General features: G+C 44.6%; 59 protein-coding genes (2 of these 59 cut by a window edge). 24 read left to right on the forward strand and 35 right to left on the reverse strand.

Translation table 11 applies throughout. The annotated features are described in order from the left end of the window. Both DN92_RS03375 and DN92_RS03380 read right to left on the reverse strand, forming a co-directional pair. On the reverse strand, positions 1–6,636 hold the 5' portion of the coding sequence (locus tag DN92_RS03375) for an autotransporter outer membrane beta-barrel domain-containing protein (RefSeq protein ID WP_173959931.1). 3,627 nt of this gene lie to the left of the window's left edge; 6,636 of the gene's 10,263 nt are visible here — the first part of the coding sequence; its start codon is at positions 6,634–6,636; its stop codon lies beyond the left edge, outside the window. Positions 6,637–6,768: 132 nt separating this feature from the next. Then, positions 6,769–7,740, reverse strand: a complete 972-nt coding sequence (locus DN92_RS03380) for a YHYH protein (RefSeq protein WP_173959932.1) — start codon at positions 7,738–7,740, stop codon at positions 6,769–6,771. A 52-nt stretch (positions 7,741–7,792) separates the two neighbouring features. Here DN92_RS03380 and DN92_RS03385 point away from each other — a divergent pair, with 52 nt between their 5' ends. The 5 genes from DN92_RS03385 to DN92_RS03405 all read left to right on the forward strand — a co-directional run bounded on the left by DN92_RS03385 (position 7,793) and on the right by DN92_RS03405 (position 10,258). After that, positions 7,793–8,044, forward strand: a complete 252-nt coding sequence (locus DN92_RS03385) for a hypothetical protein (protein WP_173959933.1) — start codon at positions 7,793–7,795, stop codon at positions 8,042–8,044. A 437-nt stretch (positions 8,045–8,481) separates the two neighbouring features. After that, complete coding sequence (locus DN92_RS03390; protein ID WP_173959934.1) at positions 8,482–8,679, forward strand: antitoxin VbhA family protein; 198 nt, start codon at positions 8,482–8,484, stop codon at positions 8,677–8,679. Next, complete coding sequence (locus tag DN92_RS03395; protein ID WP_173959935.1) at positions 8,676–9,194, forward strand: ATPase; 519 nt, start codon at positions 8,676–8,678, stop codon at positions 9,192–9,194. Before DN92_RS03390 ends, DN92_RS03395 begins: the two co-directional genes overlap by 4 nt. Before the next feature lie 2 nt (positions 9,195–9,196). Next, complete coding sequence (locus tag DN92_RS03400; RefSeq protein ID WP_173959936.1) at positions 9,197–9,394, forward strand: hypothetical protein; 198 nt, start codon at positions 9,197–9,199, stop codon at positions 9,392–9,394. A 231-nt stretch (positions 9,395–9,625) separates the two neighbouring features. Next, positions 9,626–10,258 carry a class I SAM-dependent methyltransferase gene (locus DN92_RS03405; protein WP_173959937.1) on the forward strand — a complete coding sequence of 211 codons (633 nt, stop codon included), beginning with the start codon at positions 9,626–9,628 and terminating at the stop codon, positions 10,256–10,258. 146 nt (positions 10,259–10,404) lie between these two features. Here DN92_RS03405 and DN92_RS03410 read toward each other — a convergent pair whose 3' ends face one another. The 4 genes from DN92_RS03410 to DN92_RS03425 form a co-directional block, all read right to left on the reverse strand. Then, positions 10,405–10,860: a fasciclin domain-containing protein gene (locus DN92_RS03410; RefSeq protein WP_173959938.1), complete on the reverse strand. Its 456-nt coding sequence runs from the start codon at positions 10,858–10,860 to the stop codon at positions 10,405–10,407. A gap of 54 nt (positions 10,861–10,914) precedes the next feature. Beyond that, the gene (locus DN92_RS03415; protein WP_254598329.1) at positions 10,915–11,316 is read right to left on the reverse strand and encodes a fasciclin domain-containing protein; all 402 of its coding nucleotides are present in this window, start codon (positions 11,314–11,316) and stop codon (positions 10,915–10,917) included. A 345-nt stretch (positions 11,317–11,661) separates the two neighbouring features. Next, positions 11,662–13,287 (reverse strand): ice-binding family protein, encoded by a 1,626-nt coding sequence (locus DN92_RS03420; protein ID WP_173959940.1) that lies wholly within the window; start codon positions 13,285–13,287, stop codon positions 11,662–11,664. A gap of 329 nt (positions 13,288–13,616) precedes the next feature. Continuing rightward, complete coding sequence (locus DN92_RS03425) at positions 13,617–14,639, reverse strand: HD-GYP domain-containing protein (protein ID WP_173959941.1); 1,023 nt, start codon at positions 14,637–14,639, stop codon at positions 13,617–13,619. A 228-nt stretch (positions 14,640–14,867) separates the two neighbouring features. Between DN92_RS03425 and DN92_RS03430 the strand changes: the two genes are divergently transcribed. Both DN92_RS03430 and DN92_RS03435 read left to right on the forward strand, forming a co-directional pair. Next, the gene (locus DN92_RS03430; protein ID WP_217426046.1) at positions 14,868–15,632 is read left to right on the forward strand and encodes a GGDEF domain-containing protein; all 765 of its coding nucleotides are present in this window, start codon (positions 14,868–14,870) and stop codon (positions 15,630–15,632) included. A 91-nt stretch (positions 15,633–15,723) separates the two neighbouring features. Continuing rightward, positions 15,724–17,196 carry an RNB domain-containing ribonuclease gene (locus DN92_RS03435; RefSeq protein ID WP_173959943.1) on the forward strand — a complete coding sequence of 491 codons (1,473 nt, stop codon included), beginning with the start codon at positions 15,724–15,726 and terminating at the stop codon, positions 17,194–17,196. A 17-nt stretch (positions 17,197–17,213) separates the two neighbouring features. On the opposite strand, the gene DN92_RS03440 is transcribed toward DN92_RS03435, so the two are convergent. Then, a complete protein-coding gene (locus DN92_RS03440) occupies positions 17,214–18,584 on the reverse strand; it encodes a PAS domain S-box protein (RefSeq protein WP_173959944.1) in 1,371 nt (456 codons plus the stop codon). A gap of 429 nt (positions 18,585–19,013) precedes the next feature. Here DN92_RS03440 and DN92_RS03445 point away from each other — a divergent pair, with 429 nt between their 5' ends. Next, positions 19,014–19,811 carry a TerC family protein gene (locus tag DN92_RS03445; RefSeq protein ID WP_254598330.1) on the forward strand — a complete coding sequence of 266 codons (798 nt, stop codon included), beginning with the start codon at positions 19,014–19,016 and terminating at the stop codon, positions 19,809–19,811. A 19-nt stretch (positions 19,812–19,830) separates the two neighbouring features. Here the strand turns inward: DN92_RS03445 and DN92_RS03450 are convergent, their stop codons facing one another. The 9 genes from DN92_RS03450 to DN92_RS03490 form a co-directional block, all read right to left on the reverse strand. Further along, the gene (locus tag DN92_RS03450) at positions 19,831–20,271 is read right to left on the reverse strand and encodes a universal stress protein (RefSeq protein ID WP_173959945.1); all 441 of its coding nucleotides are present in this window, start codon (positions 20,269–20,271) and stop codon (positions 19,831–19,833) included. Between the two features lie 38 nt (positions 20,272–20,309). Continuing rightward, entirely contained in the window at positions 20,310–20,528 is a 219-nt protein-coding gene (locus DN92_RS03455; RefSeq protein ID WP_173959946.1) for a heavy-metal-associated domain-containing protein, read from the reverse strand. A 5-nt stretch (positions 20,529–20,533) separates the two neighbouring features. After that, complete coding sequence (locus DN92_RS03460; RefSeq protein WP_173959947.1) at positions 20,534–21,001, reverse strand: hypothetical protein; 468 nt, start codon at positions 20,999–21,001, stop codon at positions 20,534–20,536. Positions 21,002–21,010: 9 nt separating this feature from the next. Further along, positions 21,011–21,265 carry a hypothetical protein gene (locus DN92_RS03465; RefSeq protein WP_173959948.1) on the reverse strand — a complete coding sequence of 85 codons (255 nt, stop codon included), beginning with the start codon at positions 21,263–21,265 and terminating at the stop codon, positions 21,011–21,013. 406 nt (positions 21,266–21,671) lie between these two features. Further along, positions 21,672–22,745 carry a chemotaxis protein CheB gene (locus DN92_RS03470; RefSeq protein WP_173959949.1) on the reverse strand — a complete coding sequence of 358 codons (1,074 nt, stop codon included), beginning with the start codon at positions 22,743–22,745 and terminating at the stop codon, positions 21,672–21,674. 13 nt (positions 22,746–22,758) lie between these two features. Then, positions 22,759–24,927, reverse strand: coding sequence for a hybrid sensor histidine kinase/response regulator (locus DN92_RS03475; RefSeq protein WP_173959950.1), 2,169 nt, complete (start codon positions 24,925–24,927; stop codon positions 22,759–22,761). An 8-nt stretch (positions 24,928–24,935) separates the two neighbouring features. Then, complete coding sequence (locus tag DN92_RS03480) at positions 24,936–26,405, reverse strand: methyl-accepting chemotaxis protein (protein WP_173959951.1); 1,470 nt, start codon at positions 26,403–26,405, stop codon at positions 24,936–24,938. A 22-nt stretch (positions 26,406–26,427) separates the two neighbouring features. Beyond that, positions 26,428–27,426, reverse strand: coding sequence for a chemotaxis protein CheW (locus DN92_RS03485; RefSeq protein ID WP_173959952.1), 999 nt, complete (start codon positions 27,424–27,426; stop codon positions 26,428–26,430). Between the two features lie 34 nt (positions 27,427–27,460). Then, positions 27,461–28,819 carry a CheR family methyltransferase gene (locus DN92_RS03490; RefSeq protein ID WP_173959953.1) on the reverse strand — a complete coding sequence of 453 codons (1,359 nt, stop codon included), beginning with the start codon at positions 28,817–28,819 and terminating at the stop codon, positions 27,461–27,463. Positions 28,820–28,926: 107 nt separating this feature from the next. On the opposite strand from DN92_RS03490, the gene metK reads away from it, so the two are divergent. Beyond that, entirely contained in the window at positions 28,927–30,087 is a 1,161-nt protein-coding gene (metK, locus tag DN92_RS03495; protein ID WP_173959954.1) for a methionine adenosyltransferase, read from the forward strand. A gap of 20 nt (positions 30,088–30,107) precedes the next feature. Further along, positions 30,108–32,411 (forward strand): GGDEF/EAL domain-containing response regulator, encoded by a 2,304-nt coding sequence (locus DN92_RS03500; RefSeq protein WP_173959955.1) that lies wholly within the window; start codon positions 30,108–30,110, stop codon positions 32,409–32,411. 304 nt (positions 32,412–32,715) lie between these two features. Here DN92_RS03500 and DN92_RS03505 read toward each other — a convergent pair whose 3' ends face one another. From DN92_RS03505 to fumC, 4 genes are all read right to left on the reverse strand, one after another. After that, positions 32,716–32,988 (reverse strand): hypothetical protein, encoded by a 273-nt coding sequence (locus DN92_RS03505; RefSeq protein ID WP_173959956.1) that lies wholly within the window; start codon positions 32,986–32,988, stop codon positions 32,716–32,718. 159 nt (positions 32,989–33,147) lie between these two features. Next, entirely contained in the window at positions 33,148–33,762 is a 615-nt protein-coding gene (locus tag DN92_RS03510; protein WP_173959957.1) for a DUF1003 domain-containing protein, read from the reverse strand. A 125-nt stretch (positions 33,763–33,887) separates the two neighbouring features. Then, entirely contained in the window at positions 33,888–34,367 is a 480-nt protein-coding gene (locus DN92_RS03515) for a ferritin-like domain-containing protein (RefSeq protein WP_173959958.1), read from the reverse strand. A gap of 97 nt (positions 34,368–34,464) precedes the next feature. Beyond that, a complete protein-coding gene (fumC, locus tag DN92_RS03520) occupies positions 34,465–35,847 on the reverse strand; it encodes a class II fumarate hydratase (protein ID WP_173959959.1) in 1,383 nt (460 codons plus the stop codon). 110 nt (positions 35,848–35,957) lie between these two features. Between fumC and DN92_RS03525 the strand changes: the two genes are divergently transcribed. The 3 genes from DN92_RS03525 to DN92_RS03535 are packed head-to-tail and all read left to right on the forward strand — an operon-like array spanning position 35,958 to position 36,604. Continuing rightward, positions 35,958–36,197 carry a DUF2789 domain-containing protein gene (locus DN92_RS03525; RefSeq protein ID WP_173961237.1) on the forward strand — a complete coding sequence of 80 codons (240 nt, stop codon included), beginning with the start codon at positions 35,958–35,960 and terminating at the stop codon, positions 36,195–36,197. Positions 36,198–36,206: 9 nt separating this feature from the next. Next, complete coding sequence (locus DN92_RS03530) at positions 36,207–36,413, forward strand: hypothetical protein (RefSeq protein WP_173959960.1); 207 nt, start codon at positions 36,207–36,209, stop codon at positions 36,411–36,413. A 44-nt stretch (positions 36,414–36,457) separates the two neighbouring features. Next, on the forward strand, positions 36,458–36,604 hold the full coding sequence (locus DN92_RS03535) for a lmo0937 family membrane protein (protein ID WP_173959961.1): 147 nt from the start codon (positions 36,458–36,460) through the stop codon (positions 36,602–36,604). Between the two features lie 382 nt (positions 36,605–36,986). On the opposite strand, the gene DN92_RS03540 is transcribed toward DN92_RS03535, so the two are convergent. Further along, on the reverse strand, positions 36,987–37,397 hold the full coding sequence (locus tag DN92_RS03540; RefSeq protein ID WP_173959962.1) for a BLUF domain-containing protein: 411 nt from the start codon (positions 37,395–37,397) through the stop codon (positions 36,987–36,989). Between the two features lie 219 nt (positions 37,398–37,616). On the opposite strand from DN92_RS03540, the gene DN92_RS03545 reads away from it, so the two are divergent. Both DN92_RS03545 and DN92_RS03550 read left to right on the forward strand, forming a co-directional pair. Further along, the gene (locus tag DN92_RS03545) at positions 37,617–38,291 is read left to right on the forward strand and encodes a Crp/Fnr family transcriptional regulator (RefSeq protein WP_254598367.1); all 675 of its coding nucleotides are present in this window, start codon (positions 37,617–37,619) and stop codon (positions 38,289–38,291) included. A 31-nt stretch (positions 38,292–38,322) separates the two neighbouring features. Beyond that, positions 38,323–38,469, forward strand: coding sequence for a lmo0937 family membrane protein (locus tag DN92_RS03550; RefSeq protein ID WP_173959963.1), 147 nt, complete (start codon positions 38,323–38,325; stop codon positions 38,467–38,469). A gap of 143 nt (positions 38,470–38,612) precedes the next feature. Here DN92_RS03550 and DN92_RS03555 read toward each other — a convergent pair whose 3' ends face one another. From DN92_RS03555 to DN92_RS03565, 3 genes are all read right to left on the reverse strand, one after another. Then, positions 38,613–39,422: a hypothetical protein gene (locus DN92_RS03555; RefSeq protein ID WP_173959964.1), complete on the reverse strand. Its 810-nt coding sequence runs from the start codon at positions 39,420–39,422 to the stop codon at positions 38,613–38,615. A gap of 160 nt (positions 39,423–39,582) precedes the next feature. After that, positions 39,583–39,963 (reverse strand): VOC family protein, encoded by a 381-nt coding sequence (locus tag DN92_RS03560; protein WP_173959965.1) that lies wholly within the window; start codon positions 39,961–39,963, stop codon positions 39,583–39,585. Between the two features lie 53 nt (positions 39,964–40,016). Then, a complete protein-coding gene (locus DN92_RS03565; protein WP_173959966.1) occupies positions 40,017–40,205 on the reverse strand; it encodes a hypothetical protein in 189 nt (62 codons plus the stop codon). 138 nt (positions 40,206–40,343) lie between these two features. Here DN92_RS03565 and DN92_RS03570 point away from each other — a divergent pair, with 138 nt between their 5' ends. Further along, positions 40,344–40,895: a cytochrome b gene (locus DN92_RS03570; RefSeq protein WP_173959967.1), complete on the forward strand. Its 552-nt coding sequence runs from the start codon at positions 40,344–40,346 to the stop codon at positions 40,893–40,895. A 41-nt stretch (positions 40,896–40,936) separates the two neighbouring features. Here the strand turns inward: DN92_RS03570 and ribA are convergent, their stop codons facing one another. Then, on the reverse strand, positions 40,937–42,016 hold the full coding sequence (gene ribA, locus DN92_RS10640; protein WP_173959968.1) for a GTP cyclohydrolase II: 1,080 nt from the start codon (positions 42,014–42,016) through the stop codon (positions 40,937–40,939). 92 nt (positions 42,017–42,108) lie between these two features. Here ribA and DN92_RS03580 point away from each other — a divergent pair, with 92 nt between their 5' ends. Next, complete coding sequence (locus DN92_RS03580) at positions 42,109–42,918, forward strand: RibD family protein (protein WP_254598331.1); 810 nt, start codon at positions 42,109–42,111, stop codon at positions 42,916–42,918. On the opposite strand, the gene DN92_RS03585 is transcribed toward DN92_RS03580, so the two are convergent. Genes DN92_RS03585 through DN92_RS03595 form a run of 3 tightly spaced genes read right to left on the reverse strand, consistent with a single transcriptional unit; the run spans position 42,915 to position 45,407 of the window. Beyond that, positions 42,915–44,009: a glycosyltransferase family 4 protein gene (locus tag DN92_RS03585; protein WP_173959969.1), complete on the reverse strand. Its 1,095-nt coding sequence runs from the start codon at positions 44,007–44,009 to the stop codon at positions 42,915–42,917. The two genes, DN92_RS03580 and DN92_RS03585, sit on opposite strands and share 4 nt — an antisense overlap. Continuing rightward, on the reverse strand, positions 44,006–44,407 hold the full coding sequence (locus tag DN92_RS03590; protein ID WP_173959970.1) for a 6-pyruvoyl trahydropterin synthase family protein: 402 nt from the start codon (positions 44,405–44,407) through the stop codon (positions 44,006–44,008). Before DN92_RS03590 ends, DN92_RS03585 begins: the two co-directional genes overlap by 4 nt. A 10-nt stretch (positions 44,408–44,417) precedes the next feature. Then, positions 44,418–45,407, reverse strand: coding sequence for a zinc-dependent alcohol dehydrogenase (locus DN92_RS03595; protein ID WP_254598332.1), 990 nt, complete (start codon positions 45,405–45,407; stop codon positions 44,418–44,420). 89 nt (positions 45,408–45,496) lie between these two features. Here DN92_RS03595 and mdoH point away from each other — a divergent pair, with 89 nt between their 5' ends. From mdoH to DN92_RS03610, 3 genes are read left to right on the forward strand one after another with little or no spacing between them, the layout of a single operon-like run. Further along, a complete protein-coding gene (gene mdoH, locus DN92_RS03600) occupies positions 45,497–47,266 on the forward strand; it encodes a glucans biosynthesis glucosyltransferase MdoH (RefSeq protein WP_173959971.1) in 1,770 nt (589 codons plus the stop codon). An 8-nt stretch (positions 47,267–47,274) separates the two neighbouring features. Beyond that, positions 47,275–49,032: a glucan ABC transporter ATP-binding protein/ permease gene (locus DN92_RS03605; RefSeq protein WP_173959972.1), complete on the forward strand. Its 1,758-nt coding sequence runs from the start codon at positions 47,275–47,277 to the stop codon at positions 49,030–49,032. 31 nt (positions 49,033–49,063) lie between these two features. Continuing rightward, positions 49,064–49,936: a class I SAM-dependent methyltransferase gene (locus DN92_RS03610; RefSeq protein ID WP_173959973.1), complete on the forward strand. Its 873-nt coding sequence runs from the start codon at positions 49,064–49,066 to the stop codon at positions 49,934–49,936. A 35-nt stretch (positions 49,937–49,971) separates the two neighbouring features. Here DN92_RS03610 and DN92_RS03615 read toward each other — a convergent pair whose 3' ends face one another. Further along, a complete protein-coding gene (locus DN92_RS03615; protein WP_173959974.1) occupies positions 49,972–50,583 on the reverse strand; it encodes a DsbA family oxidoreductase in 612 nt (203 codons plus the stop codon). Positions 50,584–50,851: 268 nt separating this feature from the next. On the opposite strand from DN92_RS03615, the gene DN92_RS03620 reads away from it, so the two are divergent. After that, positions 50,852–51,406, forward strand: coding sequence for a hypothetical protein (locus DN92_RS03620; RefSeq protein ID WP_173959975.1), 555 nt, complete (start codon positions 50,852–50,854; stop codon positions 51,404–51,406). 26 nt (positions 51,407–51,432) lie between these two features. Here DN92_RS03620 and DN92_RS10700 read toward each other — a convergent pair whose 3' ends face one another. The 3 genes from DN92_RS10700 to DN92_RS03630 are packed head-to-tail and all read right to left on the reverse strand — an operon-like array spanning position 51,433 to position 51,977. Continuing rightward, complete coding sequence (locus tag DN92_RS10700; protein ID WP_302479693.1) at positions 51,433–51,555, reverse strand: hypothetical protein; 123 nt, start codon at positions 51,553–51,555, stop codon at positions 51,433–51,435. Beyond that, complete coding sequence (locus tag DN92_RS03625; protein WP_173959976.1) at positions 51,552–51,734, reverse strand: hypothetical protein; 183 nt, start codon at positions 51,732–51,734, stop codon at positions 51,552–51,554. Before DN92_RS03625 ends, DN92_RS10700 begins: the two co-directional genes overlap by 4 nt. A gap of 12 nt (positions 51,735–51,746) precedes the next feature. Further along, entirely contained in the window at positions 51,747–51,977 is a 231-nt protein-coding gene (locus DN92_RS03630) for a hypothetical protein (protein ID WP_173959977.1), read from the reverse strand. Positions 51,978–52,477: 500 nt separating this feature from the next. Between DN92_RS03630 and DN92_RS03635 the strand changes: the two genes are divergently transcribed. Together DN92_RS03635 and selD are read left to right on the forward strand one after the other, a co-directional pair. Continuing rightward, positions 52,478–53,638, forward strand: coding sequence for an SUMF1/EgtB/PvdO family nonheme iron enzyme (locus tag DN92_RS03635; protein WP_173959978.1), 1,161 nt, complete (start codon positions 52,478–52,480; stop codon positions 53,636–53,638). A gap of 60 nt (positions 53,639–53,698) precedes the next feature. After that, entirely contained in the window at positions 53,699–54,745 is a 1,047-nt protein-coding gene (selD, locus tag DN92_RS03640; protein WP_173959979.1) for a selenide, water dikinase SelD, read from the forward strand. Between the two features lie 18 nt (positions 54,746–54,763). On the opposite strand, the gene senB is transcribed toward selD, so the two are convergent. From senB to DN92_RS03655, 3 genes are all read right to left on the reverse strand, one after another. Then, positions 54,764–55,657, reverse strand: a complete 894-nt coding sequence (senB, locus tag DN92_RS03645) for a selenoneine biosynthesis selenosugar synthase SenB (RefSeq protein ID WP_254598333.1) — start codon at positions 55,655–55,657, stop codon at positions 54,764–54,766. A gap of 93 nt (positions 55,658–55,750) precedes the next feature. Continuing rightward, complete coding sequence (locus tag DN92_RS03650) at positions 55,751–56,320, reverse strand: glutathione S-transferase (RefSeq protein ID WP_254598334.1); 570 nt, start codon at positions 56,318–56,320, stop codon at positions 55,751–55,753. 198 nt (positions 56,321–56,518) lie between these two features. After that, positions 56,519–57,067 (reverse strand): RrF2 family transcriptional regulator, encoded by a 549-nt coding sequence (locus DN92_RS03655; protein WP_173959982.1) that lies wholly within the window; start codon positions 57,065–57,067, stop codon positions 56,519–56,521. Positions 57,068–57,244: 177 nt separating this feature from the next. Between DN92_RS03655 and ahpC the strand changes: the two genes are divergently transcribed. Then, positions 57,245–57,671, forward strand: partial view of an alkyl hydroperoxide reductase subunit C gene (ahpC, locus tag DN92_RS03660; RefSeq protein WP_173959983.1) — the 5' portion only. 137 nt of this gene lie beyond the right edge of the window; only the first 427 of its 564 coding nucleotides appear in the window; it begins with the start codon at positions 57,245–57,247; the stop codon falls past the right edge of the window.

Here is a 57,671-nt window from a genome sequence, read left to right on the forward strand (position 1 = left end):
AGCGCTGGCATTACCACCGCCACCACCGACTGATTGCGCAAAAATGCCGTGTGACAGTGCACCATAAGTAGTAATGAGTGAGCCAGCTTGACTACTATTTACAGTCACCGCATTTCCAAATCCCGCATTGGCATCAGAGCCTCCTAGGCCAAATGCCACCGCATTACTACCACCAGTTCCACTGGTGCTCGCTGAAGAGACGCTGTTACCGCCGCCGCCGCCGACCGATTGAGCAAAGATGCTAGATGAGTTATTGCCATAGGTCTGCAAGTTACCCGTGTTATTGACAGTTACCGTACCAGCATCACCACTGGTGCCAGCGTTACCACCGAGTGCTAATGAAACACTGGTCTTACTACCATCAGCGTTACTAGTGGCAGAACCACCACTACCACCGCCGCCACCAACAGACTGTGCGAAGATGGCCGCTGAGTTATCAGATAAGCCAAGAGCGAGGCGTTGCGAAGACAGTGCTGCAGTAGATGCATAACCAGTCTGAATCACGCCGCTGTTCGTTACCGAAACATTATTAGCAAACCCGCCGCTAACACCATAACCGCCAACTGTCAGGCCGACTGCTGTGCCATTGTCTGATCCCGCTTGGCTACTATTTTGGCCAGATGCAGAGTTACCAGCAACAGATGAGTTAGCTGTATTGGAAGTTGTTGGCGTACTCGAGCCGCCTGCTCCTGCAGAACTGCTCCCCGAAGAAGTAGGTGCCGCTGCAACGGTGGAAGACGTGCTGCTCGATCCCCCGTTACCACCACCGCCACCTACTGACTGGGCAAAGATACCATTTGAATTAATCCCTTGTGTCACGATCGTGTCCGTATTGGTCACGCCAACACCTACATCAGCCACGCCAGCAGTACCAGAACTACCGCCGGTGCCACCCCAGCCTCCCAAAACCAAACTGACCGCAGCAGCGCCGCCCGCATTGCTTGTTGAACTGGTAGAGCTTGAACTACCACTGCCACCACCGCCACCAACCGATTGCGCGAAGATACCACTGGCGAGGTCACCAGCAGTCATAATCGAACCGGAATTCGTCACCGCTACTGTGCTAGCGGTACCTCCGGCACCACCAAAGCCACCGACTGAAAGAGCTGCTGAATATTTGCCACCATCGGCGCCAGACGTACTAGAGCCGCCAATACCACCACCGCCACCAATCGATTGTGCAGTAATACCATTCGCTTGGGCGCCTGACGTATTAATGATGCTACTGCTAGCAACCGTCACTGCATTACCCGTACCGGAGTTACCACCAAAACCACCAACGGCCATCGATGTAGAAACACCACTATCAGGTGCTGTATCACTGGTTGTTGGTTGAGGCGTACTATTTGAGCTGCTGCTGCTCGAGGTATTCGTCTGCACCAGATTAGTTGCAAGATAAGTGGCTGCTTGGCTACCAACGCCAGTTAAGCCATTAATCTGTGCCCCCACGACGGAAGTTAATCCATTCGTATTGCTACCTGGACTGGTGCTCACTTGGGTAGTTGCTACTCCACCATTACCACCACCGCCGCCAATAGACTGGGCAATGATAGCTGTCGATTGTTGTCCGGTAGTGGTGAGTGTGCCACCTGAGTAAACATTCACCTGATTCGCATTACCGCCATTGCCACCCCAGCCACCGAGCGAGAATCCAACGCCATAGTTGTTGCTAGTAGTGTTACTTTGGGTCAATCCGCCATTACCACCGCCACCGCCAATCGATTGCGCCAAAATTGCAGGTGCACTCATACCATCAGTGGTAATGGAGCCTGTTGACTGATTTTGATTGCTATACACGTTAACAACACCATTGCTGTTGGCGCCATACGCACCTTGACCACCGATCGATAGGGAAATAGATCCTTGACTGGCAATCGCATTCGATATCGCATTACCACCGTTGCCACCGTTACCGCCAATCGATTGCGCCACAATACCTGCAGCTTGATCATTGGTAACACCAGTTGTTGAACTGTTTGGGTTTGCCGTACTAATGTTACCGGTCTGGGTAATCGTTACACCTTGAGAGGTACCGTTATAAGCACCAGATCCACCGACGGTTAAGTCGAACGTACTTTCATTACCAGTCCACTCCTGGCCCCCAACAGCAAAGCTGATGCTATTGCTGCCATTACCACCAGCGCCACCAATGGACTGACCTAAAATACCAATACCGTTCAAGCCGTTAGTGGTGATATTTTGAAGGGTGTTAATCTCCACCCCGCTTGCAGTTCCACCAGCCCCGCCAGTAGCGCCTACGTTGATCGCAACAGCACCGCCCCATACAGAAGCACCTTCATTGACAGCTGTCCCACCATTACCACCCGACCCACCAATACTTTGCGCTACAAGACCGAGGGATTGATTACCGGCCACACTGATAATGCCGCTGTTATATAAAGAAACTGCACCACTTCTACCACCATCACCGCCAGCCCCACCAATCCCTACGCTAATAGTCGAACCCTTAGAATGGCCCAGTCCTTCACTAATACCGCCATTACCGCCTACGCCACCAATACTTTGCGCGAGGATACCGGTAGATTGAGATTGAGCGGTCGTAATAGCGTTGTAGTTATTGACAGTGACGGTATTGGCAGTGCCGCCCGATCCACTACCGCCGCCCAAAGACAGCTCCGCACTACCATCTTCGGCCATTGAACCAGCATAAGTACTACCACCGTTACCGCCACTACCGCCAATGGATTGGGCAATGATGCCCAGTGACAACATTCCTTTGGTAACGATGATGGCGCTATTGTTCACATTCACTGTGTTGGCTGAGCCACTACTTGAACCATAACCACCGACACTCACCGCAACAGATTTCGAGTCTGCAATAGAGGGACCAACAGCAATACCACCATTACCGCCACTACCACCAATGGATTGGGCGACAATACCGGAAGATTGATCTCCAGTTGTGGAAATAGTGACACCAGAACCTGTGCTGACGTTAACAGCCCCTGCGGCACCACCAGCACGACCGTCACTGCCTATGTTCGCGGTTGCATTTACACTCTCTGAAGCAGTGCCCGAGAAACTAGAGCCTGCATTACCACCGCCACCGCCAATCGATTGAGCCAAAATGCCAGTGGCCAATAGCCCGTTCGTACTAATCATGTAGTTTCCAGAAGCTGGGTTATTGACATTGACAGTAGTTGTATTAGCGTAACCAGCACTGCCACCGCTTCCAGATAAGGTAACCGTTGCTGCTATTGGATCTTCGGAAGCAGTTAAAGACACAGCTCCTGCGATGGCATTGCCGCCTGCACCACCAGACCCACCAATGGATTGGGCAACAATACCGCCGGACTGATCACCATTTGCAGTAATACCTGCCGAGTTTGTGACTGTTACTACATTAGCAGTAGCACCACCCCCGCCACTACCCCCAACACTGACAGCTAATGCGGCTGAACCGTCATCCTCCTCTGAATTGACTAAAAGTGATCCTGCGACAGCCATACCGCCGTTACCACCTGAGCCGCCAATACTTTGCGCAAGAATTGCTGATGACATAGCGCCATTGACAGCCAGTGCTACGCTATTCGTGATATTGATTACACCTGACGCGCCACCACCTCCACCGCTTCCACCCACGCTGCTGGTAAAACTAAAGTCGCCGGTAACAGAACCGCCAGCCGCTAAGCCGCCATTACCACCATTACCACCAATGCTCTGAGCAATAATGGCTGAGGATAAGGGGCCTGTGGTACTAATAGCACCTAAACTTGCGTTCGTTACCGTGACATCACCAGCACCACCGCCGCGCCCACCCGAACCAGCAAGGTTAAATCCAAGAGCCCCATTAGCACCAACGATTGCGCCAACAGAATAGCCACCGTGGCCACCGCTACCGCCGATTGACTGAGCCAATATGCCAGGATTGTTACCTGCTGCAACCACTCCCGAATCACTGGCATTGACAAATGCGCTGGTGTTATTTGTTGTGATTGATCCATAATTGTCCACAGTCACCGTTTTAGCAGTACCGCCCGCAGCTCCAGCGCCACCAATAGACAGATCTGCTGAGATGCTAAGACTGAGACTGCCTGCGCCACTAAGCCCACCATTACCGCCACCTCCGGCAATCGCTTGCGCCAGAATTGCAGCGCCACCGCCGCCCTGAGTAAGTAAGCTACCTTTATTCGTAAGCGAAATGTCATAGGCGAATCCACCACTCGTACCAGCGCCACCAACACTCACGTCGCCACTAAATTCCATGCCGGCACTACCTGAAATGTCAAAACCCCCATTACCGCCTCCGCCGCCAATGGATTGGGCTATCAGCGCGCTCGCTGCCGAACCCGAAGTAGTAATGGGGCCCTCGTTGGTCAAGGTAACCGGACCCCCGACGCTTCCCCCTCCGCCACTCCCTCCTACACTGAGGGCTAAACTGGCAACGCCACCGCCTGAAAGCGCAATGCTGGCACCACCACTACCACCACCACCACCAATAGTCTGCGCTAAGATACCGTGTGACCTTGCACCAGTGGTAGTAATTGAGCTGTGATCCCACACACCGCTATTACTTTGATTCTCAACCGTTACCCTGTCGCTGTCACCGCCCGAGCCGCCGGTACCGCCGATACTCAAAGATGCTGAATAGGAGCCGCTATAGCTACCAGAAACAGCCACTCCACCGACGCCGCCGCCACCGCCCGTCGAGTTGGCAATTAAACCAGGGGAATCACTTCCAGAAGTAGAAATATTGACGCCGGCAGTTGCAGCATAAACATTGCCACCGCCACCGCCATTACCTCCTGAACCACCAAAAGCGGTAGACAGTGATGCTTCGCCGCCGGAGGCAATTTGAATTGCATAACCGCCGTTACCGCCGCCGCCGCCCAAAGATTGGGCAAGTATGCCGGGCGAGCCTACGCCTGAGGTAGTAATCAGCGCGCCAGGTGCTGGACTCCCCGCAGTGAAATAAATAGTACCGCCAGTCGCTGAAGCGCCCCCTGATTGCGTTGGCGTGTTGTAGCAAGGGAGTACATACGATACGTTAGTAGAAGATGTGCAGTTAACCCCAACCGGGCCGCCGCTACCACCCGTGCCACCCTGACTACCCGCACTGGCTCCAAAACTAATGATAGCTGCGCCCGATGTCGACATTGCGCCGCCGCCAGAACCGCCGCCACTGCCAATCGATTGTGCCAAGATGCCTGCAGAATTGGGTTCGGTCGTCGTGATGCTATTGCTGTTAGCAACCACAATTTCACTACCGCTACCTCCACTACCTCCAGACCCGCCTACTGCCACAGTAAACGAAACAACGGATAAAAAACTAGAGATGCCCATCCCTCCGACACCGCCACCGCCTCCAACGGATTGAGCAAGAATACCGAATGCACCACCATTGGTGCTTGCAGTATTTGATAAGCCGTAACCCGTATTAATCCTGCCGGTGTTATTGACAGACACTGCTGCGCCATCGCCACCACCGCCACCAGTACCGCCGATGGCAACAATGCCTTGAGCCATGCCTCCACTGCCACCGCCGCCACCAATACTTTGCGCATAAAGCCCCATAGATGATGCGCCGGTTAAAGTGATGTCACCTAAATTTGAGAGTGTGATCGACCCACCTGTGGCTGCCTGTCCACCATTTGCTCCTAAAGAAATCAATCCTGCTGAAGCTCCAGCAGAGCCCCCAGACCCACCTACCGATTGGGCATTAATGCCGAAGCCGCCGACCATTGCGCTTGTTAGAGTTCCCTGATTGCTAACAGAAATCGAGTCGGCGGAGGCGCCATTTCCACCGTTACCGCCACCGCCTCCACCAAAAATACCGCCTGCAGAATCGCCGCCGCCGCCGCCTGTGCCACCCATACTTTGAGCAAAAATGGGAATTGATAAAGCGGATTGAATGTTTCCAGAGTTAGCAACCGTCACAGTGCCACCCACGCCTCCATAACCGCCTCCGCCACCAGCGCCAGGTGCAATGACACCGGTAGTGTTACCACCTCGACCGCCATTGCCCCCATAACTCTGGGCAAAAATTCCGTAACTGCCAGCCGTATTTCCCGCTACGAATGAAGTGGTATTTGATACATACACTGCACCGCCAGATGCGCCATCACCCCCGACACCCGCATCACCATTCTGATTATTTCTGCCACCATCTCCGCCATTGCCTCCGCCAGAAACTGCATAAATTCCAGTAGAAGAGAGAGTTGTAGATGAAACAGCGCCGTTGACAAACCAAGCGTTAACCGGGGCAGCAGTACCACCAAGAACGCCGTTTGCAGCGTGGTATCCGTAACAATTTGCATCCGTATTGGCACCGCCATCTCCACCCCGACCACCTGTGGCCAAAGCATAAACTCCAGTACCGTAACCACTAGAGGCCAAATTACCTTGATACACGTCGAGCGGGTTTGGTGATCCGGTAGAACCATAAAAGCCATTACCGGCTTGGCAACTAGTACCATTCATCTTGTTGCCCTGTTGCCCATTAGCCCCAATCGAGGTTCCAGAACCCATGTACGGCGTATTGGTAGTTGGTGCCACCGGTTGCGCAAACACATTCGAAGCGCTCAGTACTAAACCAAAAAAGGCAGTAGAAACAATGCCTGATTTCAATACCTTTAACTCCCGATTTTCTTGTAAGGATTTCAATACATTTTTCATATATGAGCTCAAGCGAAACGAGAGCCGGCCCATCTCTGGATGAAATACAAAGATGGGTCTTCTCAACGATGCAAAAATATTGCTAATAGGGTAATTACTCAAAAGGCTCTAAGAAAGTATTTGAAGATTCAGTTAACGACGAATTGGGGAAGTCGGGGAGGCCACATTTTGATAGAGGAAGCCCTCTTTCATAAAAGGATTCGTACCAAAATCTCCCGGTGGCGTGTTCGGCGGATTGTCAGGCCCAAGCGCCTGGTTGTAATTCACCTTGCCTCTAAAGCAACCGACTGAGTGTGGATACTCTCTATTGAGTACGTAGTGATAAGTGAGTTTCTTTGTGAATCCGCCGCGTCCATCAGGAATGTCGAGTTCGGATTCTCTTCCATGACAAATATCTAAATCTGCATTGGTCCATTCCTTACCATCAGGTCCGCGTGGACCAGTGATTGGAAAGCCATCTAATGCAAATCCATAAACAGGAGACTGCTTACCAGATGTACCCTGGTCAAAGCATTTCCAAGAATAGCTATGGTAGTGATATTGCTGGTTGTAAGGATGACCGTAACACTTGTCATTTGGTAAAGCATTTAGAGGGTTGTAGTAATTTCCGCTAGCGTCATTTGCTTTTTCTACATGCCATGCTGCGCCAGTTAGCGTAATACCCACAATTAAAGAATTGATTGGGTATGCCCCGCTCACTACAGGATTTAAGGGAATACGCCCCTCCAACGGGTAAGGAGAAATTCCAATCGCAGCAGCATTGACATATCCTGTTGGCGGCTGGCCTGTGGCTGGAGTAGTACCAGCAGGGTTCACACCGCCAGGTAAGGCCGCATAGTAAGAATAGGCAGGATCATTAGGCTGGACTGGATAATTTCCCATCGGAGTGGTGGGCAATCCGTTACCAATAAATAGTCGAGTGCCCTGACCAGGAAACCCAACAACATCTAGCGCTGGATTGGTGGACATCTGAAAAACGCTACCTTCTGAAGAAAATGCAGTTGCACTATTTTCCCCTTGAACAAAAGGAATTTGTGAAAGCGTAATGATGTTTGTACTGGTATTCGTATACGGTGTAGCTAGCTGGCTTAGGGTTGTCGGCATCTGGGCCACACCGGCAAAAATAAAATCAATGCATTGAGCATTTCTTTGGCAAATGACATTACTTACTCCGTTAACACTTGTCACTAAAGTAGTAATTTCTGTCGATGCAGATGAAGATGTAGATGAGCTATCTGAACCACCCCCTCCACAGGATGCTAATATTGCTGCGGACCCAATGGATAAGCTAAACACTAAACCTGTTGTGGTAAATACTTTAGAGCGCGCTATCTTGCATGCCTCTTTAAGTGGTGCGATTGTCTTGAATTTCATTTTCACTCCTAGTGCATTCATTTCTATTCGTTAAACCCATCGACCATCTAGATAGATCACGATTGCTTTTTAAATTCGTAACAAATTTAGCATCTAGGGCTGGCAAATCGGCTCAGCAATATGTTCACATCTCAGTAAGCAATATCCAGCCGTAGACCCCTATACATATTGGGTTTACTGGACTACCACTAGGATAATTTTTTTGCGTTCCCTTTTTGCATTTCAAAAGGGTTGAAATGAATAGGCTGTATCGTGTTTTTCCGTGTTAAATTGAGTCTGTCGGCGTTAAAACAGCTCTTTTAATCCGTTGGTCGCGAGTTCGAATCTCGCCCGACCCACCAAGCATTACTAAGCCTCGCTTCTGCGGGGCTTTTTTATTGCTTACAGTTCCGTCAAAAATAACTCTTAAAGGCATGCTTTAGGGTCATTTATTAGTTATGAAATCAATCCTAAATCTACTAAAATGACTAAATGCCAGTAAAGCTTGCCACTCAACAACATTTTCGCCAATACATTGCTTCCAACGCTATGGCCTCCGCTCGCATCGAAGGTATTACCCTGACTGAGCAGTTTCAGAAAAGCCTAGCTGATTATGTGTCTGACAAAAAGAGCATTGCAGAACTGATAAAAGAAGCTAAGCAACGTTATGCTATAAATCCAGTCAGATGACACCTGCAATGAGTAAAAAAATTATTATTATTGCCGGGCCTAATGGGGCCGGTAAAACAACTTTTGCCAAGAACTTTTTGCCCAAAGAGGCGCTTACATTTCGCTTTATCAATGCCGATCTGATTGCTGCTGGTTTGGCTCCATTTAATCCTGAATCTGTTTCATTTAAAGCTGCGCGCTTAATGCTAAATGAGTTAGACGAATACACCAAAGCTGGTGAGAGCTTTGCCTTTGAAACAACTTTATCCGGAACCCATTACCTTCAACGTATTGAGGAGTGGAAAGATTTGGGCTATGCCATAAAGCTCTGGTTTATTGCACTAAGCTCCCCTGAATTAGCCATTTCTCGTGTAGCAGAGCGTGTGGCTCAAGGAGGACACAATATTCCTGAAGAGGTTATTCGTAGGCGTTACAAAGCGGGATTGGATAATCTATCTAAATATCAAAAAGTTGTAAAATCATGGGTATTGTTAAATGGTGACAAAACACCACCCGAACAAATAAATCAAGGTTAGCCATGACTATTCCGAACAAGGACATTCGCAATTCTCTGGATCCCGATATCGCCGGATCCTACTATGCCATGCAACGAGCGGGTCAAGCAGCAATCGACTTAGCAATCCAGACTAATACAGCAATCGTAACTACTGTTGATGGCAAGATTGTTCGGATCACAGCTGCTGAGCTGATTAAACAGCGCCAACTCAGCGCCTGAGAACCGTTGGTCGCGAGTTCGAAAACGTAGTTTCGGCGAAGCCAATTTTGCCCGACCCACCAAGCGGCAAATGAGTCCGCTGATCTCTCACTATAGTGAGGGGCTAACAATCCCTCAGTCTTTGAATAGCCCCAACACCCTAAAGCAGACAGATCCGCATTTCTACATTAAAGTTGGATTAGGAACGACCCCATTGATCACAACACCAACAAGAATAAGGTGGCACTGCCGATGTCTAATCTTCACAATCTTTTGGATAAATTTAAGCTGATTTCCCAAAAAAATATTACCCATTATGACCAGAATGCCGTTTCTTATGATGAGGGCACGCAAGGTCATGATGTCAGTCAAAATATCCACGCCCTACTAAGAGCCATCCAAACTGAGCCGCCTTTTCAGATTCTTGATTTTGGATGTGGCCCGGGAAGAGACATGCAGACCTTGACTAAGCTTGGTCATATCGTTACCGGTCTTGAAGGAAGCCAACAAGCCGCTCAAATAGCCAGAACGAAAAGTGGTTGTGAAGTAATGGTGCAAGACTTTTTCAACTTAAATTTGCCAGAGAATACCTTTGATGGCATTTTTGCTAATGCTTCACTATTCCATGTACCCAATCATCTGTTACCCAAAGTACTGGGTGATTTACGGGCTTCTTTAAAACCCAATGGCATTCTGTTTAGCTCAAACCCTAGAGGGAATAACCAAGAAAGTTGGTACGGAGATCGCTTTGGTTCGTATCACGATCTAGAAGGCTGGAGATCTTTTATGACAAATGCAAAATTTACCGAAGTTGAACACTACTATCGACCCAGCGGAGTGCCATTTGAACAACAGCCCTGGTTAGCGAGTGTTTGGAGAAAATAATACTCAAAGCATGAATGGTAGGACAGGACGGAATCGAGCTGCGGATGTAATGGTTTGTAATGGTTTGTAATGGTTTGTAGCCCCGATTGGACCGGCACAAAAAAAGACGCCGAAGCGCCTTTTTTATTTACGTCAACATCTTAGTATTACTTAGGCATCAACACGGTATCAATGGCATGGATTACTCCATTGTCAGCAACGATATCGGTCTTTAAGATCTTTGCATTATTGACCATCAGGACGCCATTTTTGTCAGCGATCGTGATTGATTCACCTTCCAGAGTTTTGACTTTCCCTGGCTTGACATCCTTGGCCATCACTTTTCCTGCCACTACGTGATAAGTCAGCACTTTAGTGAGCTGAGCTTTATCTTTTAATAGGGCATCTAACTTTGCTTTAGGGATTTTTGCAAAGGCTTCGTCAGTTGGGGCAAATACAGTAAATGGACCCGTACCTTTAAGAGTGTCCACTAAATCGGCAGCTTTGAGAGCAGCAACTAGTGTCTTAAAATTACCTGCATCAATTGCGGAATTGACAATATCGGCTGCCTGGGCAGAAGTAATGGCCAATGCGAGGACTACTGCTGTGAGAAGTTTTTTCATTTTATTTTATTTTCCAGAAATTTTAGATGGTTTTTTTGTTGTCACTTAAAGTGATTACTTAGGCATTAAAACTGCATCAATCACATGTATTACGCCATTGTCAGCAACAATATCGGTCTTAGTAACATTGGCTGAATCAACCTTCACTTTGCCATTGTCAACAGTAACGGCAATATCATCGCCCTGAACTGTTTTGCATGGGCCTGCTTTGACATCATGAGCCATTACCTTACCTGAGACCACGTGATAAGTCAGAACCTTGGTCAGTGCCGCTTTATCCTTTAGCAAGGCATCCAATTTCTCTTTGGGTATCTTTGCAAAGGCCTCGTCGGTAGGTGCAAATACGGTAAAGGGGCCTGGGCCTTGTAGAGTAGAAATCAAATCGGCTGCCGTTAGTGCAGTTGCCAGAGTTTTAAAGTTACCTGCTGCAATAGCTGTATCTACGATATTAGTCATCATTTTTTCCAATTCATTAGGTTATTTAGTTTTTGATAAGGTCAACGCAAAAATCATTGTGTTGGAAGATCATCTTAGGGGTCGGAGATCATTTTTCATGTCTGCCAACAGACATAGTGAGTCATTTTTTGGTGCTCGAAGTGGGCGCTTTAAGAAAAACCACCCGAAGGTGGTTTTGATGTTTCTTGCTAGCTCGAGGCTGAATCAAAGCACAGACAAAGGGTATTTCAATGCCCTGCTCTAAGGTCTGCTATTGGTCGATTAGATGCATCAAAGAGACCACACAAAAGAAAACCTCCAGCCTGTAACAGCCGGAGGTTAGCTCCACAATTACAGCAGTAAGTATTACTGCGCCGGCTGTGTAATCGTATCTGCATCCATTGTGATCGCAGTCTGGGATAGCAACCTGCCATTCACCGTCGAATTTGCCCCAATGATTGCGGTAGTTCCAGTCAATACCACACCGCTAAATGAAGAGGATGCTCCAACCGAAAGCGATGTTTGTATTTGCCAAAATACGTTCCGACTTACCGCGCCACCAGTCAAAAGAACCTGACTAACTGCCCCAGTGGTCACACCTCCAGCAACTTGTATGATCCATACGTCATTTGGGCCACCATTTAATGTCAGGGTTGTATTTGCCAATAAGTTTAAGCTAACAGGAGAGCTATATAGTCCGGGAGCAAGAGTCAAGCCACTTAGATCTGAGCTAGCTAGAATAATAGGATTAGGACGTCCAGCCGCATCGTTGTATGCGGTAAGCATATCGTTTGATGCACTGACGATAAACACAGGCGTAGGATCAGCATAGTCAACAGCATAGACATTGCCTGTTACTTGGGGTGCTGTTGCGAATGCCCCACCCGCTGGTAGTGTCAATGTAAATCCAGTAGTAATTGCCGTTGAAGTCACACTTGGCCCCACACCTACGTCACCTGTAATTGCCGAGTCTGGACTACTGGACATGCCCGAATCAGCAAACAGTACAAAACTACCTACATTGCCCAACGCTACAGGTGCTGGTCCTGCACCGGCTACAGTGACAGTTACCGTATAGCTTGCAGTAGATAAATCAGCCGCAGTGACTACATATGCCACTGGATTGGTAAAGTTATTGATCGTTGCTCCACTTGCCTGGGTAACACCCGATATTGAGACGCTCGACCCCGTTGTATTGAAGGAAGCAATCAATGCATTAACAGCAGTTCCAGAAGGCATGGCTACGACGATATTTTGTGTTGCCTGATTGATCGTGCCAGAAACTCCATTTAAGGAATAGCTTGTTAATGCTTTTGAGGTGGCTGCGGCAACTATTACAGTTACTGAATAGGTTTCAGTAGATGAATCGGCTGCAGTAACCAGATATGACACTGGATTAGTAAAGTTATTACTAGTTACACCACTGACCTGAGGAGTACTGGCTATTGTGATGCCTGAACCTGTAGCGGTGAATGTCGCAGTTAATGCATTTAGAGATGTGCCCGTAGGCATCACGACATTGATCGTTTTAGCCACGCTATTAATTGTGCCGACAACACCATTTAAGGAATAGTTTGTGATTGCTTTTGCTGTCATCGATGCCGCCGTTACCGTAACCTGGTAAGTGGTGGTGGCACCATTTGCGGCAGTCACCACATAAGCTACTGGCGTAGTAAAGTTATTGCTAGTTACACCACTGACCTGAGTGGTCCCACCTACTTTAACGACTGATCCCGTAGCAGTGAATGTGGCAATCAAGGAATTTAAAGGTGTACCATTTGGCACAGTCACCGCAATTGAGTTCGTGGCTTGATTAACGGTACCAGTTTGACCATTAATTGAAAAAGCAGCGATTGATGAAGCAGAGCCGGCTGTACTTCCACCCCCTGATGCAGAATCACCGCCACCGCCACTACATCCAACTAGACTGACGCTGACCAAGAGTGTTAATGCGGTGCTGATGCACCCCCAATAATAGTTTTTAGCTTTCATATATGTCCTCAAATAACATAGTGCAACACGTTGTCCTAAGTTGTAATTTAGGGCGGATATTTGAGTTTGTATGTGCGCTACTAAACATAGCGGATTTTTCTGGATAGACGATATCTATCTAAACACCAATAGAATTTCTGATCCCTCTTTATTGGGAATTTCAGTCATCTGAAGAAATTGAATTGATTAGCTAGCGCCTCTCAGAAAGCAGTCGTTAAGAGTCAATAAGTAAGGACCGGCTATCCGTTGCATTGGTGAACTACTAGAAGGCGGGGTCTGTTGAAAACCACTCAATCAGCTTGCTTACCAGCCTCTAAACTAGAAGAGTATTAATCGGAGATAGATAAGGACGGGAAAACGTAGTCCTCTTCTTTAAATACCTTTATGCAAGCAGCTACTACCTCAGGATCAAACTGTTTACCACTGCCCTTAGTGATTTCTTCTAGTGCGACATCGATACCCTTGCCTTTGCGGTAAGGCCGATCCGATGACATCGCCTCGACTGTATCCGCTACGCCAATAATTCTGGCTTCCTGACAAATGCTGTCCCCCTTAAGACCATTGGGATAGCCGCTCCCATCCAGTCTCTCATGATGCTGAAGCACTGTTTGGGCAATATTCCATGGAAAGTGAATATTTTTGAGAATATCGTATCCAGCCTGCGCATGATTTTGTAGCATGGCTATCTCAAAATTGCTTAATGCAGTTGACTTAATCAGTATTTCAGCAGGTATCGATATTTTCCCGATGTCATGCAATAACGCTGCCATCCGGACACCCTCTAAGGAATGCCAAGGAATATTGAGCATATTTCCGATAGCTACAGACAAACTTGCCACCCGTTTTTGATGACCCGAGGTATATGGATCGCGAGCAACAATTACATTCGATAATGCCTCTACCATCTCACCCATCGAAGTATTGACCGAGTGCAGGTACTCAAGCCGCTCAGCTGCTAATAGTTTTCGGTCCGTAATATCGCGAATATTACATTGAATAACACGCTCGCCATTGACCCCATAAGCATTGCTAACCACCTCTACATTAATCAGGTGGCCATCTTTAGCCCTTAAAGGCAGATCTTCATAGCGGAGATATCCAGCATCTTGGAGAACCGCAAAGGCTTTGAGGGCGGCAAGTCTGTCAACTACAGCACCGATTTCCCACAACTCCTTGCCAATCAACTCTTCCCGACTAAACCCGAGCAAATTGACGATAAAGGGGTTCGCATCCTGAATGATCCCCGTGAGGAAGTCCAGAATCAATATTCCATCTTGAGCGGACTCAAAAAGACGTCGATAACGAAGTCCAGATTGCCTCAGTAAATCAGCAGCATTCTTTTTATCTGTCATAGATGTTTTGGCAAGCTTTGAAAAGAATTAACCTTCATTACCTTAGTGTATACCCTTGATATATTAGAGCAATAATATTTCAAATATTAGATATTTTGATAATATTAATAAAGTTATTTATCTACTAACAACAGGATAAAAATGCAGCTTGTCTTGGCACTTTATTGCGTAACCCTGCTATGCGAGGTAGCAACGGTATTTATCCTGTTTTTAATATTTAAAAAATCAATGAGGGCCTTACGTTGGGCTTGGCTAATGCTTGCAACTGGCATTTGCATGATGTCAGTCCATAGGGCAGGGTTAATCCTCAATATTATTCAGTCTGAACACTATGATTTAATCGATGCAGTCTTTTCTTTACCAATAGCAGCATGCTTGCTCTTGGGAGTTTTAGGATTAAATAAGTTGCTATTAGTGCTAGAAAATGAGCAGTTACTCATAGAAACATTGGCCCAATTCGATCCATTAACCAATAGCTATAGTCGAAGCCAGATTTTGTATCGCATCAGCGAAGAAATTCAGCGCTGCACTAGAAGTCAACGTAGCTTCTCTTTATTGGAAGTGGACATTGACCACTTCAAACGTGTAAATGATAAATTTGGTCACCCTGTTGGTGATGAAATATTAATCGGCTTGGTAAGGCACCTGAAGGAAGTGCTTCGCAGCGGAGACTCCCTAGGTCGCATCGGTGGTGAGGAATTTTTAATTCTATTGCCCGAAACCGATAGTCAAGGAGCTGCTCAACTCGCAGAGCGACTGCGAGCGCACATCGAGAGCACGGTCAATCAAACTGCAGCTTCGGGACCAATTAAGATCACGATTAGTATTGGCATTGCTACCTTTGAAACAAAGAATTCTTTAAATACTCCGCGCGGGATTATTTTGAATGAGATTGTTGGAAAGGCAGATATAGCAATGTATGAAGCAAAAAATCAGGGGCGAAACCGAATTGCAATCTACAAAGACTCTCAGAATCGCGCCAGCTCCTCGTAATACATTTTCCTGATAAAGTAAAAATATTAAGGCTGATCCAGCCTTTTACAGCAAACTCATAGCCCTAAGTTAGAGAAAAAATAAGATCTTAATGTCGAAACATCAGCAATACGACCGCTCCGATTTAGCCAGAATTGCCGCCATCGTCATGGAAGAAAAAGGGCTTGAGCCTAGTTTTTCTAAAGAGGTTCATGATCAACTGGATTTAATTGTTTCACCTGGACAGGATTTAGACCCCTCCATTCAAGATCTTTCAGACCTTTTATGGTGCTCTCTCGATAATGATGATTCAAAAGATTTAGATCAGTTAACAGTATGCAGCGATGCAGGAAATGGCAATCATAAAATTTACATCGCCATTGCCGATGTCGATGCGCTCATCAAAAAAGATACTCCGATTGATGATCATGCTAAACACAATACAGCCTCGGTTTACACGTCCGCACGGATTTTCCCGATGCTGCCAGAAAAACTCTCTACTAACCTGACCTCCCTCAATTTTAATGAAATCAGGTTAGCTTTAGTTACCGAGATTGTTGTGGGTAGTAAAGGAGAAATTCTGGGCTCCACAATTTATAGAGCAAAAGTATGCAATAAAGCGAAGTTAGCTTATGACGCCGTATCAGCCTGGATCGAAGGCAAGGGTGAAATGCCAGCCGCCATGGCTGATGTACCTGGCATGGATCTGCAAATCAAAATTCAAGACGAAATTGCACAACGATTACGCCTGAAACGGCAACGAGCTGGATCATTACAACTAGAGATATTTCAACCGAAAGCCGTATTTGAGGGTGATCGGGTGATTGGCATTGCCGAACAAGAACATAACCGAGGAAGGCAGCTCATTGAAGAGTTCATGATTGCAACCAATGGATCTACTGCCCGCTTTCTACTCAAAAAAGGTATTCCCTCTCTACGTAGGGTGGTTCGCAGTCCAGACCGATGGTTACGCATTGTTGAGCTAGCCAAGCAATATGGAGAGGTATTGCCCAATGAAGCAAGCTCCAGAGCCCTCTCAGAATTTTTAGCCAAACGCCACCAAGCAGACCCTCTGCGCTTTCCTGACCTATCCTTAGTCGTTGTGAAACTCATGGGGCCCGGAGAATACGTATTAGAGCAACCGGGAGCCACTCCAATTGGTCACTTTGGATTAGCGGTGCAAGATTATATGCACTCCACCGCGCCCAATCGACGGTACCCCGATTTAATTACTTTACGTATGCTCAAGAGTGCCATTAATAATGAGCCTAACGCATATGAAACTCAGGAACTCTATGCACTAGCGCTTCACTGCACTACACAGGAAGATGCCATCCGTAAAGTGGAGCGCAGAATGCGTAAATCAGAAGCAGCCCTATTCCTAGAACCTTTCATCGGTAAGGATTTCAATGGCGTTATTACTGGTGTGACTCCGAACTATGGATGGGTCAGGATTTTTAATCCACCCGCCGAAGGCATGCTGGTGAAGCTTCCTCGTGATGCATTTATCGGCAATAAGGTCCGGGTAAAACTAACGTCAACCAATGTTGAAATGGGGCACATCAACTTTATGCTAATTGCTTAAAAAGAGTAATCAGGGGCTTAATTTTGAGCTTGGTAAAGTTGCACCTTATTGCCACCAGCATGTTTAGCGTCATACATTGCACTGTCAGCGGTTTGAATGATTTCATTCGATAACTCATGCCCTGCAAACATCGACAAACCGATACTTGCTGATCCTTGGTGGTCAATGGAGCTTTTGCCTGATACATCTTGCCTCTCGAAGATAAAAGGCTTGCCCAGAGCAATACGGATTTTTTCACAGACCATTAATGCATCTTTTTTTGCAGCAGACTCATCTTTTCCAAGAGGTGACAATAGAACTGCAAACTCATCTCCCCCAATACGGGATACGGTATCCATCTCCCGCACGCAAGCAGTGATTCGTTTCGCTGCTTCTATCAGACATAGATCTCCAAACTCATGTCCATGTTGATCATTTGAAGACTTGAAATGATCTAAATCAATATAAATCAATGCGCCATAGAGCGAATTTCTACGATTTACAGTCAGGGCTTGACTAAGATGATCTTCTAAGAGACGCCGGTTAGCCAACTTGGATAGTGGATCGAATAATGCGAGCGCCTTGAGCTCATCACCTAAACGCACTTTCTCAGTAATATTACGCTGCACTGAAACCCAGTGAGTAAACCATCCCCGCTCATCAGCAACAGGCGTAATGCTGAGCTCCACCCAAAATTCTTGACCAGACTTTGTGTAATTAAGCATCTCGACTTTAATAGGCTTCCAGTTAATTAATGCCTCATGAACAAGATGCATAGTCGCAGGATCTGACTTGAGCCCTTGAAGAAGACGCGGTGAGCTGCCGATGATTTCTTCACGACTATATCCAGTCATTCTCTCAAAAGCATCATTTACATAGATTGTGCGTGGCCCCGGAAAGCTAATAGGCTCGCCCTCTGTCACCATCACCACATCATTCGTATGGTTGAGGCAAATTTCTAAAAGCTTTAAGCGATTTTTATCTAGTATTTGCTGAGTAATATCTCGGGCGATTTGAGAGGCGCCTACCACTTCACCCTTGGAATTGCATATCGGAGATACTGTCACTGAGACATTGATATGCGTATCGTCCTTACCTATACGGACCGTTTCAAAATGACTAACGCGTTCACCTGCCTTGATCCTTTTGAGAATCGAAATTTCCTCATTTCTAGATTCAGGTGGAATGAGGATATTCATTGACTGTCCGATAGCCTCATTCGCTCTATAACCAAAGATTTGTAGAGCCCCAAAATTCCAGCTCGTGATGACTCCATCTAAATCTGTACTAATAATAGCGTCATCAGAATCATCGACTATAGCGGCCAATTGACGTGTCGCAACATGCTCTATAGCTTCCTGGTCTAAAAAGCATGGAGATAAGGAGGCTTTGTGATTGTCTCTAGGCATATCATTTTACGAATGATGGTGTGTGTATTCCCTTAATAATTATAAGAGATCTAAAGTCTACTTAAAGATTTAACCCACCTTCATTCAAAATAAACGCTGAATAGCCTAATCCCTGATATGTAAGGCTGTTTTCCAATCATCGAAACTGTGACTGCTCCACATCTTGCTGCTTCGAGGCTTATCTATTGGTTTTTTATTGCAGTACCCTCTTTTGCAAGTTTGGCAATTTTTTACACTACTGATCTCTTCTCGTGTAGAACTTCATTTTCGACTGAATTTCATCTAAATATCTCGGTAGCTCCAGTCAGCAATAATGCAATCCAAGAGCTCAAATATTGCCGACGCTTTTATTCAGTGCATGACTTTCTTACAGAAGCATCTAGCATTGCATAAATTGAAGGTGTCGTTAGATAATAGTAATAAGCAGTTATGTTCGACCAACTAAGAAGAATCAACCGTACTACTATGGAATTTAACTGGCTTAATCTAGATATGCTTTTTGCGTTTATCACGCTCACTGCCCTTGAGGTAGCGCTGGGGATAGACAATATTATTTTTATCAGCGTGCTTGCAAATCGACTTCCAAAAGAACTGAGAAGTCGTGCCAGACGGTTTGGTCTACTCTTTGCACTTGCTACCAGGATAGGACTGCTACTCAGCCTTTCCTGGGTAATTTCTCTCAATTTCCCGCTTTTTACCGTCTTTCACAATGAAATTTCTGGAAGAAAACTAATTCTATTTTGTGGCGGCCTATTTTTGCTCTGGAAAGCAGCCCGAGAAATTTATCTCGAAGTTGAAGCTCCAGAAACATTATCCAAATCTACCAAGCAGCTAGAGGTTGCCAATATTACACAAGCTCAAAAACGTCGTCTTCTTTGGGGAGCCATACTGCAGATAGGCATGCTTGATATGATTTTCTCGCTCGATAGCGTCATAACAGCTGTAGGTTTAGTCAATCAAATTGGAGTTATGATTTCAGCAATTTTGGCGTCAATCGTCATCATGCTGTTGGCAGCCAAAACGATAGGTGATTTCGTAAGCCGTCACCCTTCTATTAAATTGCTAGCACTGTCATTTCTAATCGTTGTTGGGGTAGTACTCATCTCCGAAGGAATGGATGTAGTAATACCCCGCTCTTACGTATATTTTGCAATGGCCTTCTCGTTGCTAGTAGAGCTACTGGCAATCAGGTCAAAAACAAAGAAACAAACCCAGTTTACCGATTAAAAAGTCTCAAAGAAATGGGTTAATTTAGAATCAAAACCGGTACTTTGCTATGCAAAATAACCTCATGAGCTTCGCTTCTCAAAAAGAGCCCTTTGATTCCGTCTCTTTTATGAGAGGCCATGGCGATCACGTCAGCCTTAGATTTTTTCGCAGCCTCAATAATCCCATCTGAAGCATTAGGGTGATAAATATGCACCTCACCAACCTCGAGCTGACTGCCAATCAATTTTTTCGCTTTTACAAAAAGCTTATTGGCAAAAGCCTCACAGTATTTTCTATACTCAATTGGAGATATTGCCAAGACCGATTGAATTTCTGAAGAAGAATATGGAATGATGGGGTTAGAAACATAAGCAATCGTAATTTTGGCCCCATCATCTTTAGCCAGCTTAATCGCCATCCTTACCTCTGCTTTTGTAAGAGAATCTCCGTTGATTGGAACTAAAATATTTTTAAACATGAAACCTCCCTATCAAATGACTCCGAATAATTTTGATTTTAAGACTCATCCAAATTGAGGCTGGCTCGATAACCCTGCTGATTAATGAAGTGAATGAGATCTTCTGACTGATCAATCGATCTTGCAATCTGCACATGCCCAGATTCCCAGTCTACGTGAATGCTCTGGATATCACTTAATGGACTTAGTGCTTTTTTGATCACCTCAATACAGGATGCCGATGAGATACCCTGCACATCTAAATTAATTGTTGCCATATTAACTATCCTTTAAGAGTCTGTTTATCGTCTATACCTACTGCAGACTGTCGAACCAATTTCACACCATCTATAAAATTCAAACCAAGCAAGATTAAGATGATGACGTCAAAAATATACTCAATTCCTTGCGGTACAAAATAGAGCCAGTCTAGTCTCTCTGTTTGAGCATGAAGGCTTAACAGATAGGAGATAGGCAAAAGAACCAAGGTGGCAATGAGTAAAATCCAAATCATTCTTTTTTTCTTAGCTTGAATGATATTTCCTTGTCTTTTTTTGCTAAGCACCAATCCATAGATTGCAGTAAGACTTAAGGTAAGCACTAAAAGTAGCATACCCTGCAAGGTTAACGCCTTCACCTCTGAAATAATCTCCTGCGAATACCACAGTTCAGATACCAGAGATGCCAAAAGAGAGGCAAACACGAGAGTTAGGGCAATCGTGCCAAACATGGCGTGAAGGACTGTTTTCATAACCAGCGCCTACTCCCTGAGGGTAATTAATCCATCATCTCTGATCGCGACATGATCCCTAATGAGGCCATTCAATGCAAATCTGACCATCCTAAAGCAGACCTCAGGGGGTTCATCCAGCTTCATAGAAGCTTCTCGAATGAGCGCCTCCTCTTCCCAGCCCAGGATATCCCCCTCTTCCTCTAGGATAGATATCAATATTTCCCTAGGGGTTAGATCCCCATGTCTCAGATGAATGCCGGATTCTATCTGTTGGTGTCGCATAGTGACCTCCTTTTCCTATTCGGAACATCAATATTGCAAAGGCAAATTGGTAAGAAAGATGCCCTTTAATTATGCTCCCACCCCTCTTTTCTTTGCAATCACTATCAGTGAATTCGTTATCTGTGGGTAAAAAATCAATAAATCCAAGCTATACATCCGTGTAAAGCAATGTAATGTTCAAAGAGCACCTGATTGCAAACTATTCATGGCTTTAAACTGGCTTATATTCAATGAGCGGATCAAAGATGCGCAGTAACCACGCTCTTGGTTGATGCTAGAGAAAACACCCTGAATTACCTCTTCACTTGACGGCTCATACCGACGATATCCTCAGATTTAAGCTGCTGGCGCCCAACTTTTCTTGCGAGGTCCGCCTTGATGATCCAATGCTGAGACAGCAGCTTTGCTAACGGCCGTATAAGGTCTTTAGGCTTGGTAGTTTATTTAAATAGTGCGGAATATCAGTTGCCGACAATACTTCGCAAACCACCCCCAATTCAATGGCCGCTGCTGGCATTCCGAAAATCACACAGGACTCCTCATCTTGCGCAATAGTATCTCCGCCCTCGTCAAAAATAGCTTTCATACCCTGAGCTCCATCTCGACCCATGCCACTGAGAAGTACGCCAACAGAACTACTGCCATAGATTTTTGCTGCCGAAAGAAGTAGTTGATCAATACTCGGACAATAAATTTCACCTGCAATTGGTTCCGTTAATACAAAGGATCCGTCATGGGCAAATGTCAGGTGCATTCGCTCTGGGGGAAAGTAAACATGTCCAGGCATTGGCATGCCCCCTGCTTTAGCCACTTCAAATGTCAGATTGGAAATGCCACGAAGCCAAGTGATCATCCCATTGATGAAACCCAGGCTAATATGCTGAACACAGACAATGGGGACTGAAAAATCACGCTTAAGGTTGAGAAATATTTTCTCAAAGGCTTGAGGGCCTCCAGTTGAGGCCCCAATCACTACCACCCTAGTCGGCACAATCCTGGGTACAAAGCATTTTGCGTCTCGGACAGGCAAAGCCTTTGAGGGCCTCTTGTTTATATACTTCACACCATTGAGAATGCAAATTTTATCGACTAATTTGAGGCCATCTTCTTGCCCAATGACACCCCCGGTTGCTCTTGGCTTAAACATCACATCGAGCGCACCAGCCGAAAGTAGCTTGAAAATGTTATCGACCTGATCGGGTTGTACCGAAATGCTTAAAACTAAAATTGGGCATGGAAAGATTTTCACTGCCTTTTGAATAAATTCAAGACCATCCATTACTGGCATGTGATAGTCAGTACAAATCACATCTGGTTTTAGTTTAGGAAGCAATAAAAGTGCTTCCGCACCGTTTGTCGCCGTTCCAATAACAACTATACGAGGATCAGCATTCAGAACGGATTTGATAATATGCAACTGCAATGGTGAATCTTCAACTAGCATTACCCGAATTGGAATCGATTGATCATTGCTTGACATAGATCCTTACCCCCTAAATTAGTCTAGCAATTGAATCAAGTAATACAGTTTGATCAAAATCTGATTTGGAAATATAAGCATCAGCCCCAACATCTAAACCCCTCCGTCTATCGTCCTCGGAGGCTAAAGAGGTCACTAGAATGATAGGTATATCGGCAAATTTACGGTTAGACCGAATCTTTGCAGCTAACTCTAGGCCATCCATATTAGGCATCATGATGTCAGACACAATTGCATCAAAAGATCGTGAATTCAATAAATTCCAGGCATTAAGCCCATCTACCGCTGTCACCACTTCGTAACCGGCCGCCTCTAGAATACGTTTTTCCTGAATACGCGTCACAATACTGTCCTCAACCAAAAGCAGAGACTTTGCTTTGACAGAGCTGGCTATAGGACTTTCAAGCACAGATTGATCTGAAGTCATTTTTTGATGAGTCTGTCGAACTGTTTTTGCTAAATCGCTTGCATTGAGAACTGCACACACTAGACCGGAATCCAAAATAGTCACGCCGGAGATATTGCGCAAGCGTTTGATGGGAGGAGGGGGCGCCTTTAAAACAATGTCTTCTTCATTATGCAATTCATCAATAATCAGTCCAAAACTGAAATCAGCAACCCGAATGACAACGCAAACTGTGGCTAATCCAGGATCAACTGGTTGTAATGATCTTTCCAATAAAGTTCCCAATCGATTGACGGTAATAATTTCATCGTTATGATAAAAACACTGCCGATCCTCACGTACTAAGAGCTCCTCCGGCTTAAGAATCTTAGAAAAGTAAATTGCCTCACAAGGTAAAGCATAGTTTTCGCCCCACTCACGCAAAATCATCACACGAGTTGATGTGAGTGATACTGGCAGATTCAAGGTGAAAGTCATCCCTTTACCAGTTACCGATTCAATTGCCAAAGTTCCGTGCATCCGCTCAACCGATGATCTCACTACATCCAACCCGACACCCCGACCTGATATATCGGTAATCATCTTATTGGTTGAAAACCCAGGGGTCATCAAAACATTTTTGAGTTGAGTCTCGTCCAAGCCTATAGCTTGCTCATCAGTAAAAATATGACGCTTTACCGCCTGTTGGCGTATCGCCTCTAAATCCAAACCTTTGCCATCATCAATCACATCGAGTCGAACATGATCAGCATCTTGGCTCACTTTAATCAGAATTTTTCCAACAGGAGGCTTACCGTTATTAATCCTTACCTCTGGGAGCTCAATACCGTGATCCACTGCATTGCGTAACATATGCATGAGCGGAGACTTCATTTCCTCAATAATGCGTTTATCTGCTACCGTGCCTTCACCCTCAAATACCAAATCAACTTGTTTATTGACTTCGGCTGCCAGATCATGAACCATGCGAGGAAATTGCTCTAATAACGTTGAAATAGGCAGCAAACGCAAACTTTGAATTTCACTCTCAATTTCTTCAGTAATGACATTTAATCTGCCAGCATCCTCAGCGAGCTTTGAATGCATTAACTGCATCTCTTTTGCCCACTGCTCGGATTCAATTTCTTTGTTTTGAAGCTTATTAATCATGTCACTAAATTCAGCCTGCCAACGCAGAATACGACTTCGACTAACTACCAACTCCGCAGCTTGACTGAGTAGAAAATCCAGTTTTTTTGCATCCACCCTAAGCGTATCAATGCGAAAGTCGAGAGAATTTGAACGGCCATTGATCACTGAGTCTGTCTTTGGTTGTGGTCGAGCCTGAAAGGCCGCAGGAATGCTTGCCGCTTGATGCCTCCCCTCGATTTGCGCAGCCACTGTTGTAGAAACAAGCTCGGATGGGGTCTGCTGAGTGCTTTCGATTTGATTTAAACCTTGTGGAATAACATCTCCGACAGCCTCAGCCACCATCGTTCTAATACGATCTAAAGTTGCCAATTGAGGCTTTACTATCTCAGCTGTCACTGCCAAGTTACCAGCCCTTACCGCCCCAAGCATATCTTCAACCGTATTTGCTAGCCCTTGTATTTCAATTAGCCCTAGCATTCTGGCTGAGCCCTTGAGGCTATGGGCTTCGCGAAAGATTTCCTGAATTAATGCCTGATCATTCGGAGTCTTCTCAAGCTGCAAAAGACCCGCATCTAGCTTTTGTAAATGCTCCGCACTTTCTATCTTAAATAGCGCGCTAAGCTCAGCATCTTCAATCGTAGCCATGAAATTTGCTAAACCATCTTACGCAAATGATCAGCTACTTTAGTCAGCGTTTCAACTCCCACCCTAGCTTGAGCAGTGCCTGCAATCATTTCGCGAGAGCCGTTGTTAATATTTTGCATAGCCTCGTTAATCTGTATTAGTGCAGCAGACTGCTGCTTACTATTGAGCAGCACCTGCTGAGCATTTTGAAAAACACCCTCTGATAGTTTGCGCAAGGCGTCAAAAGCCTTAGCGGCCTCAGATACACTCTCCGATGCTTGATGGGTTGTTTTAGTACCGTCCTCTGCAGTCATCACCATAGTATTGGTCGACTTTTGAATATCAGCCACTATTTGACTGGCTTTTTCGGCAGACTGCTTGCTTTGATCGGCCAACTTACGAATCTCACTAGCCACTACTGCAAATCCCTTGCCATGCTCACCAGCACGTGCAGCTTCTACAGCCGCATTGAGTGCCAGCATATTGGTTTCACCCGCAAGCTCACCAACTAATTTTGAGATGTTGCCGATTTGACCAGCCTGCTCTGACAGACTGAGGATTTGCTTTGCAATAGAGGCCATTTTATCTTCAAGGGAGGCCATCTCTACTTGATTTCGAGTGACTAAATCCAAGCCTTTAAGAGTCGTTTCTTGAGCTGTTTTTGCCGCAATTGCAGCGGAGTCAGCCTGCTCTGAAGACAAGCGCGCTGAAGATACTAACTCCTCTACCGTGCTCGACGTTTCAGCTACAGAAGATCCTTGTTGCGTTACTGCTTTTTCATGTTGCAACAAGGTCGTTGCAATTTGGGTAGCTGTTACAGAGAGTTGACTTGAATTTACGGCGATGTCACGACTGAGGTAGATAGTGACCATAGCCCCAAAAACAACTAGCAACGCAATAGTCAATAAAGTTCCAACCAATATCAAGCTTTGGGCTGATTTAACAGAATTCGTAACCTCTTGACGCAATATTTTCCGAATACCTGCATCAGTATCTGTCGCCAAATCAGCAATGGAATCAGTATTACGCGCTATTCTGATCAACTCACCTTTTTTAACCTCCTCAATAGCTTCCTTACCTTGACCCGCATCCACCATTTGAATCAACTTAGCTGTCTCTCGAGTAATAGTTTGAGTATTAGCTTTCATATTCATAATATCGGCATCCAGCTTAGGATTAACATCCTCTTTTGCGAGATAGCCAATCATCTCGTTTGCCGTCGCTAGGGAATCCTGATAAATCTTTTTTGGATAACCTTGTTCAATTCCTTGATTACCATTGATTAAGATGTAGGCATATGTTGCTCTAACCATCCGCAACTGGGCATCATAGAGTTTATAAATATAGGGGGTGGTATTAGCACCCACATTAAGCTTGACCGAATTCTCTACTGCCGTATTCATTTTGGTCTGATTAAACAAAACTACTGTTAACAAAATCAATAAGGGAATCAAATAACTCAATCCCAACTTCCAGCGTAGTGTTAGTTTATCCAACATACTTCTCTCCTTTAATTCAAATCTAAACGTGCTCGTCAATTTCTAGCAGACTACCCGATAGGATTGTCTCGATATCCAGAATTCCCGCAACCCCCTCGTCAATACGCAGTAGCGACTTACATCTCACATGATGCTCTTCTAAATTCTGTATTGGTGAAATAAGATGGGGATCAAAATAGCGTAAGTCGTCTACTTTCTGCACCGCAAGGGCCATTCTTTTCTCCCGCAACTGCAATACCACGATATCCTGTTTGTCAGCTATATTTTGGATACCGAGTAAAGCAGTCATATCAATTACCGATAAGACATCACCCCTTAAATTGATCACGCCTAAAATATAGTGCGGGCAGCAAGGCAATGCGACGCATTGCTTAAGATGGGTAAACTCGGTAATGTAGGCAATTTCGATAGCATACCGAATGCTGCCAATAGTGACTAAAGCAAAACCGACTTTACTCTCATCCTGATGATCAACTATCGGCATTGCAAGTTGGTGCATTCTTTCGCGAAACAATTGCTCGTGATTCTCTGCAAATATGGCAACTGGATGGTATTCACTGCTTCCAGAATGGTCCTCTATCTCTAGGCCAACTTCGACAGTTAATAGCTTTGATAGGCTGAGTAACAAGACAATAGCATCGCCTTGCTTGATCTCACCCTCCACCAAATCAGAGTATGCAGATCTAAAGTCTGATGGGATTACCATGTCTCGCTGAATGACTTCTTCTGTAGGCACCTCAACCAAACCCATCACTAAATCTGCAACCAAACCGAAGCGCATCTGGGGAGTGCTGACTAAAATAATATTCGTTGTTGTTTGATAACTTCTAGGAGGATTATTGAACCGCAAACCCAGATCCATGACATGAACAACTGCACCATGCCAATTGACAAATCCAATAAACCAAGGGGGAGCAGCCATAATCGGCGATAACTCTGGCATCCAGAAGATACTATCTACCCTTTCTGCAGGAATAGCATAGCGTACCTTTTCTGACTCGAATACCAAAAAACTGGGCATAAATTTCTTTTTAGTAAGACTAATTCAATTTAAATTAAGGCTTTACTGAAGTCAAACTATTTTGTAAGTTTTTAAGATATTCCCGCAGATCAGAAGCGGTATTGTTTTTAAGGATCGGCAACACTACATCGGCTCCCATCAGCTCAATAATATGTAGCGCTTGATCGCAATATTTGGAAACAAGGTGGCCCTTACCTTCCTGAATATGAATCGTGATCATCTCTAAATACGCCGGGAGAAACTGAGGGTCTAGATACAGGGTTTTCCTAAGATCTTCTTTAGCACGTTCAAAATCCCCCATTTCCAGAGAAATCACTGAATGTAGATAATGAAGCTCAGCAATCATCGAATCCCGAGAAATAATTTCTTGATAGATTTTTAAGCCTTCAGTAAATTTGCCTTGATCAGCAAAATACCATGCTAAAGATAATAATTGAGGGATCGGCTTGGCTTGAATTTTAGGTAAATCAAGCAGAGTAGTTTTTTCGAGCTGACTTAAGTTGAGCTCACCCAATAGGGGTGAAGGTAGCTTGTCAATTTCGACAAGTTCGCTCTCAAAGCCTTTTTGTGGCTTTTCGTACACTAGGGATTCGGGGTAAATTTTTACCTGCAAACCACTTTGTCTATAGGCATGCAATTCACCGTGCGCCGTCATTAATACCCCGCCAGATTTAAGGCAAGCTGATAATTTCTCGGCAATCAAGTTGATGGCCTCTGTATTCATATAAATGAATAAGTTTCTACAAAGAATAAAATTAATATCAGCTAGATGATGCGAAGGGTTTGGCAGAACACCTTTTACCAGATCAAATACTAAAAAACGTGCACGAGAGCGAATGCGGTCTATGAGTTTCCAGCCCCCGTCTACTTTATGAAAATAGGCATTTTTGAAATCTGCATTACAGCCACGGAACGACCAATCTCCATAGATAGCCTTTTTAGCTTGTTCAATAAAGATCGGATTAATATCGCTACCAACAATATCAATTTCCCAGTTATCAATCTGAGGCAAGACCTGCTCTAATAAGATAAGTAGAGAATAGATTTCCTCACCAGTAGCGCATGCTGGAGCCCAAATCCGTATGAGTTTTAGAGTATTTTCTTTCGAGATAATTGCAGGTAGTATGACTCGACGAATGAGCTCCATTTGCCCCGGATCACGCATAAAAAATGTTTCACCGGTAGTCAGCAAGTCGCACAGCATTTGTCGATCCTCAGATAAGTCATCAGATCGAATTAAGTAATGTAGGTAGTCAATTTGAGTTTTGAGACAAAGGGACTGGATACGTTTTTCCACCCAAGCACTCAACCTTTCATGATCGAGCTCTGGGATGCGCATACCCGAGATCAGTCGGATTTGTTGAATTAACTCAGGCGATAAGGGATTTGTCATTGAGCCTTGAATCAATAAAAGTGGGGTTTTAAAACTCAGTACCGACTCTTTGTACTCTGTATTTATAATAACAAATAATTGTTCTTGTAAGTGTATCTGGAGGCGTTGTGGCTGATAACTTTTTATTTACTTCTGAATCCGTTACTGAAGGTCATCCTGACAAAGTCGCCGATCAAATATCAGATGCCATCCTCGATGCCCTTCTAGAGCAAGATTCACACAGCAGAGTTGCTGTCAATACGATCTGTCATGCTGGCCTTGTATTACTCACTGGTCAGATTACGACTAAAGCCATTGTGGATTACCCAGCTATTACTAGACAGGTGTTACAAGAGATCGGTTATAACAATACTGAATTGGGTATGGACTTCAAAGGGTGTGCCATTCTTCAATCATTTGAGAAACAAAGTCTGGATATTTCAATTGGGGTAGATCGGGCTCAAGATAATCCATTGGACCAAGGCGCCGGCGATCAGGGGATGATGTTTGGATTTGCTGTGGATGAAACTGAAGAACTCATGCCAATGCCTATTTTTCTGGCCCACCAATTAGTACAACAACAAGCCCGATTACGTCGTAGTGGTGATTTTGATTGGATTAGGCCAGATGGTAAATCTCAAGTGACACTTCGTTATAAAGACGATCGCCCTGTCGGAATAGAAACTGTCGTGATGTCAACACAACACTCGCCTGATATTTCTTTGAGTCAGTTACGAGAAGCGATTATTGAGGAGTGCATCAAGCCGATCCTACCTCCCGAGTTAATCAAGGGAGAAATACGTTATTTAGTCAACCCTACTGGACGATTCATCATAGGGGGGCCACAAGGTGATACTGGGCTTACCGGGAAAAAACTGATGGTAGACACTTACGGGTCTTCAGCGCCTCATGGTGGAGGTGCATTTTCTGGCAAAGATCCATCAAAGGTGGATAGATCAGCCGCTTATGCTGCGCGCTATGTCGCTAAAAATGTAGTAGCTGCAGGACTTGCAAAAAAATGCCTCCTGCAAGTCTCCTACTCCATAGGTGTAGCCAAACCCACTTCGCTGATGGTCAATACCTATGGTACAGGTACCCTATCAGATAGCAAGCTTGAACAACTACTGCTGGATATCTTTGATTGGAGGCCCAGGGGAATCATTCAAAAGTTAGATTTACTCAAGCCCATTTATCGTCAGACTGCTAAGTACGGGCATTTTGGACGGCAAGATGTCCGATTTGCCTGGGAGGATGGCGATCTAGCGCAAACCTTAAAGGCCTCAGCCTAATTTCAAGATATGATTTATTAATGAATACAGAATTAAACCCTAAAACTATTTTGATCGTCGAAGACAGCCCCATTCAGGCAGAGCTACTACGTCGGTTTATGACGGGCCGGGGATTAAAATGCATAGTTGCGACTGATGGTGAGGCGGGACTCATTTCAGCAAAAAATAGCCGCCCTGACCTAATCATTAGTGACATTCAAATGCCAGCGCTTGATGGCTATCAGATGTGTGAGCGCCTCAAGGCTGATCCAGCTATACATGCCATCCCCGTGATCCTCTTAACAGCCCTCTCGGATCCAGTAGATGTTGTACGCGGCCTAAACGCAGGCGCACAAGCCTACATCACCAAGCCTTATGACAATGAACGACTTTTAGTACAAGTTCAGCGACTATTGTCTGACCCTCCTCAAGAAGAGAGCCCTGATGATAAAGAACCAATTGAAGTGGAGATCAACGAAGCTCGATACAGTGTAAATGCTTCCCGCTCACAAATTTTACAAATGCTAGTTTCAACCTACGATAATGCAGCCCATCAAAACCAATTACTGCGTAAATTAGAGGAAGATTTACAAAAATTAAATCAGCAACTGGAAATTAAGGTAGCCCAAAGAACTGCAGCCCTTCTAGAAGAGGAAAAGCGGGCATTAAATGCCGAAACCAGATATCACACACTCTTCTCGCTTTTGCCTGAAGGGGTCGGCCTACTCAACACCGGAACCTGGAAATTAATTGAATTTAATGATGTTACCTGTGGTCAATTGGGCTATTTGCGCCATGAATTTGAAAACTTATCCCTACTAGAGATCATTGATCCATCCGAAAAGGAAGATTTACTGGAGCATCTTAAGCAAGCGGTCATTTATCCTCAGATTAGTTTCACCTCCCATTTTATGACTCGGGAGGGTATGCCAGTTGAGATCGATATCCGCACGCGACAAGTAGAGCTCGATGGGAAAATACTTCTTAACTGTATATTCAGAGATGTTTCTGAAATTAATCGAGCTCGAAAAATGGAGCGCGAACTCGAGCACAAAGCGTCACATGATTTAATTACAGATCTTCCCAGTAAAACTCTCTTGCTTGAGACCTTAAGCCAAACTATCCACGTCGCTGAACGAAAAAATAGCACCGTCACTTTGTTTGCCATTGACTTAAGTAAGCTCAGCACGATAGCGGCAAGCCTTGGTCATGAGGCAGCCGTAGCTATTCAAGTAGAGTTAGCTGATCGACTAAGGGCGGTCCAGCCGAAGGCAGGCATGGTAGCGAGAATTAATAATGAAGCCTTTATCTTTATGGTTGATGGCTCAATAGATGCTAGCCCATTTACTGAATTAGTTTCACGTATCACCAAAGTAATGAATACGCCTTTTCTGTGGGAGGAGACTAATCTAGAGTTTGAGCCTTTTATCGGAATTAGCCTTTACCCCAAGGATGCAAAAGATGCTGATACCCTTCTGCAATCAGCCGAAGCAGCACTTTTTAAAGCCAAGAAAAGCGGGCGCAAAGCCATAGTACTGGGATCACCCGAGCTTAATGAGCAAGTGGAAAATCTGATTCGCGAGGAAAATAACTTACGCGAAGCCTTTGCCAAAGGGGATCTCGAAATGTTTTACCAGCCTCGCGTAGATCTCAAAACGGGCAAGATCGTAGGGGCAGAAGCTTTGATGCGCTGGCGAGATCCAATCAGAGGCCTCATTGCGCCCAAGGATTTTATTCCGCTAGCCGAGGAAATTGGATTAATTGGCAAGATGACTACCTGGGCTCTTGACCAAGTCTGCCTTCAACAAAGAAATTGGCAAGATCGAAATATCGATATCGTACCCATTTCAGTAAACTTGGTGGCAGAGCAATTTTTAGATGGTCAGATCGTTACTACACTAGAAAAAACGTTAGAAAAAAATAGTTTAGCGCCACAATACTTGGAGGTGGAGCTTACCGAATCTGCGGCAATGCAAAGTCCCCAGAAGACAGTTGAATTATTAAAGCAAATTAAGGCCTTAGGCATACTCATCGCTATTGATGATTTTGGCACGGGCTACTCATCTCTCGCTTATTTAGAAAAGTTTCCGATTGATATTCTTAAAATTGACATATCTTTTGTTCAAGGCGTAACAGTAGATCAACACGCAGAAGTGATCACCAGCGCGATTATTGCTATGGCAAAGGAGCTCAAATTTTTAATTGTGGCTGAGGGTGTTGAAATTGACGGACAACGTCAGTTTCTGTCGAAGCATGCCTGTGAAGAAGGTCAAGGCTATCTCTTTTCAAAACCATTGCCAGCAACTGAATTTGCCGATTTGCTCATCAATCACATCACCTATTAAAACAAACCAGACTTATACAAGAAATAGCGCCTAAAAATCCTTAGTTTGTTTTGAGGCTATTGAGCGACTTGATCATAGAATTTGGGATGTGGGAACTAAAAGAAAACAAAGATTGCCTAATACGCCATTCAAAGCGATGGCCATGCGGCAATGGATCTTTAGCTCCAAACCAATGCTCCCATTGTGGCAAAAATTCATATAGTAAGTTCAGTATTGATGGCCTTTACTCTATATGAATTCCTTTTCTTATTAATTCACCATAGCGGCATCACTATCAATAGCGAATTCACTTTGAAAGAATAAGTTAAGGTTTACGGTTTTTTTGAGTTGCAGCTGGGTCCAGCGTTGAATGATCATTAGCCTGCCCCGGCATTGGCATATCCTTCGATTGCTGCTCTTTTGTAATATCGGATTTCACAGCAGAATTATTGGGTGCTGCAGGCTGAGCTGCCTCATTAGGTGGGATACCAGCAGGTTGCACTCCAACCTTATCTGAACCCTTAGAGCACCCTGCTGATATGAGTAGTGCAGTAGATATGGTAAGGATGAACCCAAGCTGTTTAATTGAATGTGTCATATAACCCCCTTTAAAGGCGCCCTACCAGGACGCAACATGACAACGATTAGTTGCCAATGAATTTCCAGAGTATCGGGTTTGACCCCAGTAATCCGTTCGGTAACCAACCCAGTGGTGGCGTTTTGAAAGTAGTTACAAATTACTGTTTGGCTAAGGCGCTCACACGATTTTATGGCCATCAACATCGACAACCTGAGTGTTAGATGTGGCTTGCCCTGATGAATCTGTTTCGACACGCTCATCCAAGGCCGCAAGTACTTGACTTGGATTCATGGCACGCTTTAACTCCGCCGCCTGTGAATCTGGCCGATTTCTGACGTTCGGCAAGTCAAACCTTAATTCCTCCAATAGGTCGATCATCTTTGCTGTTTTTTGCTCTGTAAGCAAATTCACCTTCAGATCTAAATGGGCCCTCTGTTCCTCAAGTTTTGCTAAGCGATTCTGATTGGATAAAACAATGGTTGCAGTCAGCAAAGCCAATAAGCCAATCACGCCCTGCAGAAAATGAAATGGTGGGGGATCAAATTGAACCAAGGAGTAATAGGGCAATAAGCAATTTACAGCAATCCAAATAACGACGAAGCATAAAATCAGGGCAAGAAAAATAGGTTCGCCAATGAAACAGTTAATACGCTCCAGGATTCGCTGCGCAAGTGTCATCTTCCCTTCTTCACGAGCATAGAAATCCAGCACCGCCTCAATGTTTTGATTTATTTGCTGATGCTCAGAACTATCCGCAATCTTTTCAGGATTTATATTCGAATGTTCACGCATGATTTTTCCTAGCAAATATGGTGAAACTGGTAATGACTCCATCTCACGAGTGGATATACAAAATATGCAAAGAACTCAATCAAAGGACTGCGATCAGAATGTTGCCCATAGGATTTGCATTTGTATTAATTGACGAAGGGGGCAGTTTCACCTGGCTTACGTAGCATCTTGTTGACTTCATCTAAATGCATCTCTTCTTGCACAATCATCTCTCTGGCATATTCCTCCAGCAAAACAGATTGGACGCCAATGGTATCTGGATGGGTAGAGGTCGATATTTTCAACAAGTCATAATATGCTGCCAAAGCAAGGGTTTCGTGATCAAGACTTTCGCGCAAGATATCGCCGAGATCATGCCGCTCAGTTTCTAATAAAGCGCCTATCTTTAATGATGGATGACCGCCAAGAAGCGTCACAAGCTCCCCTGCTCTATGGGCATGGTCTAAGCTTTCACTAGCATTTTCTTTAAGCCAAGAAACAATCGGAATTCGGTTATAACCAAAGACCATCAGCGAATAGTGAGTGTATTTGACAACCCCCGCCAGTTCTAGTTCCATGATTTTATTCAGGGCTTGAACAGCGACTTGATTATTTTGTGAGTTCAATTGAGAGCTCCTTTGAATGTATCCATGTGTATATCTTTTATGGTCTACTTTCCACCCCCTTAAATCGGTACGAAACAACACATAGTAGGACTTTTACCTAAATAAGATTTCTTGGAACAACCCATGTATCAAACTCTAATTCAGTAAGGTGCCCACTTGCGATCGCAGCCTCTCTTAAGCTGAGATTCTGTTGATAAGCACTCTTGGCAATCATCGCGCTCCGGTCATAACCAATATGTGGGCTCAAAGCTGTTACCAACATCAGTGATCGGGTCATGAATTCTTCAATATTGGCAACATTGGCCTCAATCCCCCGCACGCAATAGAGCTCAAATGATTTCATGCCATCACCCAAGATTCGAATACTTTGCAAAAAATTGTGCAGTATTAGGGGCTTAAAAACATTTAGCTCAAAATTACCAGATGAAGCCGCTAGGCCAATAGTGACATCATTACCCATGACTTGATAACAAATCATTGACAACGCTTCGCATTGGGTTGGATTGACCTTTCCCGGCATGATGGAGCTGCCAGGCTCATTTTGAGGAATTGTAATTTCCCCCAAGCCCGATCTGGGTCCTGAGGACATCCACCGAATATCGCTTGAGATTTTCATTAGCGCTACTGCCAGGGTCTTTAAGGCTCCATGAACAAACACGATAGGTTCATGTCCAGATAAGGCTGCAAACTTATTGGGTGCCGAGACAAATGGAATATCAGTGAGCCTTTGGATTTCTTTGGAAACCCTCTCTCCAAACTGAGGATGGGTATTGATTCCTGTACCAACAGCAGTTCCTCCGATTGCCAGCTCATACAACTGTGGCATAGACAGGGCAATGGCTTTATGGGCTAGCTTTAACTGGGCTACGTAGCCTGAAAACTCCTGCCCTAAAGTTAATGGAACTGCATCCTGTAGATGGGTGCGCCCCACTTTGATAATCCCGGAAAATTGAGCATCCTTTACTTCCAGAGCCTCAATCAACGCTTCTAGGGTCGGCAACAGTTCTTTTTTCAGCTTACTAAGCCCAGCGACATGCATTGCCGTTGGAATAACATCATTGGATGACTGGCCCAGATTGACATCGTCATTGGGGTGTAGGAAGTGATCTTTACCCAGCTCACCACCCATCAACTGTATTGCTCGGTTAGCCAGAACCTCATTCATATTCATATTGGTTTGCGTGCCAGAGCCAGTCTGCCAAATGGATAAGGGAAATTCATCATTGAGCTCCCCAGAAAGAACCTCATCTACCGCTAGCAGTAGGGGCTCATACATCTCTTGAGGCAAAAGCCCTAGCTCCATGTTGACAAGCAAACAAGCCTTCTTGACTAAAGCAAGTGCCTGAATAAATTCAGCTGGCATCGTTTCCGTAGAAATATCAAATTGCTTCAGGGAGCGCTGTGTTTGGGCGCCCCATAAATGATCGCCGGACACCTCAATGGCTCCGAAACTGTCTCGCTCAATTCTTGAATTTTCCATCTTTTTATCTTATACCCTCCATTGAAATCTGCAATCACCAAAGAATATATTTGGATTGCTAACTTGATTTATTTAGCGTATACAGATATTAGATAGGAAAGAAATTGAATATGGACACCACCTTTCATCCGCTGAAGGCTTTGTTTGAGCAGCTAGGGCTATCCTCTGATTGTGATGCTATTGCCCAATTTATTAGACAACATGCGCCCCTAGATTCCTCCGTGATTTTGGCAGAGGCGAGCTTTTGGGAGGCAAGTCAAAGAAATTTCCTGCGAGATGAACTACTAAAAGATGCCGACTGGGCTGAAGTAATCGATCTGCTCAATGTTCAACTTAGAGAAACTCATTGAAGGCTACTGATGAAACGAATTGTGGATATCTTTAGTAAGGACTGGTCACCAGAAATCATCTGGACCTATATCGTCAATCTTGATGGAGTAGACAATACTCAAGATCTCAAAAGGGATGAAGTACCCCTCAGTGCTTTTGAAAGTGAAGCCCTACGACTAGCAATAGCAGAAAGTCGAGGGGATTCGGATTCTATATTTGCAAAGGTCAGAGAGTGATTGTGAAGTAGATACCATGATGTAATAACGATTCAGGAGGTTCTATGCTTCAAACGATTGCGGTCATCCTACTTGTCCTTTGGGCGCTTGGGCTAGTCTCATCCTATACGCTTGGTGGCTTTATCCACATACTCCTAGTAATTGCTATTGTGATGCTTCTGGTTCGCATCATTCAGGGCAGAACTCTTTAGCTCAATAAGCACTATAGATAAATGATGCTGTAGTTGCCAATAGCGGAAAAAGCTGTATCAATTTATACGGATGGCTAAAGACAATTGTCATCCTATGTGTGCTGTAGAACATTTCTATTGAAGCAAAACCGATAAAGTGAACTTAGGAATGGTCAAGCAGACATTAGAGGAAACGATAAGTGAGAAGTTTTTCTGCTTTCCAACTTGCAGTTAGCAATCGTCAAATCTCCATTCCTTACTTTTTCGCAATTGCTTTTACTGGGCCAGCTAAGAGATCCAAGATGAAGACATATCCGCGAACTGAAATGAAAAAACACCCGAAGGTGGTTTTAATATCTTTTGGTGGCTCGAAGCTGAACCGAACTGCAGGCTAATGAAAAAATTAGACTTCACGCCAAAGCGACCTCAATACTTTAAGGGTTTTCAGATTAGGATTATCAATTTTGGCTAGTAGTTCAGCAAACTGGGGGAAGGTGTCTGAAAATTCCTGAGTATCAAACAACTTCATCGACCACTTTGGAAAGCGCCTCTCTTCAATTTCGGTGATAGCTAGCAATTCAATATTGTGGTGTCTTGGATCTTTTTGAATTCTGCCCCAGGTTTCCTCTACCGCACTTCTAGCGCCCTCAAGGATTTGGCCAAAATAACCTTGGTCAAAAAAGAGGATGCCAGTAACAGAGTGCAATGTATTTGATGAAATAGATTTATCTACTATCGCCGTCAGACCCAAGACATTGATTGTTGCCCGAGCTTCACTGAGGTACTTTAATTCAACTAAATCTGATTTATGCATAGGGTATACCTGAAAAGTTTGAGACGATAACAACGAAGGGTAAGGTAGGCCTGTTTAACTATATTGATATGCTATCGGACTCTCAGGCACCTTTATGTACGATAACGCACATACAATGGCTTTTTTTAGGGCTAAATTGGAAAAATTGCTCAAAATCCACTTCCAGGCATCCAAATTAAAAACGCTGAATTAAGAGATCAAAACTGGCTTTTCCACTCCATTCCAGAGGATGTATGGCAAAGATTATTGCCTCATGTTGAAGAGTTTGATATGACGCTGGGCTTGGTCTTATCAGAATCCGGCATCAAAATGTCTTATATTTATTTTCCGAACACTGCTATTGTCTCCCTACTCTACAACCTAGAAAATGGATCTTCGGCTGAAATCGCCGTTGTTGGTAAGGAAGGCTGCCTAGGCGTATCACTCTTTATGGGTGGAAATTCTACTCTGACCACAGCGGTAGTACAAAGTGCAGGTAAGAGTTATCGTATTACAGCAAGCGTGATGCTTGATGAATTCAATAAGGGTGGTGGACTCATGCACTTATTGTTACGCTATACCCAATCCTTGATTACGCAAATGACTCAAACGGCAGTTTGCAATCGCCATCACACCCTAGATCAGCAATTTTGCCGCTGGCTGCTATTAAGTTTAGACAGATTACCCAGCAATGAGCTGGTCATGACCCAAGAGCTCATTGCTAATATGCTGGGAGTGCGCAGAGAAGGTGTTACGGAAGCAGCTTTAAAGGTTCAAAAAGCAGGCCTGATTAAGTATGCTCGCGGTCACATTAAGATCCTAGATCGACTAGGTCTTGAGAAGCGCACCTGTGAATGCTATCAAGTGGTTAAAACAGAATGCGAACGCCTTCTTCCAAAAAAACTCGCTGTTTAGTTGGCTAGCTATCAGTCCGTGCTGGACAGGAATGATTGAAGCAACTGCGGTAGTCATGCTGACTCTTTGGCTGGCCGGGGTAATGACATCCTACACGTTTGAAGGCTTTATCCACATCCTCCTGGTCATTGCCATTGTGATGGTTCATGTGCGAGTTATAAAAAAATATGAAGGATGAAGGATGAAGTTTTGATTTCATCATTAGCCTAATCGACCGCTGCTAATACACCGTAATCAATCAATGAATACGCTCTAATGTGTTTTTCTGTGCCAGATAGAGTCGGTCTGCGTTAAAACAGCTTTCATAATGAATAATAAAAATTAAAAATTAAATGTCGCTGCTAACTGCGGACCTTTCATCGTCGTCTTTTGCAGCAGTCCACTACCACTCATGTCATAGTACAAGGCACGGTAAGCTAAAGAAACATCAATCCATTTATCAAACGTCTTACCAACGCCAACCATACCCTGCCAAGTCACATTGGTTGTACCGCCCCCACCACCAATATCTGCGTACAAAGGGATATACCAACTTGAGCTAGCCAAACGGTATCTTCCCTTAAATCCAACAATTGGATCAATAGTGGAAGTGGACTTGGAGTCGCTTGCACTCAGTGAAGACCCATCTAGAACCAAATTCAGAGTGGCTGTGACACCAATACTTCGCACACCCACTAAACCATCTACATAGGCATTTTGGTTATTGATCAGGGTATAAGTCGCAGCACCAGTAAGAATTGTTTGTTGCAGTATTGCTTTAGTAGCTAGTCTCGCAGGAATAGCCCCCTGCGATGTCGGTAATGTGGTGCTGATCGTTTGATTTTGTTGCAAGGTTGCAGAAACTAAATCACCCATAATTCCCCAATTACCATAGTGCGCCTCTGCAGAAATCATGCCACCAGTTTTGAGATCGCCAAGAACATTGCTAGAGGATAGTACGGCAGTATCTAGGTATCTATCTTTAAAGAATAATGTTGAACTAATCCCAGGTGACCACAGATAAGGGGTTACTTCAAAACGCCACTTATCTGAAACTTGAGGTATTGGAGAGTTATCTGATTGAGCATACGCACTGGACGTGAAAAAACTAATAACAGTGGCGCTAAAGATCTTGAGAAATTTATGTTTCATTTAAATTGGGCTTTTTAAAGGTTCGACTTGATTCAGGTATCTTGTGCTGGCTTGAGTCTGTCGGCGTTAAAACAGCTCTTTTAGTCCGTGGGTCGCGAGCACGAAAACGCCGTTTCGCCGAAGTCAATCTCGCCCGACCCACCCCAACAACACTCCCCTATTATTTTGGTGGCCTGTGCATTGCGCAAATTTTGTTGCCAGCCGGATCTCTCAGCCAAGCAATATAGATAGTGCCAGCGGCTCCCTCTCGATAGCCTGGATCACCCTCACAAGAAGTTCCGCCATGAGCAACACCAATCGCATGGAATGCATCTACATCTGCCATGGATTTAGCGCTAAAGCCGATGGTGCCGCCATTAGCGTGAGTAGCTTCATTACCATCGATAGGCTTGGTAATTGCAAAGACTCCTCCGGGACCACGATAAAAATATTTGTCATGACTAAAGCTTCCCGGCTTAACACCCAAAGCCCCTAAAGCAGCGTCATAGAAATCTCTTGATACTTCTAAATCGTTTGCGCCCAACATGATGTGACTAAACATGATTCTTCCTATTAATAAAATTGAATGGATTAACGAACAACGATACAGCCTCTTTACTGCAAAGATTCATTTGAGGGTGTACGCATTACGGTATTGCGAATAAATTGCTTCTCGTAATGCCGATTACGTCGAGACTTCTTGGCGGTGGAGCGCTGCCCTCTGCGCTTATCAGACACAATATCACCTAGTTGACTGAGATCATCTAAGTCTTGAATTTGATTGGGTGAGTTGCGGCGAGGCATTTACGAGAGAGTAAATCACTAAAATTGATAATATTTGCATTAAATCATGTAAATTCAATACATGCTGAAGTAGTCAATCCAGGCGTTTTTGAATATTGAAACTCAAACCAGAATTCATCACACATTACGGGGAAGGCGATGATTAATAGATACTCAAGCATAGCTCGTGGAATACACTGGTTTACTGCATTGGCTATCCTCGCTCTGGCAATTTTGGGCTTTTGGATGACCCAAAGGGCGGGTGCCAATCTATGGGATGACCTGACCAATACACTCTATGGTTGGCATAAATTGATTGGCTTTACCGTATTGCTCGTCACGATCTTGCGATTTTGCCTCAAGCTCAATTCAAAAACCCCTCCCTATCCCAATAGCATTTCTCCATACATAGTCAAAGTTGCATCAGTCGTGCATTACCTACTGTATGGCTTGTTATTGATTGTGCCTTTGCTGGGATGGGCGGGGGTGACGGCCTATCCAGCTTTAATTACCCTGGGAGGCTATTCACTGCCAGCGATGCCGGGTATACCTAAAAGCGAGTTACTTGCCAAACAGATCTTCCAGATTCATGGAGTACTGGCAATGACGCTCATAGCAGTCGCACTATTGCATATTGCAGCTGCTATAAATCACCTCATCATTAAACGAGATGGCATTTTTCAAAGAATGTGGTTTGGAAGGCAAAAATAAGTTTGATCAAACTTAGTAAAGCTTGAACGGTTTTGTGAGCTTTAAATCTCAAATAAATGACCGCTTTTTTTCGCTTTCACACGAAGGTATTCGTCATTATGTTTGTTTGAGGGATAAATATGGGGAACCCTCTCAGAGACTTCGATCCCACATCGTTGTAGCGAATCTACTTTTGCGGGATTGTTAGTCATGAGCCGAACTTGATGGATGCCCAGTATCTGGAGCATTTGCGCAGCCGGAAGATAATTACGCTCATCCGAATCAAAGCCGAGCTGAAGATTGGCATCTACAGTATCAAAGCCTGAATCTTGCAGTTGATAAGCTCGGAGTTTGTTCACCAAACCAATTCCGCGCCCCTCTTGTGCAAGATATAAAAGAATGCCGCTACCTGACTTGGACATTTCTGAAATCGCACCCCGGAGTTGACTTCCGCAATCGCAGCGCAAGGATCCGACCAGATCACCAGTAAAGCATTCAGAATGCAATCGAACCAATACCGGCTTGAGGGGATCAATCTTGCCGATGATGATGGCAAGATGCTCTATGCCACCATCTCGGGGACGAAAAGCAATCACCTGAGCATCTTCCGCATTCTCCAGCGGTACGCGAGCCTGACTCACTTGCGTCAGTGAATTGGCTGCATTCTTCATATAGTCATCAATTAAAGATGCTTTGACCGTTGGAATATCCGTCATTGGCACATCCTGAATCACGAGCGCCGCTGGCAGTAATCTAGATAGTTTGGCGAGCGTAATACAAGAGGCCTCTAATGCATTCGCATCTCTAATATTGAGATCATCTAGACTCGGAGGACTCATTAATACAGATAATGGATTGGCCAAGAATTCAACGAGCTCAAGGGACAAATTATGTGCACTGGTTAAAACACTAATTGGTCGATCCGATTGATCGATGCCCAGGACATTCAGTCGGGTGCCAGTTAAGACTAAACCAATAGGAGACGTATCAAACTGGGATAGGAATTTGAAATTATCGGCATCTACAGCATCTACCGCCAGCATCACAATACTGCTACCAGACTGCTCTACCCGAACCATGCCGCCCCTACGAAGCTCTGAAATAACGCGGTCAACTTCAATGAGGGGGTCAAGCATGTACATGGTGGAAATGAATAATTAGTATCAACAAGCTAATTATTACACCTTATGGTAAATTGGTTTCGACCTTCTTCACCCCCTTAAAAAGCTTCTTTGTGATCCTTCCAGAGCCAAATCCTCCAGATGTAAAAATAGAGCTCGAGTCAGAGGGCGTGAACCAATGGCGCATATTTCAGGACCAATTTTTTTCCTCCACCCCCCTCTCAGATTCACCGCTGAAAACTGTTTTTGACCCCATCAGAAGATCCACAGTGGACTCGATGATGGTGGTGGGCCAGCTTGGGCAAACGATGGATGGTCGAATTGCTACCGTTACCGGTCAATCTAGATACATCAATGGCCACTCTGGCCTTGTGCATCTGCATCAGCTAAGGGCGCTTGTAGATGCAGTGGTAGTTGGCGTTGGAACCGTCTTGGCGGATGACCCACAACTTAATGTCAGACTGATTGAGGGGAAACATCCAGCACGCGTAGTGATTGACCCAAAAGGCAGGCTAGATCCAAAGGCGCGCATCTGGAGTGATGATGGCGTTAAAAGACTATGGATTGTTTCTAATGGACTGAATTTAGAGCCCCCAAAAGGGGTCAAAATCATCCAATTACCCATGGTTGATGGTCATATGGAGCCAGCGATGATCTTACAAAGTCTGAGCTCTGAGGGACTTAACCGGGTGTTGATTGAGGGTGGCGCAGAGACGATCTCTCGGTTCTTACAAGCAAATTGCTTAGATCGACTGCATATTATTGTGGCCCCGATTGTGATGGGATCTGGAAGAGCTAGCTTTAATTTAAAAGCGATTGAACATATGGATCAAGCGTCACGATTAAAGGTAAAAACACATTTACTAGATAGCGATGTGCTGTTTGATTGCGATCTCAGTTCCGCACGCATCCGCATAAATTAATTCATATAAGCTTGGACAATATCTGCAAATGTTTTGGCAGATTCTGGCCAGGTAGGTAGTTTTTTAGCAGCATCACCTGCACCTGAAGATAAGCTCTTACGTCGACCCGGATCGTTGATGACTAATCTCAAGGCTTCCGTTAGGCTTGGTACGTCCCCTGGTGGGATCAAGATTCCGGCAGAGTCTGGAACAGTCTGGGAAATGGCACCTCCACTTGTACCAATGATGGGGAGTGCATAGGACAGCGCTTCTGCATATGCCATACCGTAGCCCTCAAAAAGGGAGGCAAGTACAAATCCATCAGCATTACGGTAAAGCGAATCAAGATACGCAGGGTCTACAGCACCATGAATCTCAATTCGGTCTTGTAAATCAAAATGGGCAATGCTGTGCAGTAAGTCAGCATAAGCCTTCGCATCACGGCTTGTATCGCCAACAATGGATAAGCTCCACGGCAAATCACGTAGGGGCGCAAGGGCTTCGATCAAGATGCCAAAGCCTTTGCGTGGAATGATGCTTCCAACAGAGAGCCACTGAAACGGATCTTGAGATGTAAATTGTGTCCTCACTTGATACAAGGGAGAAGATACTCGATTGGTACCCGGAATGACGGTACTAATTTTTTTTCTTTCAACCCCAAACGAATCAACCAGAGCTTGGGCTGTCATGGGGCTATTTGCAATGACCTGTTTTACATGTGAGAGCGCTAATGTCTCACTCTCCTGAAGCTGCACTTGCTGGCCTTTGGTTAAACCAGACTCGTAAGCTAATGGGTGATGTATCAAAGCAATAATAGGATGATTGACTGCTGCTTGAGCAATGCTCTGTGGCATGACACCAAGAGCTAGGCCATCTATAACAATGGGCTTGCCGGCTTGTACTTGACATAACAGTTGCTCGGCTTGATTGATCGTTTCTTGATCAGGAAAAGGGAAGCCGGAACCCAGACTCAATAACTCAACTTCCCAACCCAGCGCCGTCAGCTCACTAACGATATGACTATCGTAGATATAGCCACCGGTCAGCGTTTGTAGATCTCCGGGATAGGCGAAAACAAATGCATTCGAACCTGCACCAGGCGCTCTACTCAATGCAACTCACCCTCATACCAGGCTCTTGCAATATGGGATTCTGAAATGCTTACCCGAATGGCATGCAATTCTTCAATCGGACGACCCAAACTATTGGCTTTTGCAGCCGCTGCCAATTGATCGAAAATATATTTAGTTAAAAATTCTGTAGTGGTGTTCACACCCTTAAATTGCGGGAGTTCATCAAGATTAGCGTAATTTAAGGGCTTCAAAGTCGCCTTGAGGATATCTAAAGCGCATCCGATATCAATCACGATCCCGTTCTCGTCAAGCTCACGGGAAATAAAAGCGGCATCAACAATGAAAGTTGCGCCATGTAAGGCTTGTGCCGGTCCAAAAACTGCCCCTTTGAAAGAATGGGCAATCATGATGTGATCGCGAACTTCAACAGTAAACATGTATTTTTCCTTATGGATATTGAATAAGACAACAAAGTTGAGAACTTTGAGCGCTAAAGATCTGCGGCAGTTGAGACGGCAAGGATTCAAAGTGAATCGGCTCAGTCAGAAGAGCATCGAGGCGGGAGTCGCTCAACATACCCAATGCAGCAGCTAGCCTGCGACGATAACTCCAGCGAGGTCTACGGGATTGAGAGATATGCCCAACCTGACTCGACTGCAGTCGTAACTGACGACTATGAAAAGCACCTCCTAGTGCCACATCAATTTGATTGGAACCATACCAACTCAGCTCCAAAATAGTGGCCTCTTCGCCTGCTGATTCAATTGCAGTTGACAGGCCGCTAGCGCTCGCACTGCAATGGAACACAAGATCACAATCTGTGGGTGCTAATTCGGGGGAGCTGAACTGCACACCCAGTTTTTTTGCCAAAGCTGCGCGCTCGGGATTAATATCCACTAGCGTTACTTCGGCACCTGGTAAATGCCCACATAAATAGGCGATTAAGGAGCCGAGCACACCTGCCCCGATAATTACGATACGGTCACCAGGCCCAGGTGACGCATCCCAAACAGCATTTAAGGCGGTCTCCATATTGGCTGCTAAAACCGCACGTTGCGCTGGGATTTCTTGAGGAATTACTAGGACATTAGCAATCTCGGTTTGAAAAACCGATTGGTGAGGCATCAAGCTAAACACCAGCTGTCCGATCAGCTCTGTGGGACCAAGCTCAACCCTGCCCACATTCGAATATCCATACTTCACTGGAAAAGGAAGCTTGCCGCCCATAAATGGCGCTGCCATGCGAGTGTATTCACTCTCGGGAATGAGGCCCTTAAAGACAAGGGATTCTGTACCGCGACTCAGCGCACTAAATACGGAACGCACTTGAACACTATTTTCGGGCAAGGGGCCGAGGATTTCTGAACGAATCTCAGTGCGCTCAGGAGCCACGTACCACAGGGATTGACTGACGACTGAGGCCACAGGATGAACCACGTAAAAATCCTTAGTAGGAAAAGTGAAAATGTGCTTGCTAACCTATACTGCTGGTGCGCTTTGCATAGTATAGGTGAGCTTAAGATAAATTGAATACCTTAGTAAATAAACACCCCATAAGAGCAGTATCGATTCGTCGAGTCATCTTCTTTTTACTTTTTCTATTGACGTCTGCATTAATGCTTTGGTTGTTAGATCAGACGCTAAATCATTATTTCCCCAACTTCATTCGCTGGACATTAATAGCCCTTTTTTCACTCACCCTGCCTTGGATGGTAATCGGTTTCTGGAATGCGATCATTGGCTTTTTAATTTGTCTGTTAATCAAAAAACCACTCTCTATTATTTTGCCAGCGAGTATGCAGAATTGTGAAGAGGTTTCTTTCAATAGCTCTACAGCCCTTCTACTTTGCATTCGAAATGAAGACTCGACAAGAGTGATTCGCCATCTTGAAATCATGATGGACAGCTTAATCCATGCAGGCTTTGAAAAGCACTTTCATATTTACATCCTCAGCGATAGCACTACTGAAACAATTAGACAATCCGAAAGCAAGCGGTTCGAGCAATTGAATCAGGATTATGGGCAACGAATCAATATCGTCTATCGCTGCCGCGAAACTAATGAAGGGTACAAAGCGGGCAATATTGCTAGCTTCTGTCAGCAGTACGGAAAACTACATGATTTTGCTATCACGCTAGATGCTGATAGCTTTATGACGGCAGCGGCAATAGCAAGACTGGTAAGAATGATGCAATCCGATCCGCAGTTAGGCATTCTGCAGGGTCTTGTTATTGGTCTGCCATCGAGTAGCGCCTTCACCCGTTTTTTTCAATATGGCATGCGCCTAGGAATGCGCTCTTACACCATGGGCTCAGCATGGTGGCAGTCAGATTTTGGTCCTTACTGGGGTCATAACGCCATTATTCGCCTTGCACCTTTTATGCAGTTTTGTCAGCTGCCAGAACTGAAAACTGCAACGGGCCAGACAAAACAGATACTCAGCCATGATTTGATCGAGGCTGTATTGATGCGAAGTGCTGGTTTTGATGTACGAGTCTATCCATACGAAGATCAAAGCTGGGAAGAAAATCCACCAACCCTCACGGAATACATTCGCCGTGATTTACGATGGTGCGAGGGCAATCTTCAATACATCAATCTCATCGCCCTACCTCACCTCAAGTTCATCAGTCGGATACAGCTTCTTTTAGCCATCTTTATGTTTCTTGGCTCACCGGCATGGATTGCCATGATGGTTATCTGCACCATATCGATTGCTATTTTTCCATCTACCCAAGAAACGGCCAATGGGTTGTATTTCTATGCGTTTATTGGGCTTACTCTTGTCATGTGGTATTTGCCAAAAATTGCCGGAGCGCTGAATGTTTTACTCAGCACCAAAGAATCCCAACGTTTTGGTGGTCGATGGCGGTTTAGCATTAGCCTTGTACTTGAAACTACTTTTTCTCTATTCATGACTCCGATTACTTGGTTCAATCACACAATTTTTATGGTGAGTCTTGCTGTAGGGCATAAAGGGGGCTGGGCGACGCAGGCACGAGAGGACCATACTGTTAGTTTTTCCAACGCTATTCAGCAATTTTGGCCGCATACAATACTTGGAATCGCTTTAGCGTTGACACTGTATCTCAGCCAAGAAAGTGCATTTATCTTTGGTATATTGTTTTTCGGCGGTCTATTGCTATCGATACCGCTGGCAGTGATCACGTCACAGACTTGGCTAGGAAATCTCATGATGAGATATCAAATCCTATCCTCCCCAGAGGAGATTACTATCCCGAATGAATTAATCCCGCTCCGACTAAAAGCCTTACAGCATCGCCAGGATTACTGAGCGCATTCATGAGCCTGATCAGAATATACACACGTGCATTAAAAATGCTCGACTCAGACAGAAATCTTGCCTGGATATTAGCGTTTGCAAATCTAGCACTCGCCGTGACACTGTTTGCTGAACCGATACTATTTGGCAAGGTGATCAATACGCTTGCAAGCACTGAAGCTTCTAAGGCTTCCTCACTATGGAATGATGTTGCACCTTTATTAATTGTTTGGGTGCTTTTTGGTTTTTTTACGATTGGCACTTCAACACTAGTTGCTCTATTTTCAGATCGCCTCGCGCATCGCCAACGACATAAAGTATTTGGTGAATACTTTGAGCATGTATTACACATGCCCTTAAAACAGCAGTCTCAAACCCACTCAGGTCGGCTGATGAAAATCATGCTGGCAGGTACAGATACCCTCTGGTGGCTTTGGCTCAGCTTTTTTCGTGAACACCTATCCGCTTTTATTTCTTTAATCATTTTGATTCCATTGGCGCTGTATATGAATTGGCAGCTTGCTTTGGTACTCATCAGCCTGTGTTTATTCTTTGGATTACTCACCCACTTCATCTTACGAAAAACGCAAGATCTCCAGCACGCCATTGAAAGTCATCATTCGGATTTAGCTGAATTAGCCTCGGATACTCTGAGCAATATTGCACTAGTGCAGAGTTTTTCTAGAATTCAGGTTGAAGTGAAAGCGCTTCATGGCATCAGCCAGAAAGTACTGAGAGCGCAATTGCCTGTTCTTTCCTGGTGGGCAATAGTCACCGTACTGACAAAATCTGCAACCACGCTCAGCATTCTCTGTATTGTTGTTTTGGGATCATGGCTTTATGCGCAATCCCTCATCACCATAGGTGAAATTGTTACCTTCATTGCTTTTGCAGGGATTTTTATTGGTCGCTTAGAGCAAATCGTCACATTTGCTAATAAGCTGGCTACAGACGCGCCCCGTTTACAAGAGTTTTTTGGAATTCTAGATACATCGCCAGATATTCAGAATATTCCGAATGCAATAGACCCAGGACGATGTGTTGGTTTGATTCAATTTGATCAGGTTTGCTTTACCTATAACAATCGGCATAAGGCCATTGATAGATTGAGTTTTACTGCAAATCCAGGTGAGACCATTGCCTTAGTTGGCGCCTCTGGTGCAGGAAAATCTACTGCGCTGAGCCTACTGTATCGCGCCTTTGATACCCAGTCTGGACAGATCACTATAGATGGTATTGATATCAAAAATTTCGATCTATCAGCGCTGCGTAGGAATATCGGCGTGGTCTTTCAGGAACCCCTGCTATTTAATCGCTCCATCGTTGAAAATCTTCTCGTTGGCGCACCAGATGCGAGCGAAATGGAAATACGAATAGCCTGTCTACGAGCGCAAGCCCTTGATTTCATTGAAAGACAACCAGAGGGTTTTGATACCATCATCGGTGAAAGAGGACGAATTTTATCTGGGGGCGAGAGGCAACGACTGTCAATTGCACGTGCCTTACTGAAAGATCCCCCTATTCTCGTTCTAGATGAAGCTACTAGCGCATTGGATGGGGCTACTGAAGAGAACTTGATTAAAGCCATGAGCGAGGTGATGCGCACTCGAACCACCTTAGTCATTGCACACAGGCTCAGCACGATTAAAAATGCAGATATGATTTTAGTAATGGAAGCCGGCAGAATTATCGAAACCGGAACTTATCAATCTCTGTGTGAAAAAAGTAGCCAATTTAATAAAATGGTCAACATTCAATTGGGTTTAAAAAATCCATGATGAATCCACACATCCAATTTAAATACATCTGATGAATACATTCTCAACTGATTGGCTAAGCTTACGTGAGGGCGTAGATCACCGTTCACGTAATCCTGCTTTGCAACAGCAAGTACTGAGCTATTTAGAGCAAGTTGGAAGCGTAAAAAACGATCCTATTCATATTATCGACCTAGGATCAGGCACAGGCTCTAATCTACGCGCCCTAGCGCCATTGATCCAGCATAGTCAGAACTGGACTCTAGTTGATTACGACCCACTACTGTTGATGGCGGCCCGAGAAAAACTGTGCGCCTGGGCAGATAGCGTCTCTGATGGGGCGCCTCATGGTCATTTGGATAGTAATGCTACTAGGCCAGTAACTTTAGTGAAAAATAATCATGAGATTAATGTCATTTTTTTACAGAAGGATCTTGCTGGTGATCTTCAGTCTGTACTATCTAAACCAGCAGATTTGATTACTGCAGCAGCATTTTTTGATTTAGTCGCAGTTGGCTGGTTAGAGCAATTTTGCAGAGCATTAAAAACGCCTCTTTATACGGTCTTAACGTATAACGGCCAAGAAACATGGCTACCGGTAGATCCCTGGGATAGCAAGATTCTGGAAGCATTCCACCATCATCAAGGATCCGATAAGGGTTTTGGATCTGCTGCAGGACCCCTAGCACTCACGACTTTGGAGCAACTACTGAGAAAAGAAGGATTTAAGGTAGTAACCGGATCAAGTCCCTGGGTACTAGGTCCAAATGACTCCTTATTGATTCAGGAATTAGCCGCCGGCACCGCCAAAGCTGCCGCAGAAACCACCCTGGTTAGCAATGCCATTGCACAACAGTGGGGGGAAAGTCGCGCTCAATCTCCAAAATGTGAGATTGGTCATGATGATTTGTTTGCAAGGTATTAAAAAATCAATCCCTTACCCTAAAACCTCACTGTTACTTACTTCAGAGCGCTACTTGGAAGCAGTCGAATGACCTCTTCAAGAGTTTGATAACCTGAGACTGGCATAAAACTTTTTGGAGAAAAATCTTTTTCTCCAATGAGCATTGCAGGTAGCCCCTGAAATCCATATGTCCTGAACTCTTGCTCATCTTGCATCACATGCTTGCTCAAGGTGCCATCGTCGATTGCCGCTCTCAAATGCTGGGGATTGATACCAATGTTGCTGGCAATCTGAATCACCGTTTCTTCATGAGTAATATCAAGCCCCTCTAAGAAAAATGCATCAAACAATTTTCTAGCGAGAGTCAATGAAAGTCCCTGAGTATTGGCATAGCAAACGCATTCCTGTGCAAGCCAGGTATAGGTTAAAAATTGCGGTGTCAATATCTTCAGATTTTCTTCTGCAACAATGAGCTCTTTCCGAGCACTCTCCAAATTATCAATGTATGTTTGGGAAGGTTTTGTATTTTGATCAACAGGACTTAATTCAAATGCTCTCCACACAACATCAATCTTGTCTGGATACTGATCCTTGAGCTTACATAAAGCAATTGTTTGAAAATAAGAATAAGGGCACTCAAAATCTGCCCATATTTGAATTTGAATCATGTTTTTTACCTTTAATACTTCAGAAATACACAAAAAAGATTGGCCTCTTCTGGCCAAAGAAACAGCAATCGGTAAACTAGCTCCAATCTAAGGGGACTAGCCCCGTAGTAAACAATTTCGCCTTGGACCAGCTAGTCGAGCAGCATGATCTCATCGCAACCACTTGAGTATGAGCGGTGATAGTATGGATACGTGCTCGCCCAATAAGATACTCAATTATGAACTTTTAATATATTCATAGTGGAAATAAAGTGGCGCGGACAGGGCAATGCCAGCTAAACAGGGTGATTCAGGTCCATTCAGTGACGATCAAAATAAGCAAAAGCTAGTTTTTATGAAAAAGTCTGCAGAAATCTCGGTGCGTTTGACTCAAAGGGCCTTACAAGTGGGTTCTACCCTGCTAGCAGGTCTGGTCATTTCGCAAATACTGAGCTTCGTAGCAATCTTTCAAGTAATGAGCGATACGCAGGCAGCTGGAATGGTGTCTTATGCCCTTATCCAAAAACTTTCTACCATTATTGTTTTGACGGCTTTTATAGTGCTGTCTTTGGCAAACTTGCTGGTTAAAAGGGCAGTCAATCTGTATAAAGCGGTACGATTACCAGCTCTCGTACTAATCGTCTCTACTGCACTTGCAAGCTATGTCTTAATCCCTCGCATGGATTTCTTGATCGAAACCGCGCTTAATGATGGATATCCAGTTGCATTCTCACCCTCGGCGAACCATTTTCAAATACTAGAATTATTGCTTTTAGCATTGCTTGCCATACAAGCATACAGCTCTATTCTGGTGTCATGGAGGCAGCTAAAACCTCAAATCTAATTTAATGCTGACTCGTTGAGCCTGCATTAACTCTTTTCGTTATCTTTCTTTTTGATTGTCCGAAACTCTAAGACCATGAGCACTAATCCTGTGACCATCAGGCTAAATACAAAAATAGCAGTGAATAACAGCGTATTGTCAAAGTTCATTTTTTCATGTCCATCAGTGCGCACAACTTAAAGTAGATGCCAAATGTAAAGATGGCGGGAATCCAGATAGCGGTGAAGATCGCTTGTTGCGCATCTTTCTGAACAAACCATAAATAAGCAGAAATGAAAAATGAGATCATGACAGCGAGGATGATAAAAAAATCTGATTTTTTAAACATAGAGAATTTCCTTTAATCGTTACTTTTACAAAAATCCTGCATTCCATAGCCGATTGCACTAAGCAAGCATCCAGCAATAGAAATAGAACCAATGATACGAATTCCTGAAGACAGGCCAAACGAAAAACTATCAAAATCTATTAAATTCATCAACCCAAAAAGGAGTGCTACTGTGCCGAGCACTACAGAAAAATTACCCACTCTGATGAGCAGTTTGGGTATAAAGGGGTTTGATTGTTTCATTGACGCACCATTTAGAAATACCTATTTAAGGTATTACTGATTCTAGACCAGTAATAAATGTTGCGCGACTTTTTTACCAATAAAAGGGGTGCATTACTGTAGTGCCTTTGAAACTCAATGGCACTGACTTAATAAAGGGCTAGGGTTAGACCCACCAGACAGACTCTTGAGGATATTCTTAATCAAGTATTCGCAGATTTGGCTTAATCCAAACCGTCTGAAGTGCACAGATAAATCTGCTACAGCCCAATGAATTTACCTAGATTTAACGCAGATTGGCTTTGATGAGGCTGAGTACATCATCATAAAACTGCTGCAGTTTTTTCTTGATTGCGAATATGGAGCGAAGAGAATTCATCTTGGATTCATTTCTCCGTTGAATGGGTTTGAGCAAGCTTAGACTTTATACTATGTATGCGGTATCTTTATGGAAAATCCTGTTTATTAGCGCGCTGAGGCGACTTTTTGCCATCCCCATTAAAGCTATCTAAAGAATGCTTATGCCCGAATTTTCGACCGAGGACTACCTTCTGTATGCACCATACCCGTCGTCATCGACCATGGGGCACTGGCTTGAAGAAACGAATCAGATTACCCGTCACATTCTGAGCAATATTTCAGAAGCAGAACACTTAGTCCCTCAGCTAAACATTCTCAACCCCCCTCTTTGGGAATTAGGTCATTTAACCTGGTTTCATGAGTTTTGGGTGCATCGGGATGGGCAAGAAAACAAACCATCATTGCTGGAAGATGCAGATTACTTGTTTAACTCATCAGAGATAGCCCATGAAGATCGCTGGTCCACGTCAACACCATGCCTAAGTGATCTTTTGGAATATAACCACGGCGTCATCGAGAAAACCAAGCAGCTACTTCATAATCCAGTGGATACAAAAACTGCCTACTTTATTCAGTTGGCAATTTTTCATCAGGATATGCATAACGAAGCATTTGCTTATATGTGGCAGACATTGGGCTACCCTGGGCCATTTCCCCCATTTTCTCCCTTTGTAACTCCGAGCATTCTGGAGGATCAGGTGCAGACTTGGATTGAGTTTCCGAAGTCGACTATCAAAGCAGGGTCGGATCGCGGCTCAGGCTTTATTTTTGATAATGAAAAATGGGGTCACTCTCAGGATCTTCCTGCGTTTGCCATTTCAAGCAATCCTATTACTAATGCCGATTACTTGGCATTCCTAGAATCTGAAACCAATCTTTCAGAAACAAAGCCAGTCTCATCACCGTCGCATTGGAAAAAAGATGGGGAATCTTGGTTTGAGCGATTCTTTCAAGAATGGCTACCTTTAAATCCCGCATCAGCAGTGCGCCATATTAGCTACCTAGATGCCCAGCGCTTTTGCGAACTTCAAAAATTGCGTCTGCCCAATGAACATGAGCTCAGTGTATTAATGTCTCAAAAACAAGATATTTGGCAGCCCTCCTATTTATGGGAATGGACCAGCAGCACCTTTCTGCCTTTTCCTGGATTTAGTGCCGATCCGTATAAGGACTACTCACTCCCTTGGTTTGATGGCACTTATCAAGTACTCAAGGGTGGCAGTCTGTACACACCCGATCGCTTAAAAAGGGTAGCAATGCGGAATTTCTATCAGCGTGATCGCAGTGATCATTTTTGCGGCTTTCGTACGTGCTTAGGCTAAATTGAGTAAGCTGACGTTGTTGTGGCATTTGCCATCCTTTAAATACATGATAATTTTTTTATGACTACTCCTTATAACGGCCGCCTTACCTCTTTATCTCATGGTGGAGGCTGTGGCTGCAAAATTGCACCCGGTGTCTTAAGCGATATCCTAAAAGCCTCACCAATACGTAATTTACCTGCCGCACTATTGGCTGGCTCTGACAATAATGAAGATGCCGCTGTCTACCAAATCAACGATCATCAGGCGATTGTTGCGACAACGGATTTCTTCATGCCCATTGTGGATGATCCATTTGAGTTTGGTCGTATTGCCGCAACCAATGCAATTTCCGATATTTATGCAATGGGTGCACAGCCCCTTTTTGCACTCGCCCTCCTAGGCATGCCTATTTCAGTTTTACCCTTAGATGTGATTCAACAAATTACTGCTGGCGGAGAGTCCGTCTGCAATGATGCAGGCATCATGATTGCTGGTGGCCACTCGATTGATACTGTGGAGCCCATTTATGGCTTGGTAGCTATTGGTGTAGTGGATCCAAAAAAACTCAAACGCAATAATGGCGCTCAAGCGGGCGACAGCATCATTCTGAGCAAACCATTGGGTGTGGGCATACTTTCTGCAGCGTTAAAGAAAGAGGTGCTCTCCCCTGCAGGCTATCAAGAGATGATTGCTCTGACCACTAAATTAAATAAGCCTGGCGTTGCTCTCGCTCAGCTTGAGGGTGTGCATGCCTTGACCGATGTCACAGGCTTTGGCTTGGCAGGGCATCTTCTAGAAATGGCCAGAGGATCCGAATTAATGGCGCAGGTTCAGTGGGATGCTATTCCCGTAGTTCAGGAGGCAATTGAGCATGTCAAAGCCGATATCTTTACAGGTGCTTCCACGCGCAATTGGGTGGGTTATGGCAGTGAAGTGCAGCTTGCAAACAATTTAGCACTGTGGCAACAACACTTATTGACCGATCCTCAGACTAGTGGCGGCCTTCTCATCGCTTGCGCTCCAGAACAAGAAGCCGAAGTCCTCTCTATCTTAAATATGGGAGGCTTTGCTAGCGCCCAAAAAATTGGTCACTTTACTGCAGGTACTGGATTATCCGTTGTGTAAATGATGTGAGATGCATTCTTATACCAAGCCACTTACCAGCTCTTGGATAGACTGCTTCTCACGCGCTGGATGAATCCATTCTTTTCGTAAATCAATCTGCTGTTGTAGTGAAGCGTAGAAGGTAGGCATTGTTTCTGCTCGATACAAAAGATCAGCGAGTGCTTTTGCATCTCCCACTGGAAAGTAGCCAGGATAATCATCTCCCAGTAAACCGCGATTGCCTGGGATATCAGAGGCGATCACCGGAATACCGAGTGCAATCGCCTCGGAAACCACATGGGCACCGCCTTCCATGCGACTAGAAATGACCATTAGGCGACTTTGGGAAAGTATCTGTAACGCATTTAGATGGCTTACCTCTCCAATCCATTGGTAGCGATCGAGCGTTGTATTACATTGTTTAGCAAACTCTGCCATTGGGGCACTCATCGCCTGACCCAAATGCCGTACTTGAATTTTGGAATCCGAGGGTAATAGTGGCAAGCTTCGCACTATGCAAAAGGGATCCTTTTCATCTCTTAAGTGACCAATGATGCTGACTAGAAAATCTTCTTTCGGGGTCGGGCTAGGTGCATTAATCTCAACTGATTGATAGATGACTTGGGCTTTATCTAGCAGACTGGGTGGTATCAAATCCAATGCCGATGACTGTAAGACGATTAACCGATCCGCCAGCTGCATTGATTGAATCACCTCACGATGATTTTCCATATCCCGATACAAATCAGTACCGGTCAAAATCAAGACAACCGGTCTATTAGGATATGTTTCTTTAAAGCGCACAATCGATTGATGACTACGATAGGCATGAAGCGCTATTAATACAGCAGTATCGTCCCCAGACCAAGACTCAGTCACCTCAACCAAATACCCAAGCTTCTCCAAAAACCCTTGCCAGCGTAAAGCGGTCATCCGGTTTCCGTGAAGACTGCCTAGCGGAGCTGGAGTCACGATTTCGATGGAGGATTTGATATGCGACCCTTTTAGAAAGAATTATTTTAAGGGTTATTCATCAATCCAAGATGGATGTTTGTGCATTACCGAATGAAACAACTCAGATTCAATGTGGTGATTGAGCCATTGCTTCACTAAGGAAAACGGCAACCCTTCAAATTGTTGCGGATTGACCATCGAAAACTGCCGGATGAATGGGAAGATGGCAATGTCTATCCAAGTCAGTTTGTTTCCCATCAGATACTGGCCAGTTTGTAGTGCGCTCTCCATGGGTTGAAGCATGAGTTCTATTGCGGCATGCAACACTAGCTCTGGGTTGAATTCTGGGCTTTGCTCTGAATAGCGGTTTGGATATTTGTATTGGTCCAATAGCACTTTAAACGGGCCGTCATTTTTTTCAATCCACGCTTGAGCGATAAGTTCATCGACTTTTCCCCAATGATCTGGATCAGACTGTTGTAAGGCCCAACGCATGATGTCCAGACTTTGATCCAAAATAAGCCCATCCACACACAATACGGGAACCGTTCCTTTGGGTGATACCAGCAGCATGGACTGCGGCTTATTACGCAGTTCAATCTCCCGATGCTCAAGCTCAATACCAGCGTATTTCAATGCCATACGAGCCCGCATGGCATAGGGGCATCTTCGGTAAGAGTACAAAATGGGCATCATTTCTTTATTGCTTTATTGCTGCACTACATTATTGTCCGACATGAATTGGGATTGGGACCCTAAGTACAGCAGTCGCATGGCGAACCCAAGATACGAAGCCACTCATGAAGTTGCTTCAAGGGCTCTTGCTTTCAACCTTCAGGCCTAAGCCTTATTTAGGGCCAAATACTTGCCAAATGAAAAAATAGAATTAGGGCCTAACTGAGGCTTCAACTTTTTAGGTGGCGATTTTTTCAACGATTTTTCAGCGGACTTACTACTGACCTTAATCTTTGGCTCGGGCTTCATGCAAAATAGGCCTTTGGTGCTTGGCTCAATCTTCACATTTGACTCACGCAATACTTTGTCTAGCGTGATTTGAGACATCTTTTCAAGCATAAAGCTTTGCAAATCGACCCACAGTTCTGCACCTAATTCTGCGCCAGGATTGGGTTCACCATCAATTGCAGTAACAATATCTTTTAAGGAAATAGTCTCTGGCTGACGAACGAGAGAGTAGCCGCCCCCAGGACCTCGATGGCTCCTGATCATGCCAGATGACTTCAATACCGCGAAGATCAACTCGAGATAAGAAAGCGAAAGTCCGTGCCGCTGACTAATGAGGGGCATGGAAATGGCGTGGCCATGCTCAGTGTGAGCAGCGATGTCCAGAATGACGTCAAAGGCGATTTTGCTTTTACTAGAAATTCTCATGAGAATAAGCATACCCCTTGCATGGAGAAATGCAACAGAAATTGAAGAATCCTGATGGATTTTGTTATCTATTTATTAGATTAATACTATCTAAATTATTAATTATAAAAATATATTAAAAAGCCTCATAATGGACCCTGTTTTAGGCAACTATTTTTATTCATTACAGGAGAAACCATGTCGTTAATTAACACCCCAGTTCCACCATTCAAGACCCAAGCTTTCCACAACGGTAAATTTATTACTGTCTCCGATGAGACTCTCAAAGGTAAATGGTCTGTACTCGTTTTCATGCCAGCAGCTTTTACATTTAACTGCCCAACAGAAATTGAAGATGCGGCTGATAACTATGCTGAATTCCAGAAGATGGGTGCTGAGGTATACATCATTACTACCGATACTCATTTTTCACACAAAGTGTGGCATGAGACTTCACCTGCAGTAGGCAAGGCGAAGTTCCCATTGGTTGGTGATCCAACTCACACACTCACACGTGGTTTTGGTGTACACATTGATGAAGAAGGCTTGGCATTGCGCGGCACATTCATCATCAATCCAGAAGGCATCATCAAGACTGCTGAGATTCATTCCAATGAAATCGCTC

The organism is Polynucleobacter arcticus, assembly GCF_013307205.1.
Taxonomy (GTDB): domain Bacteria; phylum Pseudomonadota; class Gammaproteobacteria; order Burkholderiales; family Burkholderiaceae; genus Polynucleobacter; species Polynucleobacter arcticus.

Coding starts and splice junctions, on each gene's coding strand:
- DN92_RS03630 (WP_173959977.1), bottom strand. CDS start 51,977: ATGAAACAATCAAACCCCTTTATACCCAAACTGCTCATCAGAGTGGGT.
- DN92_RS03565 (WP_173959966.1), bottom strand. CDS start 40,205: ATGCCTCGCCGCAACTCACCCAATCAAATTCAAGACTTAGATGATCTC.
- DN92_RS03555 (WP_173959964.1), bottom strand. CDS start 39,422: ATGAAACATAAATTTCTCAAGATCTTTAGCGCCACTGTTATTAGTTTT.
- DN92_RS03530 (WP_173959960.1), top strand. CDS start 36,207: ATGAAACGAATTGTGGATATCTTTAGTAAGGACTGGTCACCAGAAATC.
- DN92_RS03430 (WP_217426046.1), top strand. CDS start 14,868: ATGAGGGCCTTACGTTGGGCTTGGCTAATGCTTGCAACTGGCATTTGC.
- DN92_RS03400 (WP_173959936.1), top strand. CDS start 9,197: ATGACTATTCCGAACAAGGACATTCGCAATTCTCTGGATCCCGATATC.
- ribA (WP_173959968.1), bottom strand. CDS start 42,016: ATGTACATGCTTGACCCCCTCATTGAAGTTGACCGCGTTATTTCAGAG.
- DN92_RS03625 (WP_173959976.1), bottom strand. CDS start 51,734: ATGTTTAAAAAATCAGATTTTTTTATCATCCTCGCTGTCATGATCTCA.
- DN92_RS03525 (WP_173961237.1), top strand. CDS start 35,958: ATGGACACCACCTTTCATCCGCTGAAGGCTTTGTTTGAGCAGCTAGGG.
- selD (WP_173959979.1), top strand. CDS start 53,699: ATGACTACTCCTTATAACGGCCGCCTTACCTCTTTATCTCATGGTGGA.
- DN92_RS03650 (WP_254598334.1), bottom strand. CDS start 56,320: ATGGCATTGAAATACGCTGGTATTGAGCTTGAGCATCGGGAGATTGAA.
- DN92_RS03445 (WP_254598330.1), top strand. CDS start 19,014: ATGTTCGACCAACTAAGAAGAATCAACCGTACTACTATGGAATTTAAC.
- DN92_RS03535 (WP_173959961.1), top strand. CDS start 36,458: ATGCTTCAAACGATTGCGGTCATCCTACTTGTCCTTTGGGCGCTTGGG.
- DN92_RS03455 (WP_173959946.1), bottom strand. CDS start 20,528: ATGGCAACAATTAATTTAGATGTGCAGGGTATCTCATCGGCATCCTGT.
- DN92_RS03450 (WP_173959945.1), bottom strand. CDS start 20,271: ATGTTTAAAAATATTTTAGTTCCAATCAACGGAGATTCTCTTACAAAA.
- DN92_RS03480 (WP_173959951.1), bottom strand. CDS start 26,405: ATGTTGGATAAACTAACACTACGCTGGAAGTTGGGATTGAGTTATTTG.
- DN92_RS03460 (WP_173959947.1), bottom strand. CDS start 21,001: ATGAAAACAGTCCTTCACGCCATGTTTGGCACGATTGCCCTAACTCTC.
- DN92_RS03395 (WP_173959935.1), top strand. CDS start 8,676: ATGACACCTGCAATGAGTAAAAAAATTATTATTATTGCCGGGCCTAAT.
- DN92_RS03500 (WP_173959955.1), top strand. CDS start 30,108: ATGAATACAGAATTAAACCCTAAAACTATTTTGATCGTCGAAGACAGC.
- DN92_RS03440 (WP_173959944.1), bottom strand. CDS start 18,584: ATGCCTAGAGACAATCACAAAGCCTCCTTATCTCCATGCTTTTTAGAC.
- DN92_RS03405 (WP_173959937.1), top strand. CDS start 9,626: ATGTCTAATCTTCACAATCTTTTGGATAAATTTAAGCTGATTTCCCAA.
- DN92_RS03510 (WP_173959957.1), bottom strand. CDS start 33,762: ATGCGTGAACATTCGAATATAAATCCTGAAAAGATTGCGGATAGTTCT.
- DN92_RS03560 (WP_173959965.1), bottom strand. CDS start 39,963: ATGTTTAGTCACATCATGTTGGGCGCAAACGATTTAGAAGTATCAAGA.
- DN92_RS03590 (WP_173959970.1), bottom strand. CDS start 44,407: ATGTTTACTGTTGAAGTTCGCGATCACATCATGATTGCCCATTCTTTC.
- senB (WP_254598333.1), bottom strand. CDS start 55,657: ATGACCGCTTTACGCTGGCAAGGGTTTTTGGAGAAGCTTGGGTATTTG.
- DN92_RS03570 (WP_173959967.1), top strand. CDS start 40,344: ATGATTAATAGATACTCAAGCATAGCTCGTGGAATACACTGGTTTACT.
- DN92_RS03620 (WP_173959975.1), top strand. CDS start 50,852: ATGCCAGCTAAACAGGGTGATTCAGGTCCATTCAGTGACGATCAAAAT.
- DN92_RS03610 (WP_173959973.1), top strand. CDS start 49,064: ATGAATACATTCTCAACTGATTGGCTAAGCTTACGTGAGGGCGTAGAT.
- DN92_RS03465 (WP_173959948.1), bottom strand. CDS start 21,265: ATGCGACACCAACAGATAGAATCCGGCATTCATCTGAGACATGGGGAT.
- DN92_RS03380 (WP_173959932.1), bottom strand. CDS start 7,740: ATGCCGACAACCCTAAGCCAGCTAGCTACACCGTATACGAATACCAGT.
- DN92_RS03635 (WP_173959978.1), top strand. CDS start 52,478: ATGCCCGAATTTTCGACCGAGGACTACCTTCTGTATGCACCATACCCG.
- DN92_RS03475 (WP_173959950.1), bottom strand. CDS start 24,927: ATGGCTACGATTGAAGATGCTGAGCTTAGCGCGCTATTTAAGATAGAA.
- DN92_RS03550 (WP_173959963.1), top strand. CDS start 38,323: ATGATTGAAGCAACTGCGGTAGTCATGCTGACTCTTTGGCTGGCCGGG.
- DN92_RS03415 (WP_254598329.1), bottom strand. CDS start 11,316: ATGACTAATATCGTAGATACAGCTATTGCAGCAGGTAACTTTAAAACT.
- DN92_RS03605 (WP_173959972.1), top strand. CDS start 47,275: ATGAGCCTGATCAGAATATACACACGTGCATTAAAAATGCTCGACTCA.
- DN92_RS10700 (WP_302479693.1), bottom strand. CDS start 51,555: ATGAACTTTGACAATACGCTGTTATTCACTGCTATTTTTGTATTTAGC.
- DN92_RS03615 (WP_173959974.1), bottom strand. CDS start 50,583: ATGATTCAAATTCAAATATGGGCAGATTTTGAGTGCCCTTATTCTTAT.
- fumC (WP_173959959.1), bottom strand. CDS start 35,847: ATGGAAAATTCAAGAATTGAGCGAGACAGTTTCGGAGCCATTGAGGTG.
- DN92_RS03390 (WP_173959934.1), top strand. CDS start 8,482: ATGCCAGTAAAGCTTGCCACTCAACAACATTTTCGCCAATACATTGCT.
- DN92_RS03485 (WP_173959952.1), bottom strand. CDS start 27,426: ATGCCCAGTTTTTTGGTATTCGAGTCAGAAAAGGTACGCTATGCTATT.
- DN92_RS03385 (WP_173959933.1), top strand. CDS start 7,793: ATGACATTACTTACTCCGTTAACACTTGTCACTAAAGTAGTAATTTCT.
- DN92_RS03410 (WP_173959938.1), bottom strand. CDS start 10,860: ATGAAAAAACTTCTCACAGCAGTAGTCCTCGCATTGGCCATTACTTCT.
- DN92_RS03655 (WP_173959982.1), bottom strand. CDS start 57,067: ATGAGAATTTCTAGTAAAAGCAAAATCGCCTTTGACGTCATTCTGGAC.
- DN92_RS03540 (WP_173959962.1), bottom strand. CDS start 37,397: ATGCATAAATCAGATTTAGTTGAATTAAAGTACCTCAGTGAAGCTCGG.
- DN92_RS03425 (WP_173959941.1), bottom strand. CDS start 14,639: ATGACAGATAAAAAGAATGCTGCTGATTTACTGAGGCAATCTGGACTT.
- DN92_RS03505 (WP_173959956.1), bottom strand. CDS start 32,988: ATGACACATTCAATTAAACAGCTTGGGTTCATCCTTACCATATCTACT.
- DN92_RS03470 (WP_173959949.1), bottom strand. CDS start 22,745: ATGTCAAGCAATGATCAATCGATTCCAATTCGGGTAATGCTAGTTGAA.
- DN92_RS03435 (WP_173959943.1), top strand. CDS start 15,724: ATGTCGAAACATCAGCAATACGACCGCTCCGATTTAGCCAGAATTGCC.
- DN92_RS03490 (WP_173959953.1), bottom strand. CDS start 28,819: ATGACAAATCCCTTATCGCCTGAGTTAATTCAACAAATCCGACTGATC.
- DN92_RS03420 (WP_173959940.1), bottom strand. CDS start 13,287: ATGAAAGCTAAAAACTATTATTGGGGGTGCATCAGCACCGCATTAACA.